A 57671-nucleotide genomic window follows, 5' to 3' on the forward strand; every position below is an offset into this window, starting at 1 on the left:
CGGCTTTTAACGTGGTTACAGCACTCGTCAAATGACGTTTATCTATCTTCTGGTAACCAGTAATTACCACTTCCTCCATTTCTGACACGTCCTCATCCATCACGATATCCAACTTCTTGCCCGGGGTATATTTCACCTCCTGCCTTTTCATTCCCACGAAAGAGAATATAAAAGTCACCGTATCCTGTGGCAACGTGATCTTAAAATTCCCGTTCACATCGGTAACCACCCCCACGGAGGTACCTTTAATTAACACGGTCACCCCCGGCAGAGGATTCTTTTGCCTATCCTTCACGGTACCGGAAATCGATTTACCTTCTTTCTTTTCTGGCTCATCTTTTTGCTTGTTCACGATATAAATAATATCGTTCTCAAAGAAATAGCGCAACGAAGTATTTTTAAACACCTCATCCAATACCTCTTGTACTTTCCTGTTATCCGCTTTCACGTCGAAAGCTTTCAAGTTCTTTACATGCTCTTCATTGTAAATGAACCGTAATCCTGTTTGTTTCCATATTTCCTGACACAGCGTGTTCACGTCACATTTATGCAAGTCAAGGGAAACAACCTGTCCCTGCGAGTAACTGTTTGCCATTACCCCGGAAATAAAAAAGAAACAAAAAATCATCAACAGTCGCATAATTTTCAAAGTCTTTGATTTTTTAACGCTAAAAACAGCGTATTTCCAATTAGATTTCATAGATTTGTTGTTAAAGATTACACATGGTGAATAGGGATCCGCTTGCCAATGGACCTATTCATTTAACTTTTGAAAGGTGAAGATGGGGAAACATCTTCATCTTTTTTTATTACAACTTACTTATAAATACTGTATTTCCTTTCACTTTAAAACGAGCGTCCGATATCTTCTCGAAAGAACGGAACAACTCCTGTACATCCTTATATCGTTTCAAATTACCGGATAAATGCACATCACGCAAACCTCCGTTTTGATAGAACACATCCAAACCGTACCATCTACTCAACTTATCCATAATCGAACCCAAAGATTCGTTCCGGAAGATAAAATCTCCGTCTTTCCATGCCACGTACGGCAGTACATCGACATCTTCGACCTTTATCCCATCTTTTGACTTATCAAATATACCTTTTTGATTTGGTTTTAACAACACCTCTTTTCCACCTTGATTCATACTCACGGAACCTGTCACAAGAACAGTCTCCACCCCATCATAGGTATTCACGTTAAATTCCGTACCATAGACTCTGACTGCCACATCATCTTCCATCTGTACGATAAAGGGCATCTCTTTATTCTTTGCCACATCGAAATATGCCTCTCCTTTCAAATAAACCACCCGCTGCATTCCATTAAACCGTACCGGGTAAAGCAATTCCGTTTCGGCATTCAACCACACCCGCGTTCCGTCTGACAATGTCAAATTAAACTCTCCCCCCCGTGGAATCAACAAACGATTCATCACTTTCTCCGCATCTTTTTCCAAAGTTTCATCCTCTCGAACAGCTTGATAAGAAATACTACCCGTTTCATTCACTCGCACTGAAGTTCCATCCCGTTCCTCCAATTGTCGGGTTTCCATTCCCATCTCGACCTTTTCACCCGAGGATAATACCAGTATTGCCTGAGGCTTTCCCGGTTGAATCGATATTTCCCGTGCCATTTGTACCGGAACTTCCGTCGTGCGCCAGAAAAGAACACCTCCCACACTCAACGCTAAAACCAATACAGCCGCCACGCTATACCAAACACGTATATTCAAATTCTTTTTCAATTTCCGACGGAAAGTATTGAAATCCGGTTGTACCTCACGAGCATATACGCTCCACTCCAAAGCCAAGTGCACTCGCTGGAACTCCCTAAAATACTCCCGGTTACGCTCACTCTCGGCTAACCATATCTCCACGTCTTCACGAACGATTTCATCCGCTTCGTCCAAGAGATACAAGAGTAATTTTTCATCTATTTCGTTTTGCTCCATCATAGTCGTGATATTTTTCAACTATAATACAGTTCAAGAACAAAAATCATTGACTCGAAAATAAACTTTTTTCAAAGAAAAATAATTCACACAAAAATACACACTCGAAATCAACACATTACAAAAATCATTTTTCTCAAATATTTTCTTCTATTTCCTCCTCGACCGACAGAAATCGCCTTCCACAAATAAAGAGATAAGCAAGTAATTATCTATTTATCCCTTTTTACATTCTTAATATTTTCCTTTCAAAGACCTTCGGGAAGGTCTTTGAAAGGAGTTTGAAAGGAGTTTAAAAGGACTTTGTTCCCTATCTTCACCGGCACAACTCCCTGTTCTCTCCGGAAATTCATCATGCCCACCAAACTTTTGCATCGTATTTCTATTCTCATCATTTTCTATTTTTAAATTAACGATACAAAAATATCCTCCCTTCCTCTTGTCATCAACCAAATGACACAGACAGCCAAATAACTTTATGAACACCCCAAAATTTGACACTAACCTCATCTTATTCGTAACGAATACTTACTACCAAACATTGCGATGTATTCTATCCTCGACCTTGATTTCCTTTTGCTTGCAGATAGAAGATTTATTTATAAACACTATCCGTTGTAATCCCATGCATATCCCGTGGAGAATAGGGATTATTCTCGCTTAAAAGCCGGTACAAAGCCGATGTAAAGCCGCTCGGGAGCATCTTTATACCGGCTAAACACCTTGTATAATAAGACATTAACACGGAAATTCAATAAGATATCCACGTATCTTCCATGCTATTACCTACTATTAAGATATGGGACTCACGTGATTTCCAATAATCTTTTTTCAAGAAAAAATAAATACACCGCAATATCACCCTCTTTTTCAGTTGTTTGCCTGAGCTTTTTTAACGCTTTTACCAGAAGAGAATTTACTGTCGAAACCGAAATACCCAATTCATCCGCCACCTCTTTATATTTCATTCCCTTCAAATACACGCTTCGAATAATCTCTTGTGTTCTGGGCGGCAACTTCCCGATTTCCGTTTCCACCCGCCGGAAAACCTCGTCCTCGAAACTATCATATTCTTCCCAAGGACTCTCGTAACGTGCCACGTCACAAGCCCGCCTTAACGGATCTATTCTATCGAGCTGGTTCAAAGCCAAGTTACGCACGGAAGTAAACAAATATGATTTCAGTGTATCAGGCTGTAACTTATCCGCAAACGACTTCTCCCACAATTTAACGAAAAAATCCTGTACCACATCCTCCGAACGCTGAGTATCGTGCAAAAAAGTAGCTGCCCAAACCACTAGCGGCTTGTAGTATTCTTTAAAGAGAAGCTCCATTCCACCTATCTTCCGCTCTTTCAGCAACTCGCAAATCTCTTGGTCACTCACTCGCATATCCCATTTTTTGCACTTGAGTTACAAATATAGAGATTTTTATTCTCTAAAAACCGATTAGTGCCTTAAAAGTTGCTGTATAAATATCTGCAACAACCCGGGTTCCAGTAATATCGGGAAAATAAAACCATACACCGCCCCGTAGAAATGGGCATTGTGATTGATATTATCCCCGCCCCGCTTCGCCATGTACTGGCAATACCATAAATAAACGAAACCGAACACGATACCGGGAATAGGAATCGCGGCGAATAAATAAATCTTATCCCAAGGATTCAAGAATATGGCGGTAAACAACACTGCCGATACCGCCCCCGAAGCCCCGATAGAAGTATAATATCGATTATCCCGGTATTTCCATAAATCATATAGAGAAGCCGCTATCATTCCACCGAAGTACAGAAGTAAAAAACTACCCCCGCTAAAGCCCAAATACCCGAAAGCACTCTCCACGTACTGACCGAAAGAAAGAAACGTGAACATATTCACGAACAAATGCACCCAATCCGCGTGTACAAACCCGTGAGAAATAATACGGTACCACTCCTTAGAGTGTATCATACGGTAAGGCGAATATGACAGCTTGTTAAATAACGAATCATTGCTAAAACAAGCTATTGATACCACCACCGTGACAATAAGTATAGCGTAAGTTATCATATCCAATATTTAAAAAATTTTCCTATCCGTATCCCCGGCAAAAGCGGTTCGCTCGGCATAAGTCTTGTCATCCCCGTGAATATATAAAAGAGTTCCACCCTTTATCGTGTCAATAATCTTTTTACACACCGTCAGCGGTAAAGCCGGACATCCCAAGCTGCGTCCCAATCGACCGCACGACCGAATAGTGGACGGATCAGCATAGGCAGCCCCATGCATCACTATAGCCCGTTCTTTCGCGTTATCATTTATTCCTTTTTCCAATCCGTCAAGAATCAAGGAATACCCGTTCTTCCCGTAATAAGTATTTTCCGTCCGATAGAAACCCAACGAACTCTTGTAAGAACCCTCTTTATTGGAAAATGAAGTAGCGTACTTTTCCCCGCTGTTTCTCCCGTGCGACACGTATGACACGTAGAGTAACTTCTTCAATCTCAAATTAACCACGTACAAACGCTTCTCGGTAGAAGGTTTCGAGAAATCAATCAAGGTGAGAATATCCTTCGCCAATGAATCGGTTTGATTATACCCGGCAATCGCTCGTTCAAAAAGAGCATAATCCACGATACCCTCCAAACCAATCTCGTGATAAAGCGTTTTGCTATTCACGGGCAAATGCCTTTCTGCCGCAACACACGGTTGCGCCATCCAACAAATAATCCCGACAAAAAAAAGCGTCAAAAATACACGCATAACTATCATTTACATTAATCAAACACGATCACCAATGTCTTCTCCACCTCCGCCCAATCATACATGAACTTGGCATGTGACGTGGCATTTCTCACGCACATGTGCGACCTTGGCGTTGTCCCGAGCGACCAACTGAACTCTATCAACTCGTTGTGAGGGTAATTCACCGGTACCCCGTGTAAATAAGCTCCCCCTGTAAACCGGATAGCGTATGGTGCAAACCCTCCTTCTTCCGCCGACCCGTCCTTCAAGAACAACATCTCCGACAATTTCTTTTGAATGAAATAAATTCCCGGGGGTGTCGGCTGTTGATAAGGCGGTCTGTTAGCTCCCGTTGTAATCGGATTCATACTCCGCACCAACCACGTGGCTCCATCCTGTTCCAAAGTTGCTATGTTCTGGTTCGTTCGGTCAACAAATATAACTTTTTTAATTGAAAGAGGACCTATCAGCTTCATGTATTTTTTAGGCACGTGCCACACGCCACCGAAAGTAGCCGGGATAATCTGGAAATAATCAGCACTATCGCTGATCACGGAAACGTAAGCCCCGTCCCGACCGTAACGGAATGGAACTTTCACGTTACCTAAGCTGTACAAAGGAATTCCTTGATAACGATTTACCCCGAACGTATCCCTAATCTGCTTGTATTTATTAGTCATATATTTTTCTGTCAAAGGGGCTTCACCATTCTGATTTTTATAATTCCTTAACACGCCATACCCGTCATTCCGCTCTTGAAACGTCACGAGTGAATCCAAAAATGCCGAAATCTTATCCCACTGGAAACGTCGCTCCTGCTTCCCGTATTTATACGTGTCCGACAAAGTATGCCGGTCATACAACAACTTCTTCTTTATCTCGACGGCATGCGTTTCCACTCCCAACCACATGAAAAGTAGAATCAAGCCGTAACGTTTTATCCGAATCATCATTATTCAACATTTATATTTCAATAATGATGATACGTTAAAAAATCACATTTTGTTATCATGAAATAATAAAACGGGGACTTACACACGAAGTCCCCGTTTTTCAGATATAATTAAAATCTATACTTTGATACTTATGCAGGAATCAACCCCGTGATCAAGATCAACACCAACAATCCCAAGATAGCATACAACTCCGGGAACACGGCCAACACCATAGTAGTACCGAATACGTTATAACCGCTACCGATAGCCACGATACCGTTGGCACATACTTGAGCCTGACGGATAGCAGAGAAGAATGCCACCAAACCAAGACCTAACCCGGCACCGAAAATAGCTGAAGCAGGTCCCCAACCCATATCCACGTTCGTCAAGAAGCTACTCAACAGGAAGTATCCCACGAATCCGTACAAACCTTGTGAAGAAGGTAAGGCGGACAAACCGATATACTGACCGGAAGCGGTCGGATTTTTCTTCAACGCCCCCACGGCTGCATTACCGCAAATAGTAACCCCGTAAGCACTACCGATACCTGATAATGCCACCATCAACGCAATACCTAAATAAGCTAATAAAATTGGTTCCATAATTCTAATCTATTTAATTTGTTATTTTTATAATCTTTGTTTTTAATCATTTACTTTTTTTCTGAACGGCTCGTATTGCTTACCACCACCTTCAAATCCGGCATTCTTGTAGAACTCCACGAAAGTCAAACGCATCGGGTGCACGAACGAACTGATCATACACAAACCGAAATTTATCGAGTGACCAATAATCAAGATCAGAAATACCGCAATAAATTTTACAACGGCAGGTAGACCGTCCGTGAGTTGGAATGCCAACGTGTTGAACACTCCTCCCAAAATACTACCCGTCAACCCGATAGCGAAAAGACGGATATAGGAAAGCGTGTCCCCCAGCAATCCGGTAGCCATGTTGTACGTTCCCCACAACCCGGAGCCGAAATTCGTGAAAACTCCCTTTCCCGGAGAGTTGTAGAAGTAGATCGTGAGCGCACAGAGTCCCAAAAGCACGTACAACACGTACTTCAAAACCTCCGGAATCACCACCTTCAACATCGGCAACCCGATCAACACTCCCAACAAGAGAATTGCACCGACCCAACCTAACGTGGAAACCGCATACTTAAACCCGAATTGTTTCGTCAACCGAGCGGCATTCAAACACATTCCGTAAAGAATCTGAATAATACCCACGGCAACAGCGATAATCATCATCGGATTATAACCTCCCAAATATTTACCATAGTTCGCTTCTGTCAGGAACAACGATTTCACACCGGCAAGCCAAGGCCATTCCACGCTATCCAGAGCGATACCGAAGAACGAACCCGTTAATAACCCGACAACAACCGTCATGAGTCCCAGATACTGCCCCAACACGAGGTATCCTTTTATCGCGGGAGAAGCCTTTCGCCCGATGATAAAGCACACCAACCAGATAATCAACCCGTATCCGCCATCCCCCATACACATTCCGAAGAACAGCATAAAGAACGGAGCAAGGAAGGGGGTCAAATCCAATTCCTTGTATTGCGGCAAAGCAAACATCTTCGTTACCGGCTCAAATAATCTTGAATAAGCGCTATTCTTCAACTGCACGGGAACATCATCCTCGGGTGTAGGTCTGGTAAACTCGAAATACACATCCTTCGTTTCGAGGAAACTTCTCATCTCTGCTTCCTTCTCGACGGGAATCCATCCTTCCAATGCAATCACCTTTTCGTCCACGAACGTCTGCACGGCATCCTCCACTTTCAATTTATCCGCCATCTCCGTGATCTGTAAACGATACTTCTTCAAACGTGCAATCGCGTCTTGGGAAATCGCATCCAACTCTTCGCCGATCTTTACCGATTCCTCCCGTAGCCCTTTGATCTGTTTTTTTAACTCATCTTGGGTTGCTTGAGGGAATATATAGGGATCCGCTTCCAATTCCACCTTCATTCCGGCGGGAGTAACCGTGACAAAATACTTTTGCCCCATCATCTCGCTAATGACAACAGCATCATACGTCGCTTCCCATTCCGGTTGAAACTTCTGTTCCGCCACGGAAAAGAAATGAAATTCCCACCCAGCGGCTTCCAACTTCTGAATCTTCTCCCGGGAGAACTGTCCCCACGGGCGATAAGCGGCATAGTCTTTCTCCAACCCGACCAATTGCTGGTCGATTTGTTCCTGTCTGCTATACAAACCTTCCAGATATTCCAGCAAATGCTCGTCGTCAGCCTTTACCTTCTCGATCTGCTCCACATCGTTCCGACTCTGCATATGCGTGATCATCTCTCCGGCACGTTTAATCAACATCAACTTAGCCTGAAGATCCGTATCTTCTGCCGATCGTTCCGTATTCTCGTGAATATGAACCATTCCCTTTTCCCGGAGTTCCCCGAGAAACGTCTGATATTCCTTGTAAAATATCAACAGGGATAATTTCATCATAGGTACTATCATAGACTATTCCTCCATCAATTTACGGGTTTTCACGATCTTCTGCGACGACTTGGACAGATTTTCCTCGTCCTCAAGGAAACGCTTAATCTTACGAATAGCTTCCTGATAACCCGGTATCTGCACCTTCTCGTACAAGTTCACCTTTTGAGTGGTCTTCTTTCTCGCCTTATCGAGCAACTCCATTTTTCTCGCGAAAAACTCTCTCTCCAAAGCGATACTCACCACTTTCTTGATGTATTCAACTCCGTCAAGGAGCCATCCCGGTTGGTTGAACAAGCTGAAATCCTTCACCTCGTAGTCCACCCCGTCCAGAACGGGCGTCTTCACCCCGGCAATCTTCTTCACCGACATCCTTACATCCTTCACGACGAGAATATCTTCCTTGTACTCGTCATAAAGCTGCAGCATATCGTTGAGCGAATTCAGCGTCTCCTCCAACTTCACACTAAACTCATCCGCCACCTGTTTCGCTTTCTTCACCTCCGACCGCAAAGCCGACTCCTTGTTTTTGATGGTAGGCAATGCCCGTACTCTCATCTTCAACTGCTTATCCAGCCCCTGAAGCGAAGTTTTATTATATTGAAACTTTATCACCTTACCAGTTTTTAAATTTTAGATTTATGATTTACGATTTATGATTCAAAGACTCTTTAGATTTACGATTAACTTCGGATTCCAGATTATAACTTTTCGTTTTAATCGAAGCGACAATCATTGCAACAAGTTCATTAGCTTCTTTTTTCAAAGGAGCTATATCACTTTCCGACAACAAATGCGCTTCTTCCATAATCTCTAACCAATATACTGTTTCATCGCACTCTTCCTCCACGATTTTCATCTTACTAATAAAATCCTTGTCGGATTTTGCACGACAAACAGCTCTATAATTAGCACCGACAGACAAAGACGAACGCAATATTTGGTCACAAACAACTTTAGCCAATTGCGTTCTGGGAAGTTTCTCAACTAACCGAATCACTGCTAGCCCCAATTGTTTTGTCCTATATTTAAACGTCACTTTATCCATAATCATAAATCAAGAAATCATAAATCGTCAATCTTTATAGCCACCGAATTGTTCGATAATCTCCGCCTTAATTCCCAACTCCGCCTTGTTAAAGTATTTCCGGAACAGCTCCCACGCTGTATCCAGCATCTGCTCGACACTGATGTTTACGTCAATGGCAAGTAGGTTGTTCGAATACTCTTTCGCGAAATCAAGGGTACGGCGGTCGTAGTCCGTCAGGTCAAAACCGTTCTCCATCTTCGTGCGGGCATTGGCTGCATCGGCATACAGACGGATGGCGGCATTCATCACTTGCGGGTGATCCTTACGGGTTTTCTTACCGATCACGAGCTGTTTCAAACGTGACAAACTTCGGAACGGGTCAACGATAACCTTACCGATCTCCGAATCCTTACGCAAGAATAACTGTCCCTCGGTAATGTACCCCGTGTTATCCGGAATAGCGTGTGTAATATCACCACCGGACAACGTGGTCACGGCAATAATCGTGATAGAACCTCCGGCAGGGAACTGCACTGCTTTCTCGTAAATCTTCGCCAAGTCCGAGTACAGAGAACCCGGCATGGAATCCTTCGACGGGATTTGATCCATACGGTTAGACACGATACTCAAAGCATCGGCGTACAACGTCATATCCGTCAACAACACCAATACCTTCTCGTTCTTCTCCACGGCGAAATACTCGGCAGCCGTCAATGCCATATCCGGAACCAACAAACGCTCCACCGGGGGAGCCTCCGTCGTATTCACGAAACTGACAATACGGTCAAGCACTCCGGCATTATCGAACAGATTCTTGAAATACAGATAGTCGTCATTCGTCAATCCCATACCTCCCAAGATAATACGATCCGTCTGGGCTCTCAATGCCACGTTCGCCATTACTTGGTTATACGGTTGATCCGGATCGGCAAAGAACGGAATTTTCTGTCCGGACACCAACGTGTTGTTCAAATCAATACCCGCGATACCCGTTGCAATCAATTCCGACGGTTGTTTACGTCGAACCGGGTTCACGGAAGGACCTCCAATCTCTCGTTCCTCCCCGTCAACTGCCGGTCCCCCGTCAATCGGGTCGCCGAAAGCATTGAAGAAACGTCCGCACAAATCATCTCCAACCCTTAAAGTCGGAGCCTTCCCCAAGAATGTCACTTCTGCATTCGTCGGGATACCCTCCGTTCCGGAGAACACCTGAAGGGTTATATCATTACCCCAAATCTTCACGACCTGTGCCAACCGCCCGTCTACAATAGCCAATTCGTCATTTCCGACGCCTTGAGCATTCAACGTACACGTTGCCTTCGTGATCTGAGTAATCTTTGTATAAACTTTTTGAAAAGCAGTCGTCATACCTATTTTAGATTTTTGATTTCAGATTTTTGATTTAATGTTCTTGCCAAAGCAACGAATCATAAATCGTAAATCATAAATCATAAATTTATTTCTTTTTTCTCTCGTCAATAATCCCCTTCACCTCAGCCTCATACTTCTTGAAGGCATCGGATTGGAATTCGGAATAGTTCATCTGCTTGAATCCATTAATGATCCGTTTAAAGTAAGGATTAACCTCCTCGAACGTATCAAAATTAAACTCGGAGCGAACCACACCCAACACCATTTCCAACATATACTTCTGGCGCTCCATTGAAGTAGAGCCGTCAATGTTGTCAAAAGCATCCTGCTGCAAGATCACGAAGTCAATCAACTCGGATTTCCAGTATACCACGTGATATTCCAATGGCACACCGTCATCTCCCAAAATGTCGATCTGTTCGGCTGTCTCCCGTCCCCGTACCAAAATATTACGGGCCTCATTCACTCCGTCGATCCACGTGTCGGAAATATTCTTCTTGGCAAACTCCACGAACTCCGGGTATTCCAGATACTTGGAATAAGACTCCAACGTATCGATAGCCGGGTAACGTTTAGCATCGGCACGAGCCTGCGACAGAGCATAGAAACAACGAGCCACCTTCTTCGTGGACTCCGTCACCGGCTCTTTCAAGTTACCACCGGCGGGCGACACCGTACCGATAAAGGTCACGGAACCCGTCTTACCGTTATTCAAGTACACCATCCCGGCACGAGCGTAGAAGTTAGAAATAATTGCTGACAAGTCCATCGGGAAAGCATCCTGTCCCGGCAACTCCTCCATACGGTTGGACATCTCACGCAAAGCCTGAGCCCAACGGGAAGTAGAGTCGGCAAGCAACAACACCTTCATACCCATGGAACGGTAATACTCCCCGATCGTCATTGCCGTGTAAACAGAAGCCTCACGGGCAGCAACGGGCATATTCGAGGTATTAGCGATAATTGTCGTTCTCTCGTACAACTTACGACCGGAACGGGGGTCTTCCAGTTCGGGGAACTCCGTGAAGATTTCCACCACCTCGTTCGCACGCTCGCCACAGGCAGCCATGATAATAATATCGGCATCGGCAAAACGCGAAAGAGCATGTTGTAACACGGTCTTTCCCGTACCGAACGGACCGGGAATAAATCCGGTACCACCCTCCAGAATCGGGTTCATCGTGTCGATAACACGTACTCCCGTCTCCATCTGACGTGACGGACGCGGCTTATCCACGTAATTACGGATAGCCACCTTCACCGGCCATTTTTGTATCATACTCACGGGCACCTCTTTGCCAGCCTCGTCTTTCAACACAGCTATCGTGTCCATGATCGTGTACTCCCCGGCACCCACGATAGATGCCACGGTAAACTCGCCCTTCAGTTTGAAAGGCACCATTATCTTGTGATCCAACCAGTTCTCTTTCACGTTACCCAACCAGTCGGCAGCCTTCACCTTATCACCGACTTTTGCCAATGGGGTAAAACTCCATTTCTTATCTGCCTCCAACGGGTTCGTGTACTCACCACGTTTCAAGAATACCCCGGTCATCTTGTCCAAATCGTTCTGAAGACCGTCAAAATTCTTGGATAGCAAGCCCGGTCCCAATGTTACCTCCAACATGTGGTCCTCAAACTCCACTAAAGAACCGGGCTTCAATCCCCGGGTACTTTCAAAAACCTGCACATAAGCAATATCCCCAACCACCTTGATGACCTCCGCCATTAACCGCTCGTCCCCGAGCCGGATAAAACAGATCTCGTTCTGGGATACCGGTCCCTCGGTGCGCACAAGTACAAGATTGGAAATAATACTATGAACTTTTCCTTGTGTTTTATTCATCTCTTAATTTTAAATTTTAAATCACTTAAATTCTTCCGCGAACTCAAAACTCCGTCTAAACTTATCGACTACCTCCATGAATACCTTTCGCCCCGACTCGGAGCTCATCTTGCTCCACCTCTCGACGATCATCAGCTCAAGCATAAAACTCAAAACCTTTTCCATGGAAAAATACTCGTACACGACAGCCCCCTCAATGTAATCCCAATGAAGCAAATCCAATCCCCGTTCCCGTTCCACGAGATTAGGGTTATTCATCAGCGACATCACCTTCTCCGCGTAAGGATATTCCATACTCAAACCGAAATCTTTCGAGTTCGAAGTCCTCAGCGCCTTGGAAACCGCATTATTACCAATAATCTCCGGGGCAACTTCCTTACCGTATTTCCGACAAGTAAAAGCGACTACCAAATTCTTAATATTCATCGAGAATTCCGCGTACTTTCTGACAAACTTGTTTCCACAATTCATCATATAATCGTAATACATCCAACTCAACACGTTCTCGGGCGAAGTCTCGTATTTAAGATGTTCCCCTTTGAAATCGGCAATAAATTGATTCAGGTAAGCAGGTAAAGAATTTTTGGGTTCGGCTATTTCGTCTTCCAACTGTTGCAACGGGTATACTGTTTCAAGGGCGGTATCGGGTTCCATCTTATTCAGCAAACGAAGGACTTGCTTGTTATCGGCAGGAAGGAAGAAAAGATTCATCAACTTCACGTCCTCCTTCTTCAAAGCCCCTTGCGCCAACTCCCGAAACCCGTTCACGGACAACGACAATTTCCGATCGTCCAGAAAGACCTCCGGTAAACCCGCGATTAAACAGTAGTAATTATTCTTTAATATCATCCTTTTCAAATTTTAGATACTAAAAATCCAATATCTATTTATTTTCTTCAAAAAGGAGCTTCTTCGTAAAGCCTTTGATATATTGGTTAAAGAAAGCCTCGAACAATTTCTCCGAGAACGCTATCTGGAACCCTCCGTCTTTCGGTTGAATCACGAATCCTTCGTCCAAGTTACCCACGTTCACCGTGAGTCCTTTATCCAGCAAATCCTTATATTTTGCCGTTACAAATGACTCGAATTTATCTTTCTCGTCAGCAGAAAGAAGTACTTCCATATCCAAATTTCCCCCGGCAACATCCCACTTCTTCACGATTGTCATAACCAACTCTTGAATAAAAGCCTTTTCCTCGAATCCGACCTTGGCAACCTCTCCCGCTACTTCTCCGGCAACAAGATTAGTAATTGCCTGTTTCAATGCAGTGATCGCTTGACGGGCACTCAACGTCATTTCAGACTCCGCCTTCTTCTTCAAGTTTGCCACATCGGTTTCAGCATCGGCATTCATCTGCTCCGCCTTTGCCTTTGCCTCGGCAACAATCTTTTCGGCCTCTTGCTTCGCTTGGTTGATGATATTCTCCGCCTCCCGGCGAGCTTTATCAACCCCCTCATCATAAAGCTTCTTGGTCAAAATATCTAATTTATTCTCCATAGTAAAAAACGTATTATATATATTAATTTATTCTTCTTTCATCCAAACAAATAGAACTCAATAAACATGCCAGTGTTCCAGAAAAACGGCGTCAAGATATTAAAAAACCTTCACAAAAACAAATATTTTCTCATATTCCCAGGGCGAACGCATCAAAAGGCTTTTCGCCCGGTTCATAAAGTTGAGCTTTCAGCTCATAAAGTTTATAAAGTTCATAAAGTAACGGGCGTCCTTCGGACAAGGTTTACCGGCAGCTATGCTGCCGTGGACAAAGCGCCCGCTAGGGTCCATAAACCTTATGAACTTTATAGACTTTATAAACTTTTAACTAAAAGGGCGAAAAGCGTTTTGACGCATTCGCCCTGCTCGTATTCCAACAGCCTGCCAAAAGTACACGAGAAAAACTTATAAAACGAAAAGCCGCACCATTTAGATGCGACTCTTCACTTGTTTAACTTTTCGCTATTTCTCTCGTCGATGCTTACTCCACCGATATTTGCACCAAGCCACCACGACTGAACTGATCACTCCTCCCACGATACTCAATATCCCCGCCACTAAATCATTCGCCAACTGTGAGAAAAAGGCATTCAAACTCAACGTGAAGAATATTCCGGTAAAAAAATAAATACTCATCACGGATCACTCGATAATCAAATATTCACTATCCGATACTTGACTACCATTCTTTGACGTGGCAAAACAATAGGCCACAACCTTCGAGTTATCCCAACCTTTCGGAAGCGCGAAACTGGAACTGCCACTCTCGCCTCTATTCCTCAACGTGACAATCTTCAGGCGTTTCAATGCAGTCTCGAACAATACGGCATATACTCTATCATCCACTAACGAGTCAGCGTACTCGTCCTCTGATTCCCAAACAATTTTTTACTTCTGCCATAAGCTCTCGTTTTAATAAATACCAACGTTTACATCTCTCTCGTTTTTCTGAATGCAAAAGTACATCCCCTGCCAAACTCCATCACTACACGCGTGCCCCGCGTGTAGTGATTTTATTTTCAATGCATTGATTATCAATAGCGATTTTTTTTGAAAAATCCACAAACTAACTCTACCCCACATCATTTAATGCCTCCGGGCATCCTTCTCATCTTTGGCCTGCTCTATCAAAAACACCAACTGTTTCGAAAACACCGCTACATCCTTCAGTCTTCCAAAAATATCCCGCTTCAGATCCCGGTAATTCGGAAGTTTCATCCCGAAAACCCGCTCCACCAGCTTGATAATCTCGTCATAACCCATCAACTTTCCCCTCGGCGACCACAACACCTTCGCTAGACAAATCCCCAATGCCAATTCCGCCATTTCCATTTTCGGATTTTCCGACTTCCAAATTGCCAGCGGTCCGTCATCCAGATGCCCGGCAAACCATTCCGGTTTTTCCAATCGCTCCCGTACCAACCGGATCTCGTGCTCCACCCGCATCAATACGGCATGAAGACACAAACTCACCGTGATCTTTTTTTCCAGTCCCGTCACAAATTTGATACACCTCGTCCCAAACCTGCAACCGGATACGGATACCTTCCAAACCGCGAGCCACCTCACTATAATCCCGCACCTCCTCACTCCATTTCACCAAATCGTTCACGAACTCCAGAACAATCACCTCTATTTGTTCACCCGACATCTCTTGAGCACCTTCTTTTAACCAAGAGAACAACCTCCCTTTCAATAAATGTTCCATAATCACATTTTTTAATTTATAAAAAAAGCCCCGGGAACTCTTCTCCCGAGGCATATCTTCAATCACCGCATCGTCTAACCGGCAATCCCTTTACCCATAAATCCTTTCATCAATCGTAAATCATGGAACGAACAAGAAATTCCTTCAATCTAAAATTTAAAATCGTAAATTAGTCAGGTTTTTCGCCTCTCCCGATCTCAAAAACTTCTCCAAAAGCTCCACTTGCTTGATCGAATGAATATCTCCCGAAACATGATCGATCAAACCTGCCGCTGCCAGAGCCTTCGCCCCGTGTTGAGCCTCTTTTCCGTAAAATCCGACAAACGATAACAGATTCACCTGCATCCGACATCCCCTGTGCTTCAAATCCTCAGCACGTTCTTCCAAATGCCCCGCGTAAAACGGGTAACGTTCCGGGTGTGCCAATACCGGCGTGTAGCCCTTGTCCTGCAATCGAAAAACCACCTCCTCGAAAGAAGGCGATGCCGCCACGAAACTATGCTCCACCAGCACTTTTCCCCCGTCAAACGAGGCAATATCTCCCTGCTTGATCAAATCTATCATGTACTCCCCGACTTTGTACTCCGCTCCCGCGTCAGCGTCTATATCAATCCCCTCCTTTGCCAAACACGTTCTCAATGCCTCCAACTTCTCTAAAATCCCACCTCGCGTGTTCAAAGGCGACGGGAAAGATATATGAGGGGTAAAAGAAAACCTCTTCACCCCCAGTGCCAACATTTTCTTCACGATCACCACCGAATCCTCCATCTTCCTCACCCCGTCATCCAATCCCGGCAAGATATGAGAATGCACGTCATGCTCGTAAAAGAAGTATTGTTTATTCTCCCTTCGAAACCAACTCATCACTTTGTCGATTTACGTTTTTTCCCCTTTTTCTCACCGGCATCCTGCCCGTAGCCATAACCATAACCGTAGCCATAACCATAGCCATAACCGTACCCGTAACCACCGGAACGACTCATCTTTATACCGTTCACCACGATTCCTAAATTCTCCATACGTTTCCCTTTCTCCAGATCGGTAATCACCCGCAATCCCTTCTTGTCAAGCACGTTTGCCCGAACCACGTAAACACAGGCATCCGCATACCCGCTCAAGGAGAATCCATCCGCCAGTATCCCCAACGGCGGTGTATCAAGAATAATAACAGAAAAATCTTTTTTCAAGCATTCCAACAATTCGCCCATCCGGGGACTCGCTATCAACTGTGTCGGGTTCGGCGGTACAGTACCCCCGAATATCACGTGAAGGTTATCATCCACCTTCTCGATAATCGAACCCGGGTCATCCACCATCCCTGCCAAGTACGCAGACAGCCCTTTCTTGTTCTCTCTCTTGAAATACTCGTTCAATTTCGGGTTTCGCAAGTCACAACCGATCACGATCACTTTCTTACCCGCCTTGGCATAAGCGTTAGCCAGATGTGCGGCAACTAGCGATTTTCCCTCTCTTGGTATAGTGGAAGAAACCATGATCACCGGCACTCCCTTTTGCTTGATCAAGTAATTCAAATTTTCCCGAATCAAATGCATCGATTCCGACATCAGGAAATCTTCTTGGGAAACAGACGTTTTATCCTCGGGTAATTGCGGCAAAGTTCCCAGCAAAGGTGAACTCACAACCTTTTCTACCTCGGAAGCATCTCTCACCTTCGTATCCCACATATCTGCCACAAACATAATCCCCACGGGCAAAACGGCACCGATAAACAACCCGAATAATAAAATAAGCATTTTTCTCGGGGCTACCGGATGCTCCCCCGGGTCCGGGTTCTCGATAATTTTGGCCATCGGCACGTACATCAGCTTGGCGATCTCCGCCTCCTCCCGTTTCTGCATCAGGAACAAGAAAAGATTCTCCTTTAATTCCTGTTCGCGGGCAATGGAACGGTATTGTTTTTCTTGCGTGGGAACGGATATCAATTTCTCTTCCACCAGTTGACTCTCACGCTCCAGACTCTTAATCTTAATATCCAACCCCTTCTCCACATTCGCAATTGCCGAGCGGATACTACTTTTCAATTCCCGGAGCTGCATTTCCAACCCCGTGATAATCGGGTTACTCTCGCGGGCAGACTGTAATAACTTTCCCCTTCGCAACACCATCTCGTTATACTTACTGATCCCGCTGTTTAATGTCTCGTCCGTAAGCCCGAGCCGTTCCGGCAAAATCCTGAACTCCTCACCTTGCCTATCCTCAAGGTAAGAGCGCACGCTCTTTACCACGTCCATTTCCGTCGCCAACTTCAACAACTCCGCATCGGTCACCTTCTTCTGCTCCATCACCAAAGCCGCATCCGAAGTCAAGTTCGTCAACTGGTTCCTTTTCTTGAACGATTCTGCATCATTCTCTATATCACCCAACTCTTGGTTGATCACCCGCAAACGCTCATTGATAAACTCCACTGTCTTTTCCGACACGAGTTGTTTATCATCAATCCCGTTTTCATTGTAACGCCGGATCATCGTGTAAAGAAAATCCATGCCTTTTATCGGGTTCGTTTCTTTCAACGAAACCCCCACCGCACTCGTGTTCTTCTCCAGTAAATTTATCTCCAGCCGCTTGTGGAAATCCGTGGCGGCTTTCCCGTAAGATAACAGATCCACGCGTATTTCATCTCCAGCCCGTAACGACGAATCACTTCTCTCCACCGTCATCCGATAATCACCCATCGGGATCGCCCGGGAAAACTCCCCCTCGAACATGATATTCCTGTCCGCATCAAGTACCTCAATCCGGTTCATCTCTCTTGCTATCACGTAAAGCGTCGTATCTTTAATATTCTCCGGCAAATCAACCAAAACCCGCACGGGAGAGTCCTTATACAACTTCTCGTCCCTCAATACTTTCTCCCGCGTATAATCCACGTTCAATTCCAGTTCCTTTACCACATCCAGAATCAAATTCTTGGATTTCAATTCCACGATCTCGTTCTCCACCATCATGTTCCCCTGAAACAAACCCAACTCTTTCAACATCGGGTTCACCCCGACTTCCCCCTTCTTCGAGTCACTAATCATCACCTTCGCCCCCACTTTATACACCGGCGTCGAACTAAAACAAACGTACAAAGCTATGCCTGCACACAACGGAATACTGATGGCAAACCACCACCAACGAGCCAAAATTTTAAAGAAAAAAGCTCTCAGGTCAAAATACTCTTCTTCTTCTGCCTGAATCAAATTACTATCTTGGTTGGTCATCTTCATAAATTAATTCTTCCGAAACTATTTAGTCAAGGTTATAAGTGCCACGATCGTCGATAAACTCGACAATATATAAGGCAAGAAAGTACTCACGCTTCCCCCGGCTATACGCCCCTTGTTTGGCTCCACGTAAACCACATCATTCTGTTGCAGGTAGAAAAAGGGGGAATCTATAAAATCACTCGATGTTAAATCTATCCGTGCGAAGATTTTCTCGCCGCCCTGTTCTCGCATCACCAGCACGTTCTTCCGTTTCCCGTTAATCTGCAAATCTCCCGCCATACCCAAGGCATCCAACAAAGACACTCGCTCGCTGACCACTTTATAACTACCGGGACTTTTCACCTCTCCCAATATCGTCACCTTGAAATTCTGGAATTGTATCGTCACGATCGGATTCTTCAAGTAAACAGATAATTTTTCTTTCAACATCTCTGCCAAGTCATTTCGCGAGATTCCCTCCACTTTCAATTTCCCGAGTACCGGGAAATCTATTTCTCCGTTCTTGTCCACGAGGTATCCCCTTGGAATCTGTTGTGTCGAAGTCGTGCTTACCTCCCGCCCCAACCCAATCATCGGCGTGTTAAAGGGTAACGCAGATTCCAGATCATCACACGACACGATGATGGATAACAGATCATCCGTGTGGATCACAGTCTTGTACTCACTCTCCGCTTTTATCCGTTTATTAACATCCACATCCTGCAAATACACCACTTTCTTGCTCGAGGCACAGGAGGCCAACAATCCCCCGGTCAACAACAACACGATCACGTTTTTTATCAAACACATAGATTTAGATTATTTCTTGATACAATTTTTTATCTCTCTCGTGATATACGCCACATCCTCATCCGTCACGCGAGGACCGGCAGGGATACACAAACCCCTCTCGAATAACTTTTCCGAAGTACCATCCACGTAACAAGGATTCCCCGCGAAAACCGGCTGCAGGTGCATAGGCTTCCACAACGGTCGGGTTTCAATTCCTTTAGCGTCCAAAGCCACACGCACCTCCTCGTGATCTACCCCTGTCACCGCTTTGTCGATCAAAATCGTACACAACCAGTAATTCGCATTAAACCGGTTATCGGGATTCGACATCAACTCTATTCCATCCACATCGGCGAATGCCCGCTCGTATAATTCATGCACGTGGCGGTGATGAGCCACATGCTCGTCCAATACTGTCATCTGTCCCAAACCGATCCCGGCACAGATATTACTCATCCGGTAATTGTAACCGATCTTCTCGTGCTGGTAATAAGGATACGGTTCCCGTGCCTGCGTGGCGTAGAACATCACCTTCTTCTTTGACTCCTCGTCCGGACAAACCAATGCTCCTCCTCCCGAGGTTGTTATCATCTTGTTCCCGTTAAAACTCAACGCCCCGTACAACCCGAAAGTCCCGCACTTTTGTCCCTTATATTCCGAACCCAATGCCTCGGCAGCATCTTCCAGTACCGGAATGTCATATTTCCCGGCCACCGCACAAATCTCGTCCATCTTCGCCGGCATCCCGTACAGGTGCACCGGAATAATTGCTTTCGGCTTCCGTCCCGTTTTAGCGATCCGGTCTTGTATAGCTCTCTCCAACAACACGGGACTCATGTTCCACGTCTCTTCCTCCGAGTCTACGAAAACAGCCGTCGCCCCTTGATATGTCACCGGGTTGGCAGAAGCGCAAAAAGTGAAACTCTGGCATATCACCTCGTCACCCGCCTGTACCCCCAACAATATCAACCCCAAGTGCAAGGCCGCCGTCCCCGCACTCAATGCCACCACCTGCTTCCCTTCATTTTCAACTCTCAACTTTCCATTTTCAATTGCTTGTTCTCCACTTCCAATCAAAAAATCCCGCAGTGATTTTTCAAAAGCGTTCACGTTTGGTCCCAAGGGCACTACCCAATTCGTGTCAAACGCTTCTTTAATAAAATCCTGTTCCTTGCCGCTCATGTGCGCCAAACAAAGATAAATTCGTTCCCTTTTCATGCAAAAATCTCTTGAACACACCCTTCCGGTCAAGACATAACAACCACGTCTTCACTCCCGCGAGTGCCCTATTGATAAATAAAACTTATGATTATACTACGAAATATTCAATTCCCCAACAAGACCTCTCCATGACCGGGATATAAATCCCGCCCCTCCGCGACTTTCAAAATCGCCTCCACGGATCGGGCTGCATCTTGTTTGTTGCTACGTGGGAAAGTAGTTATTACCTTCACTTCCGGTATAAAAGAATCGCCCGTGAATATCTCTCCCCTCGTGTAATAAGTCAAGCAACTCTTGTCATGCCCGGGCGTCTCCAACACTGTCAAAAATTCCCCGGGAAATAGCTCCACCTCATCTCCATCATGCACAACTCTCACATGATCCCCCTTAAACACGATCGGATCATCATGATACTTCGAAAAATTCAACTTATCCGAATAAATTCCTTCCATTCCCGCTTCCGACGTGTACACCACGGATCGCAGGAACAAATCGACCATCCGGTTAATCCCGTACAAATGATCATAATGCGTGTGGGTTAGAAAAATACCTCGAATCGTCACCCCTTCCCCGATAGCCTCCAACACCGGAGCGACATCTCCCGCGTCCACCAACCAACACCAATCTGCCCCTTCCTCCCGCAACACGTATGTATTGGAACTAAAAACCGTATTTACGATCTGCACAATCTCCACAACTATTTTTTGATGATCCTACAAATGACGAACAATAGCTCCTATATGAATTTTTGTCGAATTCTTACTTGTCGGCATACTGAAATATATTCTACAATATTGATTAATATTTCGTTTTTGAGCTTTAGATGCATCAGGAGAATTAAATTTCAGATGTGGTTCACAAACAAGCGTCGTGTTTTCATCAGCAAAAAAAACATTAAATTTTTCATCTTTTTCACCTTCAAACGACCCTCCCTCAATATTGTATTTACAAGCAAAAATTCTAGGAAAATCAATATTTGAACATTGAGCAACACGGAACTCATTCATAAAATAAGTGTCCATCACCAATAAACAAGCCGTAATTTTCTCACTGTGCGAAACAAGCACTTCTTTTGTTTGAGATTTATATCGCTCACCAAATACAAGATTCGGATAATATTTAGAACATTCTTGATAGAAAAAATCCACATCCCCGGGATACAAACCTAAAAAATAACTACGAAACATTCGCCAATCTTCATACGTTCCCAATACTTGTTTCGAGCGTTCCATGCATTCCGTTTTCGTTAGTACAACTTTTGCACTACATGAATCTTCCGAATGCCATTCGATTAATTCATCAATTTCTTCTCCCGTAAAATTAGTTGCATGATACACCCCGCTGGTTAATAATATGAAAAATAATTGGGAAATTTCCTTAGGATAAGCATGTTGTCCTAATATAAAATCTCCACATGTTGTTCCATCAGGCAATAGTTCAGTGGCCATGAACTCATCCGTATTAAAAAGGAAAACATTATCTTTATCTGCCACTTTTTGTGTCAAGTCTCTAAAATTTTTCAACTTCGTCAAAATTGCAACTTCGTCATCGGAATGATTGTACGCGAAAGAATCAGAATATACATATAAATCCGCTCTCATTTACTTTTTCATTAATCCTAATTGCAAAATTTCCAACAATTGTTGTTCTTGTAAGTCAAAAAAGCCTTTAGGCCAATTCGCTATTTGCCCGTTAGAATCTATATTTAGTGGATAAACTCGGAACTCCTCATCAAAAAAATAGATAGAAACATGATCTTGTGTTACGCTTTTCTCTTCTTGCAAACAATACAACCGGACTGAATTCAATATATGTTCACTATGAGTCTCTATATTGACCTGCACCCCGTTCATCGCTAATAACGACAACAATTCCATCAACCGAGCCTGTGCAGATGGATGTAAATGTGCTTCAGGATTTTCTACAAACACGACACTCCCTCTTTCTGCTATCAAAGCAACAATTATAATAGATAAAATATAGCTATACCCAAAACCCATGTTAATGGATTTTGCCCATCCCATAGAATGTCTATTCTTCATTCGGAGTTGCAACGTGTTATCGGTTTTAACTAAATCCAGTTCAGATCCTCCCATTATATAATCACACCACTTGTTTACTTCTTCAATAAGTGACGCTGATTTACCATCCTTTAATCGAATGCCATTCAAGGAAGAGTGGGCAACTAAAACAGCTAAACGTCGTTCACCCAATATTCCCAAAGGATTAAATTCTTCCTCTTCACATTTTTCTTCATATAAAGTCGGTCCTAATCTTGAAGCAGAGATAAAATAGAATGGACTGAAAACCTTATCCATTCGCGGATAAGTTGATTGCAGAAAACGTTCTGTATTTAATTGTTCTTCCTCTGTACCAATAGAGCCTGTTGAAGTAAAATAATCCTTATCCGATATTTTTAGTTCGCAAATTTTACCACACCATTCATTTTTTGCTTCATAGCCCAAACAAATATTACGATAGTCTTCTTGATCCGTATCAATTTCAAACCTAACAATTCCTTGTCCTTTATTTTTTAAATCAGAACTTATCAGATCTTGGAAATGAGACAATCTCACAAAATCACCATTGACACATAATGTTTCTATATTTCCCGTCTTTTGTAAACTTTGAGCAAGCAACAATAAAGCTTGAAAAATAGTAGATTTCCCCCGTCCGTTCATCCCAGCTAAAATATTCATATTAGATAAACGGAAAGTTTGTTTGCTAGAGAAACATTTGAAATTTTCAATAGAAAGTTGTGTTATCATAGATTATATATCATTAGAATGCTCCTGTAACCAATTGACAGAATCACTCGGCAACCAACCGGATAATTGAGATAGTGAAACCTGACTTATCAACAATAAATCTGATGACTCCAATAATGCTTTTAATTGTTCATATAAAACTTGCTTACTTGAACTTGTAATAACAAACCATGAATTCTTCATACATTGATTTGTATTCGGGCTCAATGTTTTCAACGTTTGAAAAAAAGAGGAGTAATCTTTCTCATTATTTTTCAATTCATATGTTATATTATAAAGCATTCTTCATATTTTAATTGAAGTGCGAAGTTATATATTTTTTTCATTAAAGCAAACTACGTTTTTTGCCTCTCCATCCAATCAACGAAACGTGATCCACGTACCACGTACTATTTATATCTCGAACAAATCATCGTGCTTACCGGCCTTTATATCCGTCAAAATTAATTCCACACAAACAATCAATTCCGGAAGATATTTCTTTATAATCTTAAAAATATTCATGGGATCAACATTCCCATACTCGTGAGATATTATATTTCTTAAGGCAAACACTCCTTTCCAATATACCTGAGGATAATTGGGAAAAAGCCTTGAAGAAGTCCATTTATCAATTTTCCGTGCGATCTCTCCTATTACTTGAATTAACATACATGCAGCATCGAATTTCTCCATGCTACTCGGGGAAATTAAAAAATCATGATACTTTGCAATTGGAGCATTCCGCTCGACTACTAAATTTGATTTTTCAATCATCAAACTTAAATATTCTTTCACTAAATCCTTAGACGAAGATTGCATCTTTCATGATATTAACCTTAAACGAATCTCTCAACGAATCTCGAAAATTAACGACATCAACCTTGTATCGGGTCAATTTTTCCAATTCTTCTTGTATCTGAACCAACGTAAAAAAATCCGATTCCTGTAATACGACAACGACATCCAGATCACTTGTTGCTTTTTGTTGTTTCCTTGCAAAAGAACCAAATATTCCCAACATCTTAATCCCATATTTCTCCGCAAAATTGGTCTTAAAATCCCGTAATATATCTATTATCTCTGCTGTATTCATAACTACACTAAGTATATATTGCAAAGATAAACTTATTTCACGAAAAAAACAACATACTCAATTCGTCCCGTCAAAAGGAACTGTTGTAGCTTCTCCCTCCTTCGAAACTCCATCACGACAAATTATTGTTTTAATTGCAAGAAAAAATATTTTTAAATCAAGCATGAATGACACGTGATCCACGTACCACACATCCATCTCAAATTTTTTCAACCACGTGTTATTATTTCTCCCGTTGACACCAGCCCAACCAACAATTCCAGGTCTCACTTCGTGTCGTCTTGCTTGTTCCGATGTATAAAATGCCAAATATTTAGCCGGAAGAGGACGGGGACCTATTAACGCCATATCTCCTTTCAACACATTTACCAACTGGGGTAACTCATCTATTGATAATTCTCTCACAATCCGTCCCACGGGTGTTAACCTATCTGCATCAGGAAGTAATACTCCGCTTTCATCCGTTCTATCACTCATTGTTTTGAATTTCAAAATCTTAAACAACTTCCCCCTATATCCCGAACGTGTCTGCACAAAAAATATCCCATGCAAATTCTGGTGTGCTATTAGTAATAAAATAGCAATAATACATAAAAATGGGATTAAAACGCATAAGGCTATCAAGGCTATCACAAAATCCATCCCCCTTTTAACGAAAGACACGTACACGCTCATCTTATATCACGTATTAACATGAATGCTTCAGCTCTAGGATAAGAAACCGTTGCACCTCTATATTTTGCCAACGCTTCCATCGCCTCAATTGAACGAGAGGACGGAAATTCTCGTATTTGGGATTTGAAAAACCTCATCGCAACACATTTTGCATTGAACTCTTCCTCTGTCAACTCCACAAATACATTAGGTATAAATGCCTCTGATTGATACGGAACTCCCCACTCGGTTTCCGACAAAGTTTCATAAGCGTAAACTCTTTTCACAGAACAGTTATTCACGGGACGACAAGCAACAAGTGTCGCATCAAAAACCGCCTTATGATCTTTATGTATATCACCACGATGTGGAACAAAAACAGTATCAAATTGATACTTCTGAATAAGTTCTGACAATGCAGTCGCTATTTTGTAAGAAGGAAACGTATCTAACCTTGGCGCAGGAAAATCCATAAAAAAAGTATCTTCCACACCCAAGGCTCGATGTGCTGCTAATGCTTCATTCCTCACGTTTTGTATCCCTTCCAGAAGATATCTTTCCGGATCTCCCACGTGAGCGTTAGTCACAATCAAAACATATGTTTCGCTCCCATTATTTACCATCTTTTTCATTACTCCACCACAGCCCAAGACTTCATCATCCGGATGCGGAGCTACTACTAACACTTTTTTCATACTTAATATATATCTGAATCCCCGTAAGAATAATACCAATTTTTAAATTCAGTCAACACGTCACTTAAAGACTCATCAAACACTCTCACTCCTAAGAAGGTTTGTTTACCACCCAATACAAAACCATTTTTCTCGTAATAAATATGTCGCCGATCAAAAAGAGAAAGCCACGTGTGTACACTTGATATTTTTAAATCAAAAGAAGCAATAATGTGTGAAAGAAACTCGGGTAGCAAAGAGATGTTCTCCATAGCGATTCCATTTTCAACAATAAACGCCCCATATGAGCCATCCGCCATCGGGTACAATTTAACGACTAAAAAACCTGACAAGACAGAATCTCGATGTTCAAAAATATAATATTTATTAAAAGGGTTTTCTTTATACCTCCAATTCAAATAATCCACTGATTGATTCAAGGAAACACGGAAAGCAGAAGTTATTTGTTTTAATAAATCCGAATGAGATTGATCAAAAGTTTCCATCCTCGTTATCATGGGTGATAAGCAAGGTTTTATACTAGATGTCTCCAACACCAAATGATGAATAACGGCCAAATCTCTCCAACTCAAATTCTTGATAAAACCATAGTGAGAATTCTTATTGGGAAATCCCATAACGCATTTCGTATCGTATTTTTGGGCGATAAACGAGTACAACTCTTCCGCCAAAGTCTTGAATATCCCTTTCCCGCTGTAGTCAGGATGAGTCATTGTTGTCATAGAAAGAGATGCTTGCGTTATCTCATTATCTACCACAAATTGAAAAGGACTCACGGCATAATGTCCAATCAACAACTCTTTTTCCCACATTAATTTTATATAGTACTTCCCCACTGGATTCCGTTCGAAGCGCCACCGCCAATATTGTTCCCGCATTGGTTTCCCGAAAGTCAATTCAAACAAATGCAATATAGCCTTTTCATCCCCAGTTTGGTAATCTCTTATTTCCATTGATACTTCAATTATTTTATGTCAACATAATTTCACAATCATGTTTTACTTTACTAATTTACCCTTATTAATAATTTGAGTTTTATCACTTATTTCTATACCCGTACGAACTACTCTAGCCGGATTCCCCGCTATCAAACAATGACTAGGAAAACTTTTAGTAACAACACTTCCTGCCCCCACAAACACATGATCTCCAAGAGAAACTCCAGGAAGAATTATTGCCCTTCCCCCTATTACGCAATGTTTACCAATATACGTATCACACCACATTTTTTCCTTTCCTCTAGAATAATCATGAGCTATAATCATCACTCCCAAAGCTACTCGAGTTCCGTCACCAATGTGTACACCCTTAGGATGTGCGCGATCAATAAGAGCTCTCCAAGATATTTGACAATTTTTTCCAATATCAACACCTCTTATTTTCCGCAAATACACTCCATATGAATGATTTATCACTCGACTAATTTTTTGTCTAAAAGATAACTTAGCCATATTATTTTACTTTTATCAAATCCGAAACAACCATCGGTTGTGTTTTCATCCACATCGTTCCCCAAGTCAACCCTAATCCAAAAGATGACATCAACAAACTCTTCTCTGCAGTCATCAATTGCTCCCGCAAACGTGTTACCATCAAAGAAGGAATAGAAGCTCCACCCAAGTTTCCAAATTCTTCCAAATTATATGGTACTTTTTCCAAGGGCAATTTCAATTTCTTCACGATTCTGTCTACGATCATCTTGTTCGCCTGATGAATCAAAAAATAATCCACATCATTATCCCTGTTTATCTTGTAATCCGCCATAAAAGCCTCTATCGACTTGGGAGGTTTGGAAATTGCAAACGAGAACACGTTCATACCGTTTATCAACGTGTGTATGGGAGCTCGAACAATCCCGTTCCCAAAATCCTCGTACTCGAAAGACTCCCTCGTGATCGGCTGACGGAATCCCCCGTGTGGGGTCATCAGAGCCTCGTACCCTTTCCCATACGTGTGAAAGTCGACCACGATATCATTCGCTGTCGGATCATATTCCAAAGCCATCGCCGTTCCACAATCCCCGAATAACGGAACTCTACTCTTATCCTTCATGGAGCCCATCCGCAAAGCCGTATCCCCGACAAGTAACAACGCCCGCTTCACGTTACCGGAAGACAACAAATTTCCACCTGTTGTGATTGCATACATGCAACCACAACATCCCATCGGGATATCCATCGAAAAACAATTCTCCGAAAATCCCAACCGATCTTGCAACAAGCATGAAGTTGGAGGAGTTTTATAATCACCCGTTACTGATTCGAATATCAAAACATCAACGCTCTCCCGCTCCCATTTAAGGTCTGCCAATAGTTGTTCCGCCGCGGCAAAACACAAATCAGACGCACAAACATCATCGGGGGCAATATGCCTCTGTTTGATACCGACAGTATTATTAAACACCTCAGCATCTTCCGGGGTAAAAAACTCGAAATCCGTCGTGTGAACCACGTTCCGGGGAACAGCAGCAGCCACTCCCGCCACCTTCACGTTTTTAATTTCCCACCTTGCCATAAGTTCTAACGTGTTTAAATTTCAACCCCGTATTTGCACAATATCTCTTTACCCGCCTTGTAAGACGTGAATCCCATGATATCTTCCAGCTCGAACATGACATCAAACGATTCTTCCAATAAAGCGACTATATTTAACTGATGAACCGAATCCCATTCTTTCACATTGTCTTTTGAAAAATCATCATTTAAAACACTTTCTGTCACGCCAAATACTTCCACAAACACCTTGTTATATTTTTGCTCCATTTTTTTACTTATTGGTTATTCAATTGACTATATAAAACTTTCCCCACTCTATTTCGGGGTATCTCAGATATAATTCGCACTTCAAAAGCTGATGCCACAATACCAGTTTTTTCAACCAACTCCCCTTTCACCAACCCAGCTAACTGCGCATTTGTGATATAAACTATCATCTTTGCATCCGTTCCCACGCATGCACATTCAACCGGGAATGCAGCTCTTACGATTTGCTCACATTCATCAAGCCCAACCCGCATCCCATAAAGTTTTAAGAATCGTCCCGTACGCCCCACGATATAATAAAACCCATCATCATCCCGATAAGCCAAATCTCCCGTCTTCAAACATCCCTTTCGTTCATCTCTCAACGCCAAATCCTCCTTACACAAAGCATACCCCAAAGTTACATTCCTCCCCCGATAACACAACTCCCCTTCTTTGTGACTTTCCTTAACTAATTGTCCTTCCGAATCTATCAAAAATAGCTCCCCGTTAGGTACCGCTTTCCCGATACTCCCACATTTCGACAAGGCATATTCCGGCGGCAAATAAGCCATCCTAGCCGTCCCTTCCGTCTGCCCATAGGTGGCGATCCAACGTTTTCCGGTCTTTTGGACATACTCCACGAACTGAAGATTCAATTCCTTCGACAACTTACCTCCCCCTTGCGTCAACAACTCCAAATCAGGTAAATCCATTTTGAAAAAACGCATCAAACGTAAAATCTCGTAACTATATGGTACCCCTGTGAAACTCGTCGCTTTCCGCTCTTTCAAAAAAGTCCAAAACTCTCTTTGTGTCATGCTCAAATCCGTGATCAAAATTGTAGCTCCCACGTACAAATGACTAAAAACGACTGATAACCCCATCGTATAATACAAGGGCAACACAAGCAAAGGACGATCACTTTTCTTCAACTGGAAAAAAGTAGATATATTCAATGCAGACGCTTCCACATTTTCATAACTATGTCGCACCAACTTGGGACTGCCAGTGGAACCTGATGTGGGTAGCAAATGTGACAACTGTTCGTAAACAGGACTGCCGGTTTCTCCCGTCTTTAACAAAAAATACCCCCAACGCTCAAGTTTACACTCCAAATCAAATCGACCGCAATCTTTATTCGAAACACAAATATACTCCGGTTTGTATAAAACACGCAACTGCTCCAATAGTTCTCTGTCAATCTTGGGATTTAAAAACAAGGGTACAATTTCTGCCGCTATGCATCCCATGCCCCAAGCAACTCCCCCTATCTCATTGCCAACTAGCACGAACACCAGAGAACGGGCAGGTAACACACTTCCCAACTCGTGTGTAAAAGCCACCAGATTCCCGTACGTCAACTTTTCCCCGGCAGAATCTACTACCGCCAAAGAATTCGTATCCTGCCTGTCTATATTTAAAATCATAATATTTTATATTGAGGCACAACCGTCAACACCAAGCACTTGACCGGATACATAAGAAGCTCTATCCGAAGCCAAAAAAGCACAAGCGTTAGCCACATCATCCGGTTCTCCTAAACGCCCAAGTGCAATTCTCTTGATCCGCTCGTCAATTTTCTCTCCCGAGGATTCGTACAACTCCGCGAATCGCTCTGTTTTTACAATTCCCGGGGCAACTGCATTCACCCTTATTCCCGCAGGAGCCAACTCTTTAGCTGCTGATTTTGTCAGGGCTATAATAGCCCCTTTCGTGGCAGAATAGGCAACCTGTCCCGGAGAACCCAGCACAGCCGTAACGGACGCCATATTTATGATGGAACCGTTTTTATTACGTGCCATCAGACGAGATACCAATTGTATCATCTCGATCACGGCAATCACGTTAATCCTGAACATGAGTTCCGTTTCCGGTCTGGATATCATGCCTAATTTTTTATTAAACACGACTCCGGCATTATTCACCAATACGTCAATTCTCCCCGCCTCTTTATTTATCGACATGAAACTATTCTTAACCCCAGCAGCATCCGTGACATCAAAATACACGGGAGTTACTTTCGTTCCATGTTTCGCGGCGCAATCATTTGACCATTCGTCCATACTACCTGTTTGTACATCGCAAGCATACACGATAGCCCCGTCTGCGGCAAACTGTTCAGCGATAGCCTTACCTATTCCTTGTGCAGCACCGGTAATAATACAAACTTTATTTTGTAATAATTTCTCCATAAACACTAGCTTAAAGTCATTCCCCCGTCTATCTTTAAAGCCGTTCCGGTTATCCACGAGGCAGCATCAGACAATAAATATACAATAGCATGGGCTATATCCTGCGGCGTTCCATACCTTCTTAACGGGTAATTCAACAATTCTTTTTGACGTTGTTCTTCTGTGAATTGACCATTGTTAATCAAATTAGTCTCCACCATACCGGGATTTACACTGTTACATCTTATCCCTTTAGGACCGAGCTCCAACGCCACGGTTCTCATAAAAGCGTCAATTCCACACTTGGTGGTTGCATAAATCCCATTCCCGATAGAAACACGATACACCCCACCGGCAGAAGCCGTGAATACAAAAGAAGTTCCTTTTCTTACTTTTTTCTTTTTCACGAGATATTTTGTCAATAACATCGGCGCTATCAGATTTATACGTTGAATCCTTTCGATCTCTTCGACCGTGATGAATTGAGTCAAGGTAAGTTTCATAACTCCTGCATTACAAACACACCCGTCCAAATTCGGCACGAAATCTACCAAATCTTCAATTTCCCGTTCCTCTATGAGATTAGCTTTATAGCAAGAATGTTTCTGCCCGTTATCAGTATCAAGAGAGGCTAAAGTTTCCTTTAAGCCCTCTTCATTGATATCTGTCAAGACCAAGCCGGCCCCCATTCGGGAGCACTCTATCGCAGTCGTGCGCCCGATTCCCCCGGCAGCTCCTGTTACCAAAATAATCTTCCCTTTAAGACTATATGGATTATAACTCATGAATGCTATTTTTTTGCTAATACTTTATTATATAAATCTTCTATCGTGAGCGCTTCTCGAATATCCTCACCGTTAAGCACGACATCATATTCCTCGTCAATCATAGAAATTAACGCCAAAGCGATCAAAGAAGACCATTCATCCAATTCCCGAAATTTAGTGTTAGGTCTGAATACATCAGGAGCCGTTTCTTCAAACAACTCTATAAATTTTTCAATAAAATTCTTCATCTCTCTCTTTTTATCGGGTTTGTATTAAATCGTACAATTCTCTAATCGTTGATACGGAACGTAAGTCTGCACCTGTAAGAAACTTATCAAATTCTTCATCAATCATGGATATGATCGAAAGTGCTACCAAAGACCCCCATTCGTCTAATTCTTTATAAACTGTCTCCTCAGTAAAGTTATCAGCGGGAGTTTCATCAAACTCAGAAGCAAATTTTTCAACAAATTCATTTAAAGAAATCATATTCATATATTATTTAAAGGTTTATATTGTTTATAAGTAGGTATAGACCAGATCATGTCCACTTTTTTATTAGGGTACATGCGAGCGACTATTTTTTGTAATGTATCATCCGGTCCGACCTCATAAAAATCCGTTACGCCAGCATCTACCATATTATGAACCATTTGAGTCCATTGCACCGGGTGAGTTATATGCTCTATAAGATTACTCTTTATTTCTTCCGGATCTGAATGCATTTTCCCATCAACACATTGACAAACAGGAACTATAGGCGTATTAAAAATAGTTTTATCGATTTGCTTTTTCAACTCAAAACGGGCTTCTTCCATGTATGGAGTATGAAAACTACCTCCAATCATTAAAGGTACGGCTTTTTTTGCCCCCTCTTTCACGAAAGCTTTACAAGCCAACCTAACGCCCTTTTTAGAACCTGAAATTACAACTTGACCAGGGCCATTATAGTTTGCGAAATAAATTGGTTCACCTGTTTCATTCCAAATCTCTTTAATTCTTCTAGCGACATATTCATCAGTAAGCCCTATTACCGCACCCATCGCAGTATTTGTATTTTCACATGTTTTTTGAGCTATCAATGCCCTATGTAATACCAAATTCAATCCATCTTCAAAACTAATTGTACCATTTACGACTAAAGCAGCAAATTCACCAAGAGAATGTCCGGCAACAACATCCGGCATTACATCATCTTGAACTAAAGCTAAAGCTACTTCATACAAAAAAATTGCAGGTTGTGTATTTTGAGTTTCCATCAATTGCTGCTCTGTCCCATAAAACATAGTATCGGTTATTTTTCTTCCTAAAAACTCATTACCATGTTCAAAAATCTCTTTGGCTTTAGGGAAATTATCATATAACTCTTTTCCCATCCCTTCTCTTTGGCAACCTTGACCTGGAAAAATAAAGGCATTCATAAATTACAACTATTTTAAATCTTGGTTAATTGGCCTATAGATATTAGTTTCTGAAAGATCGCATGCAATACTTCCCCATGACAACCCGACCCCATAAGCCGCTAGTACTATTTTTTTCCACGTTGTTGTGTCGATTCCAAGCCCCTTGTGAGCATAATCTGTTATAACCAAAGGTACCGTCGTAGGTCCAGTATTTCCATAGTTTTTAATATTGAAAGGTGCCTTATTTTCACTAATCTTAAGTTTCTTCTTCATGAAATCCAAAGTGAATTTTGTTGCCTGATGTAAAGCATAAAGATCGACCTCATCTTTATCCCACTTCATAAATTCCAAGATTGTTTTAATGCTCTTCGTTCCACATGATACAATAAAAGCGAAAACATCATCTCCTTTATTTGCATTTTTGCTAAAATCCTGTTTTTGAGCGTTACTAGGCCAATGACGAAATCCTCCATTCACATTAATCACCGTGTCTGCCCCGGAACCATCCGAGCATAAATGAAAGCCCATGAAAGAATCACCAACAGAAACCAAAGTTGCAGACCCACAATCACCAAAGACCATTCTAGCACCAAGATTATTGGGATTCAATATTTTAGTATTTGTATCACCAGCCATCAACAATACATGCTTGCAAGCTCCGGAATGAATCATTGAAGCAGCTTGAAATAAACCATACATGTAACCGGAACAACCATAAGAAATATCAAAACAAATAGTTTCTTTCGACAATCCCAAACGATGTTGTAAAACCACAGATGTAGCTGGATATAAATAATCAAATGTTTGAGAAACAAACACGACCCCATCTATTTCATTCCTATCAATACCTTCATTCTTAATTAAAAGTTCCGCAGCCTCGAAACACATATCAGATGTCGTCTGAGAATGATCCGCAACGTGGACTCTTTCCACACCCGTTGTCTTTTTCACATTGTCGATCTCTTTTACCCCGTGTTTCTCCTTCAAACTATCCATTTCAAAACACCCTTGAGGAAGACAAGTAGCTATTGCCCTAACCCTTACATCATTTATTAAGCACTTCATTCCTTTATAATTTAACTGATTGATTGTCCTCCGTCAATAATTAACTCAATTCCCGTGATCCACTTACCCGCATCAGATAAAAGATAGACACACCCGTAAGCAACATCGTCCGTTCTCCCAAACCCTAGAGGTATTGATGATTCAACCTTGGACATCTCTTCTTCTGAAAAATTACTAACCGGTTTTGTCCTAATTATACCCGGTAGAATCGAATTTACCCTTATACCTTTATTCCCATACTCCAAAGCCATCACTCTAGCGAAAGAATTAATCGCTCCCTTCGTCGCAGAATAAAGGGAATTTCCCTTGTAAGGTTTTATGGAAGCTAGTGAAGAGATAAAAACTATTGAGGCTCCCTTATTTATCTTACCTTCATTAAACAAATGCTTTATCAGTGTTATATTTGAAAAAACATTAATCATGAATATTTCCTCTGTTTTTGCAAAAGAATTATACTTTACCGGGAGCGTTTTCACCATCCCGGCGCATAACACAACGCCATCAAGCAAAGGAAGTTGTCTCACAAAATCTATAATTAATTCTTCCTTGGATAAATCGCATATTAATTGCATATTCTCATTACCAACTAAAGAATCGCATACTTCACTCAATCTGTCATTATCACGTCCCGTGATAATCATCCTTCCTCCAGCTTCTGCACATTTTATCGCAATCCCTTTTCCTATACCAGAAGATGCTCCCGTAACAAGTATCGTTTTTCCTTCCAATGGATAAACTAGATTCATTATCTTTATTTTCACAATAATTAAACATCTATTTTTTTCGCAGGGTTCCCATGCACAGTTGTTCCTGTTTTCACACGGCGTATAACAAAACTACAAGCCCCGACTTGAGCGTTATCTTCTACAATTACTCTATGATTTAAAACAACAGAGGTATGTATTATCGTTTCATTCCCTATTCTTATCCCTCCGATACAAACGACACGCGTATCTATCCTGTTCCAATCACCAATAACGACATCATGTCCTACTATCGTATAATTCTGTATCAAATTATAATCGCCAATAATCGAGTCTGCACCAAAAGCAACATATGGACCAATTACATTACCTATTCCTAATTTTACGTTTGTTCCGACTCGCACTGTTGAATGAATAATATTAATAAATATTCCCCTCTTACGTAGTATTTTTTCACAACACATCTTCTTTGCATTTCCTCCCATTGAGCACGTAAAAACATCGTCAATTTGAGGCATATACTCATCAACGGAACCTAACACGGGCGGATAACCTTCATAAACATCCAATGCATTTAGATTATCATCTATAAAACCTTTTATAACAAACTCGTCCCCATATCCTGTACTTTCTCTCACCCAGTCATAAAATGTCCGCCCCATTCCTCCTGCACCAATGATTATTAAATCTTTCATGTTATCACAATATAATTATCCCAGATATCAAATTCATTTATTAGGTTCTAATCTATAATTTGTCAAAACTTCATCAAAAATAGTTGTCAATTTTGTAGTTATTTGTATTGGAGAAAAATGATTACGAGTGTCTTCAGCTATCTTGCCCCGATCATATGAAGAATAATTATCATACATGTATTTTAAAGCATCAACTAAAGCATTAACGTCTTCTACAGGAACTAAAAGACCATTAGAAGCATTTATAATTTCCTCAGGACCACCACACATAGTACCGATTACCGGTAAGCCTAATGCCATTGCCTCTATAAAAACAACTCCAAATGTTTCCATCCTCGAAGACAAGACAAATACATTACTATTTCCAAGTATATCAACTATTTCATTCTTAGTTTTACTTCCTAATAGATGAATATTATTTTCTAAACCCGCATTAATAATTTGCTTTTGTAGATTCTTTCTCTCAACACCATCACCTATAATATCTAACTTCCATTTGTCTAATGGGAAATCTACTTTTGTAAATGCTGAGATAAGTAAATCAAAACCTTTGAGCGTGCAAAGTCTTCCAATAGTAACAAAATTTATTTTTTTATTATCAACAACTGTAACATCTTGAAAAAACTCCGTCCCGAACATATTAGGTACCACAATGCTAGTTACATTAAAATGATTATATATCATTCGCTTTAACGATTCAGAAACAGTAATAACAGCATCAGCTTTTGAATACACTTCTCTTCCTCTTATTTTAACATGTTTAGATATATTTGTTTTGCATACTTCACTCCAATGCTCAATTACAACTAACGGCAAACTATATTTATATTTCAAATTGAGAACCCCATAAGAATTAAACAAATAATGAGAATATATAAGATCTGGTTTTCCATGTTTTTCTACAACTCTTTTAAATACATACTCAAACTGCAAGCTTTTCAACTTCCAAAAAGCTTTAATCCCTACTAAAAAATATACAATTTTACCCGGTATGATGTAATAGTTATAATAATCAACATCATTTATAATATGATGAGAAATTCCTAACTTTTTAAAAGATAAATGGGATTGACTGTCCACACTTATAACAACAACTTTATGGCCTGCCTTTTTTAAAATTTCAGCTTGATCTTTTTCAAAACATCCTCTATGTGGATCTCGTTTTGAGGGTATCCCCCTTGATACTAATAATATGAACATATATATAAATAAATCTTTCCCATCTTAGGGAATAAGTTAGAAGATAAATGCTTTATTTCTATTGCTTTTTTATAGCGAAGAAGTTTATTTAAACCATAAAAGAAGTATTATAGCTTATCGCAATATTTTTAATGATATTTATTCAAAATATTTCTTCCCAAACGAACAAACATTTTGGGCAAATATGGAATAATTTTAGGGAATAAATAAAATGTACGCAACTTAAATTCCTTAATTATCAACAAATAATAACTCATTATCTCCCTCTTTCGAAAAATACAATAACGCTTTTCCAACAACTCATAATCAATAAAGACCTCTTGCAATAGTATATCTTGAGGTTGTTGCTTCGCCTGAACAATTTGTTTAAGGCCAACGTCAAAACGCTCTTGCGTCATCAAATATTTATTCAAACACGCACCTATATATTCACGATATATGCGATCATTAATCAATTTCCCAGCTTCTCTATAGAAATCATCTAAATTATCGTAAGCTAAACGATACTCTCCAAATTCATCACCTAAATGCCTATCATCAATATTTAAATCATTCTCTAATTTTTCTGTAGAGGTATAAGCTAATACAGCTTTTTTATTACTAATTGCATAATCCCTCATTAGTCCCCCTCCAATAGGATAGGTTTGTAAGAATAAATCAACATGCCTAAATACTTCATTTATATCTCTTCTATATTCCAATAAAATCAACCTCTCTTGAAGTTTATTAGCGATTACAAACTTTTTTAATACACTATTATTATCTCTAGCAGCAAATAAAATAACTAATGCAGGATTCGCTATTAATAGCCTTTTCATTATATAAAAAAATGTATAATCTTTATCCATAACTTTATACATTCTACAACCTGTAAACATCAAAACAGTATCTTTTTTTATATGACTAGGAAATCCTTCAAAATCATTCTCATCAATAATCGGATAATAAGGCAATTTAAAAATATTTGCTTTGTTAAAAAACCTTCTTTGAAAAGATAATGTATATCCCCAATTTCTAAATTCTATAATATAATTAGTGCAATCAATTCCAGGCCAATATTGATGATCCCCTAGATTAATCCTATATTTATCTATAATATTAATTTTATACAAAACTAAAACATCTGCTAAGGAAAACGATGAATGGAGGAAAATTTTTTCTGGTTTAAAATCTTTTATCCACTGATAAATCAACTTTGCATGTTCTGAAAATTTTCTATTCTTCGGTATTTCAGATATTTGGGAATTTGGGTAAAGTTGAAGTTCTTTATATATTTGAGTATGCCATGCTTTTTTAGAAGTATCTTGAGTCCTGATATATAAAATATTTGCTCCCATTGCCATCAACGCCCTTATATATTGCTGTGTTATACCATGATTATCCCATGACAAAGAGTCGCAAAACACATAATTATTTTTTATTGGCTCATACTCCATTTCTTTGGGGAATAGCATATTAGATATCTTTTTTAAAATAACGTCTATACTCTTATTCCCAAAATCAACGCTAAAACTTTTTAGAAAATATACAATTCTCAACTTACATAATGCCTTATCAAAATTCTTATTTTTGATATCTTTTTCTACTTGAATAATTACTTTTTCCGCGATACAATCCGACATAAATTATTTTCTTTTATTATACCTATTGGAATATAAATCAACATTACATAAATAATCTGCTCTATAAATGGTCTTTGGTAAATTACACCATATAACAACATAATATAAATAATCCAATTCTTATTAAAACCGATACATCGCAATGAATACAATGAAAAACTTAACATGTACACGATAAAAAAGAACAATCCATAATTTACAATTATATCCTTATAAGAAGCTCCCCCAGCATTAAACCTCTGATTACTTCCTCTCCCTAATCCCCAAAAATACTCATCAGTATGCATAAATCGGTCGTACCATAAATCAAAATTTTGTGTCGTTCTATTTATCCCTACAAAATTTCCATCATCACCTAATTCAAAACGTCTGAATATTAAATTATAAAATACTTCATTTTTATACAAAACAAATAACACGATTAAAACAATACTCGTAATTAATAATTTATATCGAAAAGGAACTTTATACAATAAAATAATTAAAGATATTCCATAAAAAAACATAGAAAAAGAAAGTAAGCCTGCGATAAATATAATAATATTTGAATATTTTTTAAAATCATAATCTGAAAGGACTAAAAAAACTACAGCAAAAGTGCCAACAACTCCCGGTTCATCATAAACAGCAGAAAACCGATTAAATAAATATACTTTCCCTGGTTCATCATACACTAATAGAAAAGGATACTGATAGTAATAACCATCCTTCAATTCATTTAATGGAGAAATAATATTATAAGAAAAAGATACTCCAAGGATAGCAACAAATATATAAACAAATACTGATACACAAACAACTAATAAAAAGATAAATATAAATTTTTCAAATACTTTAGTCAAAAACCTTATTTCTATAAAAAATAAGAATATCGGAGAAATTAAAGATAATACACCAAAAATATTCAGCGTCTCTTGGTTTCTGAGAAATATTATTAAATATAACAAAGATAAAACAAAAACAAAAACAATATCCTTACTTTTTGGAAAGGAATATCTATTTCCAATAGAACATAAGAATAGCAACAACAATATAGTCCTCGGTATCCCCCAAACAAAATATGGCATTGACAATAGAAAAATACAAAATGCAACAAGCCATATGTGCAGATTATAAATATTCACTTTTGTACTACTTCGCATCATATAAATCCCCAAATACTCATTTTCTCCATATGTTCAATCCCACCCTATTATGTATTTCATATAACGAATAACCAACAATCACGAGGATGAATACAAACTTTATCAATAATGAATTTATCACATAACCATCAATGATATAATAGCATAAAATACACAACAAATAAAAAAGCAAAAAGAACCAGAAACTTTTTTTCAATTGTAGTAAATATTTCTTATATGACATGTATCCCACCAAAAAAAAATATATCAGATAGTTAAATGCATATGCATACCCTATTCCGATTAATCCCCAATAATAATACCCTAATAGATAGGCAGGAAGAGTAATAAATTTTATCCCTAACTCATTAAATAAAAATGCTCTACCGTCTCCCTTTGCTAAAAATGTAAAACCGAGAGACCAAGCTCCTCCTTTTATCAACGAACCAATTAATAACCATTTCACCATTGGAATAATACTATCAAATTCTTTCGTATATAATATACTAACTATATATGAAAGAAATACAAACATAATCATAATCATCGGCCCCAAAATTAAAAGAGCAATTTCAGCTTGCTCATTTACCCGTTTACAAAATTCATCTGGCACGCATGCAACTTGACTTAAACGAGGGTAATAATCTGTAGACATTGCAGTAAATACCATACCTAAATAGGATACATTAATTGCCCAACCTGCTTGATATAAACCTACATCATGAATCCCACTAAAAGACGTAATAAATGACTTTACACAAAATTCTACTAAAGTTACAGCAATTGCAGATATCGCCATCATAATCCCTAACTTAACTGTAGGAAGTCCTCTTCGATAAGCTTCTTTCAATGGAACACCTATTTTCTTTATTTGAATTCTTTGTGTATAATACCGACTAATCACAAAAGAAATCAAAGTCGTAACAATTAAAGCTAAAACGACACCATTCTCTCGTAAATAATAATATAATGGCAAAGTAAAAATAAGAGCACAAAAAGCACCTTGTACACGAGCTTTTGCCATCGCTTTCAGATGGCGAACTCCTTGCAAAATTGCGTAATGCCAATTAAACAAACAAGTAAAAAAAACAGCTATAGATAAAAAAATGAAAGAAAATATGTGATCATTAGAATTAAAAAACAATCCGCTCAATACAGGAGAAAGAAATATAGTCAACACCCCACCTATACCAGCAGTATATATTACCCATTTCCGTAAAGAAGCTATAATCACAGATAAATTGTAATTAGAGCCTTCAGGATTATTATTCAAAGATATTTCTCTAACAGCACTATTAGATAAACCAAGATTAGAAATAGAATATATCATCTGAACAGCTGTTGAAAAAACGCTCAAAATTCCCAACCCAAGGGGGCCTAACCATACAGCAACAAACTTAGAACGTACAATACCAATTAATATTGTAATGACTTGTACACCTCCAAATAAGCTAGTTGCTTTAAAAGCACTTTTATACCCCTCTTTTGAATTATTATTCACGATAGTCAAATCTATTCAGTACTTTTACCACGCTTTCGACCTCCACTCGGGTCAATACAGGACTCATTGGTAAACTTAACTCCTCATCATGGATTTGTTCCGTTATAGGAAATGATAACATATTCCATTCTTTATAACACTCCTGTTTATGAGGGGGTATGGGATAATGAATTATCGTTTGCACCTCATTATCATTCAAATATTTTTGCAACTCGTCTCTACGTTTACTTCGAATTGTAAATATATGAAATACATGCGCATCCCAATCATTCACAACAGGAACTGTTATCAGAGGATTAGTAATATTTTCTATATAATATTTTGCGATTTTCTTACGAATAGCCACATCTTCATCCAAATATTTCAACTTCACGTCTAATACGGCAGCTTGAATTTCGTCCAAACGGCTGTTACGACCACAATATTTGAATACATATTTTTTTAAAGAACCATAATTCGCAACAGCCCGTACAATCTCTGCCAATTTTTCATCATTCGTAGTTATCGCTCCCGCATCTCCTAATGCACCCAAATTCTTTCCTGGATAAAAACTATGTCCCGCAGCATCACCTAAAGATCCAGTTCGTTCCCCACGGAATTTACATCCATGAGCTTGAGCATTATCTTCAATTAATTTTAGATTATACTTCTTACATATTTCACCTATTTTATCTGTATAAGCGCATTGTCCATAAAGATGAACAACTAAAATCCCTCGCGTACGTTTTGTTATAGCTATTTCTATTTTACTATCATCTATTTGATAAGTCTCTATATCCGGTTCGACTAAAACAGGTTTCAATCCATTTTCTGTTATTGCTAATATAGATGCAATATACGTATTAGCAGGCACGATAATCTCGTCACCGGGCTGCATTATTCCCATCTCAATATAAGCACGAAATATCCAAATGAGAGCATCTAACCCGTTAGCACAACTAATAGAATATTTAGTTCCAATATATTGTGCATAGTTACTCTCAAATTTCTCGTTTTCGATTCCTTGCAAATACCTACCAGAATCTATAACACGCTCAATTGCATGATGTATCTCTTCTGAATACTTTTGAGTAACTTTTTGCAAATCCAAAAAATTTATCATAATGCTTTACTATATACAAATGAGTTATTTACTTCCCGTTCCAGCATATATTCGCCCTTTTCATACAAACGAATAGCCCTAACATTATCTTTTTGAACCTTCAATACAATTCGTTTTAGCCTCATTTCCATTGCTTTTTTTTCAATAAATCTCAACATTTTCATACCTATTCCAATACCCCAAAATTCTTTTTCCCCTATATACCCAAAAAATTCACCTTCTTCCTCTTTGACTATATTTTTGAGACCACAGGCTCCTATAGGTGTTGCTCCAAAAGAAATCCCCCATATCAAATAATCATTTTTACTCCCTAGTGAAGCAAACCATTTCAACGACTCGGATTTAGAAATATATTTCAAATTTACTTTATTTCTAATCTCGTCATCATTGAGCCAATTCCATGATTTTAACAAATATTTTTCATCAAAAAAGACAAAATCAACTTGTTCTTTTCCATAATTACAAAAATCTCGCAAAAAATTCAATTCTGCTTTTTTAATCGCTTCTATTGTTAAGACATCTTTTGCACCAACCAACATCTCGTATCCTGTATGATCCCTTCCATTGTCATCAATAATAGCCTTGTACAACTTATTTATCACCAAACCATCTCTATTTGAATACATTATACCTATTTTAGAATCCAAATATTTAGATAAATTCACATCACTTATAGCTTTGTATCCTTTAGGAATATCATATCCGAACCACATTGTAGATTGGCAACCATTTATATGATCAACATTACCAATATTACCACCATGAAGCATTGATATATAATCTGCTAAATAATCCTTTTGACTAGCAGCAGAAACAAGATGACTAGCGATAAAACCACTAGATCTAGCTCCTATCTCAACAGGAGTGAGAGTTCCGTCAGGTTTCATTATTAACTCTAAATGACCAAACGAATTTTTCAAACCGATTGCTTTATAACACTCCTTTCCTCTTTGCGCTATCAATTCATAGACATTATCTGGATAAGTATTTGAATTCCAATGCAATTTTACAGCAACTCTATTATTTAACGCATTTTTTGAATGATATTTTACTGATATACCATACACCACAACATTATCAAAATCATCACCTAGCATATCAACTGTAAATTCCTGTCCCTCCACAAATTCCTCCACAATAAAATCAGAATCAAAAGATATTTCTTGTGCCTTTTCAATAGCGCTTAATATTTCACTTTTTAAAGAACACTTCTCCAATATTGTTATTCCTCTTGAACTTGCAGCTATATCCGGTTTAATAATTAATTTGTACTCCTTATTTAAACCAATTATATATTCAATATTAATATCTTTTGAACTTTTCGATATACGATTAAAAATACCAGCACGTTCCCAATCTTCACGCATTTGAGCCTTAGAAAGAACCATGTTAAACTTATCAGGCATGACTTTTAATCCGTACCTCAAATTAATTGCATTAACAGTAGGGACAGCCAAATCAATACAAGAAATCGCTCCATCAATATCATAATTTCCACATTCCAACACCGATAAAACAGTTTTTGTATCTTTAACATCTACCTGAAAATGCAAATCTCCCTCAATTGCAGGAAACTCGTTCCAATCAATAACAATCACGGAATATCCATAAGACTTCAACTTATCAAATACGCCACGCAACAACATATTTCCTCCAAGTAACACAAAATACTTATTCATTATTCCTATATTCCTCAAATTTTTTATAATCCCTTATATAATCACTTTCATCATACTTTTCCGAAGCTAAAACCATACAAATTGAACCTGATGAAAAGTCATCCAAATCACGCCAAATTCCGGGTAGTATATATAGTCCTTGATAAGGTCTATTCAAGATAAACGAACGTTTTACACAACCATCATCCAACGTTACTTTAAAAGAACCACTTGCAGCTATAATTAACTGACTTAATGTTTTATGTGCATGAGCCCCTCTAGATTCACCTCCTGGGACATCATACAAATAATAAACTCGTTTCACGTCAAACGGGATTGTCTCTCCATTCTCTACCACCGAGATATTTCCTTTTCTCTCACTATGATGTTTATCCAACTCAATAATCGTGCAATCATAAACATTATTAAGTTTCATCTGTATACAATTTAAACAATTCATAATCATAGATATAATCTTCCTTCACAAAAGGAGTCGAAGCCAATACTAGAGCCAATGAATTCGTTGAAAAATTAACCATTTCACGCCATAAACCTTTAGGGACATAAAGACCGTAGTAGGAACGATTTAATGAGAATGTTTTTCTATCCATTCCATCATCCAAAACGACATCAAAACTACCGGAAAGCGCAATTATAAATTCTTGATTTTCTTTATAAGCATGCCCTCCTCTAACTCCCCCTCCTGGAACATCATATATCCAATATGTCCGTTTTATTTTAAAAGGAATATGCATATATTCTTCCACAAAAGACAAATTTCCCCGAGCATCAAGGAATTTTGGTAAACTAATTATTTTAACATTATCAAGAGTCACAATCTATCGATTTACTTTTATTTCTTCTATTACTTTAAATAAATATTGACCATATTGATTCTTTATAATAGGTTTTGCTAATTCTTTCATCTTATTTTCTGAAATCCAACCTTTACGATAAGCTATTGCCTCTAAACAGGCAATCTTCATTCCCTGCCGTTTCTCTATTACCTCCACAAAAATAGAGGCGTCCGCTAACGAATCATGCGTTCCCGTGTCTAACCAAGCAAAACCCCGTCCCAATAATTGAACTTTTAGTTCACCTTTTTTCAAAAATTCCTGATTTATAGTTGTTATTTCCAACTCACCTCTTGCTGAAGGTTTTATTTTCTTAGCAATTTCAACAACTTTGTTCGGATAGAAATAAAGTCCTACAACGGCATAATTTGATCTTGGTTTTTTTGGTTTCTCTTCTATACTCAAAACATTACCTTTTTTATCAAATTCTGCTACACCATAACGTTCTGGATCTTCTACATGATAACCAAAAACAGTAGACTTCCCCTCAATTTCAGCCAAACGAACCGCATCTTCTAACTTTGGACGGAATCCTTGACCGTAAAAGATATTGTCTCCCAACACGAGACAAACACTATCACCCCCTATAAATTTCTCTCCGATAATAAAAGCCTGTGCCAACCCATCCGGATTCGGCTGCTCTTTATACTCAAAACGTACTCCATAATCAGAACCATCCCCTAATAATCGTCGAAATCCAGGTAAATCCTGCGGCGTGGAAATAATCAAAATCTCCCGAATCCCCGCCAACATTAACACTGATATAGGATAATAGATCATTGGTTTATCATACACCGGCAACAATTGCTTACTTACCCCTTTAGTAATAGGATATAATCGAGTTCCAGACCCTCCGGCCAATACAATCCCTTTCATAAAAATATTATTAATATTTATCAAAAGAAGCGTCCCCTCCGGTATAATAGCTTGATCCGGCATAGAAGTACCGTCGAGGGTGACGCTGTTACCGGGGGTTGCGTAACCCGGCATATCTCTCGTTGTAAGCGGCGAACTCCCGCTTTGCAAGTATATTAAACACTTTTATTGTAACATCAAAACCATTCTCCCGCGATTGCAGGAATCGTTTGACAATCTCCTCCTCCTCTTGCCTCACGGTGATAACCAAACGCGCACGCTCTTCCCCCAGACGCGTATGTTCTTCCAACGGCAACATCATCGCCCCGACCGCATCATCATACAGGCAAATGGCATCCCACCAAGACAACAACATTTCACGATTTCCACCCCGCGTATACCCCAACGCCTCTGTCACCAATCGTCCGGCAAGTTCTCCACACTCCTCGTCTCCGGCAAAATAGTAACAGTTGCACAACAAACGGCAAATATTCGGCGTGCGACAAGGCAACGCAATCTTGCCGTTCCCCCGTGCCGAGAGAATCCGGTATGCCGCATCCAAACCGTTTTTCAAGTAACTCAAGTCCGAGTACACCTGGTAGACATCCATCTTGTCCGCTGCATAACCCGCCCGGGTATCCACAGAAATATCATCGTTTTGCAACTGCCCGGGATACAAGTGAACGATCGATTTCGCTCGCTCGTGAATGATACCGGGAGTTCCAAAATCACGCTCCAGCCACGGGTACACCCGTACCATAGAGTACACCGTCAGGTAACCGTGTAACAAGCCCGACAATCGTGCCGGGGGATACGACCGGAGATCAAGGTTGTCCAATTGCTTGTACAAATCGTGAAATAAACCTTTTTCCATTTGTATTTTTTGATTTACGATTTTAGATTTATGATTTCAATTGTACTTGTTGACACTTTTTTCAATCGCAAATCGTGATTCATAAATCTTAAATTAATCCATTTGTTTTACTCTATTTTTTCCAAGAATGAACCCGGGATATAAGACGTGGCGATCGATGCCACTCCTTCCAAGCGGATTACCACCCGTTTGTGCCCTCTCAAACGCACCAATTCGCCTTCCAGTCCCTGTAACGGACCTTTGATCACCCGAACCCGGTCTCCTCGCTTGAGGTCTTTATTCAATATCTCGATGCCGGCAGGCGAGAAATCCAGCAGGAACATGAAATCTTCCATTTGCTTGTCAGGAACGATCAAAGAACAATGCCCTTCTATATCTTTCAAGTAAACGATATTCAGTGAACACTCGTTGATCAGGGAGAAACTCGTCACCTTGTCCGTGTGGATAAAAATCAACCCATGAATCAAAAGCACGCGGATCATCTTGCGACCCAACGGGGTTTCCCGCACTTGTTCTTCCAGCGGGAGGAAATTCTCTATTCCCAGTTCGTCCAGTTTCTTCTTGATCAATAATTCCTGGTTCACTCGCGTGTAAGCGACATACCAGTGTAGTTGTTTCTCCTTGATCATGTAATTATTTATTCACCTTCTTTACAAACGTTTTTTTGATACTTCGGCAATTCCGCGGGATGAGCCGACCGGACGCGCTTCGCGCACTAACCCTCTCACCGGTTTTGATTTATTGCCATGTGTTTCACGCACCCCACTTAAACAGTGCTATGTATTATAGACGCACGAAAGCTGTTTCGCAAAACGATATTTTATATCAGAAAACGATCATTTAATGATATTAACAATATTAATATTCACTTTTATGTACACACAAGTGTAAACACCTAATTACGAGAGTCAAAAAAAAATCTAATAAAAGTATTGCGATACTCAAAATTGATGTATATTTGCACCGCATCAAACGATCGTTTAAAAATATCACATAACAATCTTATACTCAACTCCAAAACTCCACCACATCACTGTTTTGCCCCATTGACGATTAATACTACTCTTTTTAACATCATCCCGTTTTCTCTTCCACCAATACCTATAGAAGACCCATTGTAATTATACCCAAATAATACCGTAATCATACCCCTCCTTCGTTCTTCCTCCGTTTATCCTCTGAACATCCTATAATCTTTCATATAGAAACACTGGAGCAGAACTACTCGAACATCAGCCCTATGAACTTATTACCTTGGGTTCTCGGTAGGATTGCATTGGGTCTTCTATGGGTGCAAATATGAAATATCAACTAAAATTAATACCTTCGCCGGGAATATAACTTTCGAGGGAACACCGAATTCTCTCGGAACTAAAACAAAAAAAGAATGCTGGATCACAAACTCACTATATTCTACCACACGGCAAAACATTTGAACACCACGAAAGCGGCTGAAATTTTACGGATTTCCCAACCGGCAGTGTCCAAAAGTATCAAAGAAATGGAACGGGAAATGGGACTAACCCTTTTTGAACGGGAAAAAGGAAGATTGGCACTTACCCCTGCCGGGAAATACCTGCTGGAACAAAGCGAAGACCTTATCGAACGGGAGCGTGCGATCACGTTCAACCTGCAACACATGAAAGAAGAGTTTTCCGGCACGCTCCATATCGGGGCAAGCACCACGCTCTCGCAATACATCCTACCCGAACTTCTGGCCCAGTTTCGAGAACGTTACCCCCAGATAAAAATCAACTTGATTAGCGGCAACACGGATCAGATCGAACAGGAACTCCTCAACCGGAATATTCAACTCGCGTTCATCGAGGGAACACCTTCACAACCGGATATTCATTACATACCTTTCCTGAAAGATGAAATCGTACTGGTAACCTCATCCAAAAACACAACGTGGGATTCAATTACCAAGGCACAATTGCAAGAACTGAAATTCGTGGTGCGCGAGAAAGGTTCGGGTACTTACAACATCATCCAAAAACACCTCTCCGACGCCGGAATTGCAATCAATGACCTCAACCAACAAATGGTAATCGGAAGCACGGAAGGCATCAAACAATACTTGAAATACTCGGATTGCTATGCCTTGGTTTCTATTTTCTCCATTCGAGATGAATTAGCTTGCGGGATGCTCAAGATCGTCGACATGGACGACCTCGAGATCACCCGAACCCTTTACGCTATCCACAAACAGGGACAAATAGACTCTTATGCCGAATTGCTGCTGAGATTCTGCGAACAACGCAAGAAAATCTTATGATTCAGTGATTGAAGAATCACCCCATCGGCAATCACTGGCTCCTTGAATCTTTGAATTGTTTCGGGCAGAAAAGATAGACCAGAAAACTACACACGAGTATAATGATCCCCGTGGTCACGAACAAATTCCCTATTCCGACCAGCGGGGACACAAGGCTCCCGAACAAAAATTGGAAGAAACCGAGTATTGCCGAGGCACATCCCGAGTTCGTTCTCTCCAAATCCAGAGCAAGCGAAGTTGTCGGTGGCATAATCGTCCCGAAACACAAGGCAAGCAACACGAACATCCCTTCCACCACGATAAAAGATAATTCCATAATCAACGCCGCTGCCGTGAAAACACTAAGTAACAGAAAAACTTTCGTCATCATCGACAATACCTTCTGTTCATTCCGAAAGAAAGAAACCAGTACACTCCCGATCATAATACAAAAAGCATTCGCCCCGAAACACAGGCTACAACCAATCCTATCTGTCCCGTTACTTCAAAAGGCACACGGGTAAGAATCCGGTTGATTACCGGGATAAAAAGAGTGATCCCTCTACTATATCTTTAAGTAATACCCTCTGAATATTTTTTATTTCCAAAATTCATAGATTTAGAAGAATTTTGCACCGAACAAAATTTTAAATAGATCATGAGCAAAATTCAACTGAACAAAAATCAAAAAGAAGTACTCTTCATCGTAGCGATGTTTCTTGTACCATTTCTTGATCCGGGCTTTGCCCTCTTATTAGGTCTGATTTTATCACTGACGATCGGACACCCGTTCCTGTCCATTAATAGTCGTGTCACCCATATACTTTTACAAATATCCGTTGTCGGCCTCGGTTTCGGCATGAATGTAGGTCAAGCTATTGAAGCCGGAAAAACAGGAATCCTTTTCACGATCGTTTCCATCGTGGTCACCATCGGTCTGGGACTTTTCTTCACTCGTAAACTACGGGTGGCAAAGGATACCGGCTTTTTGGTTTCCGGGGGTACCGCCATTTGCGGGGGAAGCGCCATCGCGGCTCTGGCTCCCGTTATCAACGCAAAGGACAAAGATATCACAGTCGCCATGGGAACGATCTTCATGTTAAACGCCGTGGCTCTATTCATATTCCCGCCTCTCGGACGTTGGTTGGAAATGAACGATCATCAATTCGGTTATTGGTGCGCTATTGCCATCCATGACACGAGTTCTGTAGTAGGTGCAGCCAAAACATTTAGCAACGAAGCATTGGTTATCGCTACCACAACCAAACTGATCCGGGCATTGTGGATCATACCCGTATCGCTCATTGCCGCATTCTTTTACAACAAAGGAACAAACAAAAAATCAAAAATTTCGATTCCTTATTTCATCTTCTTGTATGTCATTGCCATGATTGTTGCAACCTACACCCCACAATGGAATCATCTCTACACGGAAATCGTCAGCTTTGCCAAAGTGGGAATGTTGTTTACCCTGTTCTTGATCGGTGCCGGACTTTCTAAAGATACGATCAAACAAGTCGGCTTCAAACCCATCTTGTTGGGTATCATACTATGGATTTGTATCAGCATCTTGTCTGCTAGCGTAATTCTACTTCTCTGATTATTACGTTCATTTTTTCATTATACATAAAAAGGCTGCCTAAAAAGTAAATAGACAGCCTTTTTTATATTATCATGACCTCTCTATAAACTTTTTTCTAATCTTTTAAAATTATATAATACACATAGTAATTAAATTTGTCAGCAATGTATTGAGAATCATATCAAAATATCTAACGAAATTTTTTATGACAATGCGTGCAAATTATTTAAATCTATTACTCGTCCTGCTCGCGGGATTTCTTCCCCTCAGTATGCAGGCAGCAGAACCCGAAAAAAAGGTGATTCTGTACACTCCCTACACGAAAATAGCCGTGCCGCCGGGAGAATCTGTAAACTACAACATTGACGTCATCAACAACGGTGACGAAGTGAAAAACGCCGACATTACCATCAAAGGAATGCCCCGGGGATGGAAGTACGAGATCAAAGCCGGAACATGGACTGTGAACCAACTTTCCGTCCTCCCGAAAGAGAAGAAAAACTTCTCCCTGAAAGTGGATATTCCGTTAAAGGTAAACAAAGGCACTTACCGTTTTTCCGTCATGGCGGAAGGATTAGGCGAACTCCCTTTGAGTATCACGGTCTCGAAACAGGGTACTTACCAAACGGATTTCACCACGAACCAACCCAACATGCAAGGAAATTCGAAGTCGACATTCACGTTTAATGCCACGCTGAAAAACCAAACGGCGGACCAGCAACTTTACGCCCTTATGGCACAAGCCCCCCGGGGATGGAATGTGGTCTTCAAGGCAAATTACAAACAAGCAACTTCCGCTCAAGTGGAACCGAATGCTACCCAAAACATCACGATCGATATCAATCCGCCTGCCAATGTTGAAGCAGGGACATACAAAATTCCCGTTCGCGCGGCAACCAGCACGACTTCCGCGGACATGGAACTCGAGGTTGTGATCACGGGGACTTACCAAATGGAACTGACTACTCCCCGCGGGTTACTCAGCACGGAAATCACGGCGGGGGACACGAAACGAATCGACTTGGTAATCAAAAACACGGGATCGGCAGAATTGAAAGACATTCAACTCTCTGCCAATAAACCGGTAGATTGGGAAGTCACGTTCGAGCCGACAAAAATAGACCGCCTGAAAGCCGGGGAAACGGCTAATACTGTCGCTGTCGTGAAAGCATCCAAAAAAGCTTTACCGGGAGATTACGTCACCAAAATATCTGCCAAAACACCGGAAGTCAATTCAACGGCAGATTTCCGTATTGCAGTAAGAACACCTATGATCTGGGGCTGGATGGGTGTATTAGTCATCCTGATCGCGTTGGGATGCGTGTACTTCCTATTCCGCAAATATGGAAGGAGGTAAATCATGGACGAACCCATTATCGAACTTCATGATTTAACGAAACAATACGGGAAATTCACGGCAGTGGATCATATCAACCTCACCGTGCACAAGGGAGAGATCTTCGGGATACTGGGACCGAACGGAGCCGGAAAATCCACGACAATATTGATGATGCTCGGGTTGACCGACCCTACATCCGGAGACGTGAAAGTATGCGGCATCAACTCCACCCGCAACCCCATACAAGTACGGGAGAAGGTTGGCTATCTCCCCGAAGACGTGGGTTTCTACGATGACATGACCGGTATCGAAAACCTGCTCTACACGGCTCGCCTCAATCGTATCGACGAGAAAGAAGCCCGAACAAAAGCACAAGAATTACTTGAACGGGTAGGATTACCCCTCGACACGAAAAAAAAGGCAGGGAAATACTCCCGCGGTATGCGCCAACGTCTTGGCTTAGCCGATGTACTGATCAAGAAACCGGAAGTCATCATTCTCGATGAACCCACGTCCGGTATCGATCCTGCCGGAGTTCAAGAATTTATGGATCTCATCCGGCAACTGAGGGATGAGCACGGGCTGACCGTACTTTTCTCGTCCCACCATCTGGATCAAGTACAACAAATTTGCGACCGGGTAGGGTTGTTCGGGGCGGGAAAACTTCTGGCAGAAGTGAACATCGCCGAATTGCAAACCGAGGAACACGGGTTGGAAAACATGTATAACTGTTATTTCGGAGGAGGAAAAAGCCATGAGTAGAATACAACGTCCATTCTGGGTTATCGTCCGTAAAGAAGTGGCCGACCATGTCAGAAGTTGGCGTTTCATTATATTGATAGCCATCATCGCCCTGACTTGCATGGGTTCGCTCTACACGGCACTGACCAATATAGGGGCAGCGATAAAACCCAACGATCCCGACGGTTCGTTTCTTTTCTTGAAACTATTCACCGTGTCTGACGGGACATTACCCTCTTTCGTGATTTTTATCAGTTTTTTGGGACCACTACTCGGGATAGCTCTGGGTTTTGACGCCATCAATTCCGAGCAAAACAAGGGAACACTGAGTCGGGTTTTATCCCAACCGATACATCGGGATTACTTGATTAACGCCAAATTCACGGGAGCCTTGATCGTTATCGGGGTCATGCTGTTCGCACTGGCATTCATGGTGATGGGATTCGGGTTGATCGCCATCGGGATTCCCCCGACAGCGGAAGAATTCCTACGTATTATATGTTTCATCGGGGTAAGTATCGTGTACGTGGCATTTTGGTTGAACCTGTCGATTTTCTTCTCGATCAAATTCAAACAAGCTGCCACTTCCGCCTTGGCATGCATCGCGGTATGGTTATTTTTCAGCGTTTTCTATAACATGATCGTCAATCTGGTCGGAAAAGCCATCAGCCCCTCGGCAATGGCAAGCACGTACCAAGTCATCAGTTACCAGAGATTCATGCTCAACCTGTTGCGTTTTGCCCCAAGTATGCTTTTCAACGAGGCAACCACCACGTTATTGATGCCCTCGGTAAGAAGCTTGGGACCGCTAACCATGGAACAAGTACACGGCGCTATCCCCAGCCCGCTACCACTCGGGCAGAGCTTGATGGTCGTCTGGCCACAACTCACGGGACTGATCGCCGCTACCGTGATCTGCTTCGCGTTATCATACGCCTCATTCATGAGAAAAGAAATCAGATCGAGATAAAAATTAGGGAGAGTCGAAAAGACTCTCCCTCTAGTTCATAAAGTTTATAACCTTATAAACTCATTTTCTTGCAGGTTCACAAAAACAACATTATCTTCGCACGACAAAATAAAGAATACATGGTGTACACAACATTTATAATCCTTGCAGCCCCGGCAACGAACACGGACATGAGCCTGTGGGGGATGGTCGTAAAAGGCGGTTGGCTGATGATCCCGATTTTCATTCTATCCATCATAGCCATTTACATCGCGTGTGAACGTTATTGGTTATTCCGCAAGACGGGTATAAACGATGTCGCGTTCATGCAAAAAATCAAGGAATATATCCAAAACGATAACACGAAAGCCGTGCTTGCCGAATGTGAAGCGGAAGCAAGCCCTTTATCAAAGACAATAGCCAAAGGTATCGTCATGCAGGGAGAAGCCCCGAGTGAAATACGCCAAGCCATGGAAGAAACCGCCAACTATGAAGTAGCCCTTTTGGAAAAAGGCTTACCCACGCTGGCAACCTGTGCCGGAGTCGCACCCATGATCGGGTTCCTCGGAACCGTAGTCGGTATGGTGCAAGCCTTCTATGACATGTCAATGGCAGGAAGTAACATCGATATCACCCTCCTGTCCCGCGGTATTTACACGGCAATGATCACCACCGTGGCAGGACTTATCGTTGGTATCATCGGACAATTAGCTTATAATTTCTTGGTTGCAAGAGTCGATAAAATCGTTCTCCGTATAGAACACCACTCCTCCGAGTTTATCAATCTTTGCCTCCGAAAGAAATAATTCTAAATTATAAATTCTCAATTATAAATCGTGGCAATCAAACGCAAAAGTAAAATCAACCCGAACTTCAACATGTCGTCCATGACCGACATCGTATTTTTACTGCTGATCTTTTTCATGGTTTCGTCCACGTTGATCAATCCCAACGCCCTAAGGTTGCTATTACCTCAAAGTACAAACCAAACCTCCGACAGACCGATTGTTGTCGTTTCTATTGATAAAAATTATACTTTTTACCTGAACGAAAAGGTCATCCCGTTCTCCATGCTCGAACGCCGATTAGTGGAAGAACTAAAAGAACAGGAAGATCCCTGTATCTCTCTGCAAGCCGACAAATCAGTGCCTCTAGAACAAATCGTGAAAGTAATGAACATCGCGAAAGACCATAAATACCGCTTGATCTTAGCTACTACCCCAGAATAGGTTATCTTTAAAATCAACGTAAAAAAATAAATTGGCGAAGCTGAAACCTATCGCCCGCGTCGGCGTATACAACCTCACACAAGCGATCAAGAACTTGATACTCATCGCTTGTAATGATTATCTCGTTGTAGATAAAATATATTAGCAACAATTGTTAAACTAAAACTAACACAGTATGAAACGTTTACTTTTTTTATCATGCATCGGACTGTTCGCACAGTTTCTGGTCTCATGTTACCCGGGAGGCGCAGACACAGTGAAGGAGATGGATGTTGCCATAACCAATTATGACAAGAGCGCAGACTTCACCAAGTACACTACATTCTCACTTCCCGATACGATCGTTTATTTCGTGGCTCAAGGAGAAACACCGAATCACACTTACGATCCGCAAATCTTACAACTGGTAAAAGACAATTTCACTCAGCTAGGTTACACCTACATCGACCCGCAAAGCGAAAGCGATGAACAACCGAGTTTCATTGTCACCGTATCAGCTTTCTCTAACGTGAATTATTATTACGGGAACGACTACTGGTACAACTATTGGGGTTGGTATCCGGGTTGGGACTGGATTTGGGGTCCGACTTGGGGACCAGGTTGGGGACCTTCTTACCCGTGGTATCCTGTTGCCGTGTACTCTTACAGAAGTGGTTCTATCGTGATCGATATGATCGCCGCGGACCAAACCGCCCCGACAAGCGCGAACAAGAAAATCCCGGTACTCTGGAGTGGTGTTGCCGACGGCTTGTTACAAGGCTCTGCCCAATCTATTCTTGACAGGATGGAATCAACCATCGACCAATGCTTCGTTCAATCACCGTATTTGAAAAAGCAATAGAGTAGATCACTAATTGTCAATTTAAAATTCAAACGATTATGAGAAAGTTATTAATTATATCGCTTATACTATTCGGGTTAAGCCCATTGGTAAAAGGACAGATGCTGAACTTGAACTACCAGATGTCTGCCCCGTTTGGCAAAATGCACGATTTTGCGAGTAAAATGAGTTTCAGAGGTATGGACCTCGAGTACCATCAATTCTTGGGAGAGAGATTCTCTGTCGGAGGTATGATCGGTTGGAACACCTACTACAAAGATAAAGGAAAAATGAGTGGTAACTTCAAATTCAAAGGTAGCAGCGACATTCACACCATCACCGGTTATCAATACCGCTACGTCAATACAGTGCCCATCATGGCTATCGGGCGTTACTGGTTCACGGATCAAAACAGTACATTCAGACCTTATTTCGGTTTAGGTGTCGGAACAAGCTGGACGGAAATGAAACTGGACGTGGGACAATTCAGCTCCACGAACTCCAAATGGCAATTCGCCTTCGCTCCTGAAATAGGTACTATCATCCCCGTAAACGATCAGTTTGCATTCAACATAGGGGCTAAATACACCTACGGCACGAAAGCCGGAAAAGTAGAAGCCATGCAAAACTTCACGATTAGCGTGGGTATCGTATTCATGGGAAATTAAAACAAATAAAAACAACTGGGTAATCAATAGGGACGAGGCTGTGTTCACGATGGACACAGCCTTTTTTCGTTATTATTGGTTCAACCATTGCTTGAACTCCTGTATCCGTTCGGAACTCACGATTGCCTCTATTCCGCTCGGCGGCAAGGGTGACAAAATAATTTTTATCCTACTATTGGAATACTTCACCATCTCCTTGATAGCATCATAGCTGATAATAAACTTCCGGTTAATCTTGAAAAACCGCATGGGATTCAACTTCGACTCGATCCCGCTGATCGTCTGGTCAAGGATAAAATTCTGTCCGTCCCGGGTAAAAAGTACCAGATACTTCCCGTCCGCCATAAAATAAGCCACGTCACCTATCGCCACGGACTTCATCTTCGTTCCCACGGTGACTAAAAAGCGTTCTTGATACACCGTCAACGAAGCAGCCGGGAAAGGTGCATTCGTGGCAGAAAGCGAATCCAGTTTACTCAACGCATTCATCAACTCATCCTTGTCAAACGGCTTCAAAATATAATCTATCCCTTGGTATTTAAACGCCTTCAACGCGTACTCGTCATACGCCGTGATAAAAATCACCGGAACCGTGATCTCCACCTGTTCAAAAATATCAAAACTCTGCCCGTCCCCCAGATGAATATCCATAAAAATCACATCCACCTTATTCTTCCTCAACCATTTCACACTCTCGCTCACCGAATCCAACTTCGCCAAAATAGCAACATCCGGAGCCACCTCCCCCAACAACCTCTCCAATTCCGATGCCGCAAGATACTCGTCTTCAATGATAACTGCATTCATAAGCTATTTTTGATAAATACCCATCAGGTTATATCCCCGATTCCATATCCACAAAAATATAGAAAATAGTTCACGAAAGCAAAAAAGCAAGCACAGAGGAAAAAATCCTCTGCGCTTCCAACCACTAATAAACCTAAAACATACAAAATCTTATATCTGATTATATTCACTATAAATCCACATTTTATTCATCCCATTCATTCAAATTCGGATTATTTGTTATTGCCTCTGTTGGGAAAGGAATCGTATATTTAGAACTATTAGCGGGTAAAGTTACCATCTCCTGTTCAAAATTTTTATTCCAGTAAACTTTCACGATTTCAGGTCGAGTTGTTCTACGCAAATCATACCACCTATGTCCTTCCAATGCCAGTTCTCTTGCTCTTTCATCTGCTATTTCAGCAATTAATTCTTCTTGAGTCATTGCATCAATTACTCCAGCCCGCTCTGTATAATAACTATCAGTCAAACGATTTCTAATCAATGTTTTCAGATATGCTTTAGCATCAGAAATCTTTCCTGTTATATGAGACGCAGCTTCTGCCGCAATTAGGTATATTTCCGCACTACGGAAAGTTATTTTCATACTTGCATTATAGCACTTATTCGGACTACTCCCATTACGATAATACAGATTAACACGTAAATCCTCACTCTGATCATACTTATCCATGATATTAGATAACATTTCCATATCATCCGTTATCTCCGTATTACCTGTTTGTTCCAAGGCTAAAATAGACTCTTTAGATGTATATAAATAAGGTGCGGAAAAGCCTTCAACAGTAAAATTTTCCAAAGGACAGGAAGGTAATATCGCCTCAGCTGCAGCCAAAGCCTTATCCCATTCTCCCCGATACAAACGTACTCTCGCTTCTAACGCTTTTGCAGACTTCTTTGAAAAACGATAACGAGTCGCAGCTGGTTGCTCCTCAACAGTCATCAATTTTTCCCCTTCTTCAATATCCGATAAAATC

65 protein-coding genes (2 of these 65 cut by a window edge) are annotated in these 57671 nt (G+C 40.8%); 9 read left to right on the forward strand and 56 right to left on the reverse strand.

What is annotated here, in order from left to right; translation table 11 throughout:
* From CS948_RS05635 to CS948_RS05900, 53 genes are all read right to left on the reverse strand, one after another.
* Positions 1–700 carry the 5' portion of a SusC/RagA family TonB-linked outer membrane protein gene (locus tag CS948_RS05635; protein WP_099290734.1) on the reverse strand. It extends 2960 nt beyond the left edge of the window, so only the first 700 of its 3660 coding nucleotides appear in the window; its start codon is at positions 698–700; the stop codon falls past the left edge of the window.
* Positions 701–809: 109 nt separating this feature from the next.
* Positions 810–1964 (reverse strand): FecR family protein, encoded by a 1155-nt coding sequence (locus CS948_RS05640; protein WP_099290735.1) that lies wholly within the window; start codon positions 1962–1964, stop codon positions 810–812.
* A 245-nt stretch (positions 1965–2209) separates the two neighbouring features.
* Entirely contained in the window at positions 2210–2353 is a 144-nt protein-coding gene (locus CS948_RS21610; protein WP_176554938.1) for a hypothetical protein, read from the reverse strand.
* Positions 2354–2767: 414 nt separating this feature from the next.
* A complete protein-coding gene (locus CS948_RS05645; RefSeq protein ID WP_099290736.1) occupies positions 2768–3352 on the reverse strand; it encodes a sigma-70 family RNA polymerase sigma factor in 585 nt (194 codons plus the stop codon).
* A gap of 57 nt (positions 3353–3409) precedes the next feature.
* Positions 3410–4012 carry a rhomboid family intramembrane serine protease gene (locus CS948_RS05650; protein WP_099290737.1) on the reverse strand — a complete coding sequence of 201 codons (603 nt, stop codon included), beginning with the start codon at positions 4010–4012 and terminating at the stop codon, positions 3410–3412.
* Between the two features lie 9 nt (positions 4013–4021).
* The gene (locus CS948_RS05655) at positions 4022–4660 is read right to left on the reverse strand and encodes a murein L,D-transpeptidase catalytic domain family protein (protein WP_255301880.1); all 639 of its coding nucleotides are present in this window, start codon (positions 4658–4660) and stop codon (positions 4022–4024) included.
* Between the two features lie 59 nt (positions 4661–4719).
* Positions 4720–5640, reverse strand: coding sequence for a L,D-transpeptidase (locus CS948_RS05660; protein WP_255301869.1), 921 nt, complete (start codon positions 5638–5640; stop codon positions 4720–4722).
* A 131-nt stretch (positions 5641–5771) separates the two neighbouring features.
* Positions 5772–6227 carry an ATPase gene (locus CS948_RS05665; protein WP_065218712.1) on the reverse strand — a complete coding sequence of 152 codons (456 nt, stop codon included), beginning with the start codon at positions 6225–6227 and terminating at the stop codon, positions 5772–5774.
* Between the two features lie 42 nt (positions 6228–6269).
* A complete protein-coding gene (locus CS948_RS05670) occupies positions 6270–8105 on the reverse strand; it encodes a V-type ATP synthase subunit I (protein ID WP_176554939.1) in 1836 nt (611 codons plus the stop codon).
* A gap of 15 nt (positions 8106–8120) precedes the next feature.
* On the reverse strand, positions 8121–8711 hold the full coding sequence (locus CS948_RS05675; protein ID WP_099290740.1) for a V-type ATP synthase subunit D: 591 nt from the start codon (positions 8709–8711) through the stop codon (positions 8121–8123).
* 31 nt (positions 8712–8742) lie between these two features.
* Positions 8743–9144 (reverse strand): four helix bundle protein, encoded by a 402-nt coding sequence (locus tag CS948_RS05680; RefSeq protein WP_099290821.1) that lies wholly within the window; start codon positions 9142–9144, stop codon positions 8743–8745.
* Positions 9145–9171: 27 nt separating this feature from the next.
* Positions 9172–10494 (reverse strand): V-type ATP synthase subunit B, encoded by a 1323-nt coding sequence (locus CS948_RS05685; protein ID WP_099290741.1) that lies wholly within the window; start codon positions 10492–10494, stop codon positions 9172–9174.
* Positions 10495–10582: 88 nt separating this feature from the next.
* Positions 10583–12343: a V-type ATP synthase subunit A gene (locus tag CS948_RS05690; RefSeq protein WP_099290742.1), complete on the reverse strand. Its 1761-nt coding sequence runs from the start codon at positions 12341–12343 to the stop codon at positions 10583–10585.
* A 21-nt stretch (positions 12344–12364) separates the two neighbouring features.
* On the reverse strand, positions 12365–13192 hold the full coding sequence (locus CS948_RS05695) for a DUF2764 family protein (RefSeq protein ID WP_176554940.1): 828 nt from the start codon (positions 13190–13192) through the stop codon (positions 12365–12367).
* Positions 13193–13226: 34 nt separating this feature from the next.
* Entirely contained in the window at positions 13227–13841 is a 615-nt protein-coding gene (locus CS948_RS05700) for a V-type ATP synthase subunit E family protein (protein ID WP_099290744.1), read from the reverse strand.
* Between the two features lie 462 nt (positions 13842–14303).
* Positions 14304–14477: a hypothetical protein gene (locus CS948_RS21615; RefSeq protein WP_176554941.1), complete on the reverse strand. Its 174-nt coding sequence runs from the start codon at positions 14475–14477 to the stop codon at positions 14304–14306.
* A gap of 6 nt (positions 14478–14483) precedes the next feature.
* On the reverse strand, positions 14484–14687 hold the full coding sequence (locus CS948_RS05710; RefSeq protein ID WP_176554942.1) for a hypothetical protein: 204 nt from the start codon (positions 14685–14687) through the stop codon (positions 14484–14486).
* A gap of 240 nt (positions 14688–14927) precedes the next feature.
* Positions 14928–15341, reverse strand: a complete 414-nt coding sequence (locus CS948_RS21435) for a hypothetical protein (protein ID WP_176554943.1) — start codon at positions 15339–15341, stop codon at positions 14928–14930.
* 364 nt (positions 15342–15705) lie between these two features.
* Positions 15706–16413: a tyrosine-protein phosphatase gene (locus CS948_RS05725; protein WP_099290748.1), complete on the reverse strand. Its 708-nt coding sequence runs from the start codon at positions 16411–16413 to the stop codon at positions 15706–15708.
* Complete coding sequence (locus tag CS948_RS05730; protein WP_255301871.1) at positions 16413–18779, reverse strand: polysaccharide biosynthesis tyrosine autokinase; 2367 nt, start codon at positions 18777–18779, stop codon at positions 16413–16415. Before CS948_RS05730 ends, CS948_RS05725 begins: the two co-directional genes overlap by 1 nt.
* Before the next feature lie 18 nt (positions 18780–18797).
* Entirely contained in the window at positions 18798–19568 is a 771-nt protein-coding gene (locus tag CS948_RS05735) for a polysaccharide biosynthesis/export family protein (protein ID WP_099290749.1), read from the reverse strand.
* Between the two features lie 9 nt (positions 19569–19577).
* Entirely contained in the window at positions 19578–20768 is a 1191-nt protein-coding gene (locus CS948_RS05740; RefSeq protein WP_099290750.1) for a DegT/DnrJ/EryC1/StrS family aminotransferase, read from the reverse strand.
* A 107-nt stretch (positions 20769–20875) separates the two neighbouring features.
* Positions 20876–21457, reverse strand: a complete 582-nt coding sequence (locus tag CS948_RS05745) for an MBL fold metallo-hydrolase (RefSeq protein ID WP_255301872.1) — start codon at positions 21455–21457, stop codon at positions 20876–20878.
* A 27-nt stretch (positions 21458–21484) separates the two neighbouring features.
* Entirely contained in the window at positions 21485–22372 is an 888-nt protein-coding gene (locus tag CS948_RS05750; protein ID WP_099290752.1) for a hypothetical protein, read from the reverse strand.
* Entirely contained in the window at positions 22373–23539 is a 1167-nt protein-coding gene (locus CS948_RS05755) for a DUF3696 domain-containing protein (protein WP_099290753.1), read from the reverse strand. It lies immediately after the preceding gene.
* Positions 23540–23932: 393 nt separating this feature from the next.
* The gene (locus tag CS948_RS05765) at positions 23933–24214 is read right to left on the reverse strand and encodes a DUF86 domain-containing protein (RefSeq protein WP_255301873.1); all 282 of its coding nucleotides are present in this window, start codon (positions 24212–24214) and stop codon (positions 23933–23935) included.
* A 109-nt stretch (positions 24215–24323) separates the two neighbouring features.
* On the reverse strand, positions 24324–24614 hold the full coding sequence (locus CS948_RS05770; protein ID WP_099290756.1) for a nucleotidyltransferase family protein: 291 nt from the start codon (positions 24612–24614) through the stop codon (positions 24324–24326).
* A 57-nt stretch (positions 24615–24671) separates the two neighbouring features.
* Positions 24672–25283 carry a sugar transferase gene (locus CS948_RS05775; RefSeq protein ID WP_099290823.1) on the reverse strand — a complete coding sequence of 204 codons (612 nt, stop codon included), beginning with the start codon at positions 25281–25283 and terminating at the stop codon, positions 24672–24674.
* A gap of 2 nt (positions 25284–25285) precedes the next feature.
* Positions 25286–25963: a PIG-L deacetylase family protein gene (locus CS948_RS05780; protein ID WP_099290757.1), complete on the reverse strand. Its 678-nt coding sequence runs from the start codon at positions 25961–25963 to the stop codon at positions 25286–25288.
* A gap of 2 nt (positions 25964–25965) precedes the next feature.
* Positions 25966–26916: a GNAT family N-acetyltransferase gene (locus CS948_RS05785; protein WP_099290758.1), complete on the reverse strand. Its 951-nt coding sequence runs from the start codon at positions 26914–26916 to the stop codon at positions 25966–25968.
* A 45-nt stretch (positions 26917–26961) separates the two neighbouring features.
* The gene (locus CS948_RS05790) at positions 26962–27414 is read right to left on the reverse strand and encodes a DapH/DapD/GlmU-related protein (RefSeq protein WP_099290759.1); all 453 of its coding nucleotides are present in this window, start codon (positions 27412–27414) and stop codon (positions 26962–26964) included.
* Between the two features lies 1 nt (position 27415).
* Positions 27416–28477, reverse strand: a complete 1062-nt coding sequence (locus CS948_RS05795) for a ketoacyl-ACP synthase III (RefSeq protein WP_099290760.1) — start codon at positions 28475–28477, stop codon at positions 27416–27418.
* Between the two features lie 14 nt (positions 28478–28491).
* On the reverse strand, positions 28492–28725 hold the full coding sequence (locus CS948_RS05800; protein ID WP_099290761.1) for an acyl carrier protein: 234 nt from the start codon (positions 28723–28725) through the stop codon (positions 28492–28494).
* An 8-nt stretch (positions 28726–28733) separates the two neighbouring features.
* Positions 28734–30134, reverse strand: a complete 1401-nt coding sequence (locus CS948_RS05805) for an AMP-binding protein (RefSeq protein ID WP_099290762.1) — start codon at positions 30132–30134, stop codon at positions 28734–28736.
* Between the two features lie 6 nt (positions 30135–30140).
* Positions 30141–30899 carry an SDR family NAD(P)-dependent oxidoreductase gene (locus CS948_RS05810; protein ID WP_099290763.1) on the reverse strand — a complete coding sequence of 253 codons (759 nt, stop codon included), beginning with the start codon at positions 30897–30899 and terminating at the stop codon, positions 30141–30143.
* A 5-nt stretch (positions 30900–30904) separates the two neighbouring features.
* Positions 30905–31663 (reverse strand): SDR family NAD(P)-dependent oxidoreductase, encoded by a 759-nt coding sequence (locus CS948_RS05815; protein ID WP_099290764.1) that lies wholly within the window; start codon positions 31661–31663, stop codon positions 30905–30907.
* A 5-nt stretch (positions 31664–31668) separates the two neighbouring features.
* On the reverse strand, positions 31669–31893 hold the full coding sequence (locus tag CS948_RS05820; RefSeq protein WP_099290765.1) for an acyl carrier protein: 225 nt from the start codon (positions 31891–31893) through the stop codon (positions 31669–31671).
* A 10-nt stretch (positions 31894–31903) separates the two neighbouring features.
* Positions 31904–32140 (reverse strand): acyl carrier protein, encoded by a 237-nt coding sequence (locus CS948_RS05825; protein ID WP_255301874.1) that lies wholly within the window; start codon positions 32138–32140, stop codon positions 31904–31906.
* Entirely contained in the window at positions 32137–33066 is a 930-nt protein-coding gene (gene fabD, locus CS948_RS05830) for an ACP S-malonyltransferase (protein ID WP_099290766.1), read from the reverse strand. The genes CS948_RS05825 and fabD overlap by 4 nt, the downstream gene beginning before the upstream one ends.
* A 9-nt stretch (positions 33067–33075) precedes the next feature.
* Positions 33076–34113: a 3-oxoacyl-ACP synthase III family protein gene (locus CS948_RS05835; RefSeq protein WP_099290767.1), complete on the reverse strand. Its 1038-nt coding sequence runs from the start codon at positions 34111–34113 to the stop codon at positions 33076–33078.
* An 11-nt stretch (positions 34114–34124) separates the two neighbouring features.
* Positions 34125–34874: an SDR family NAD(P)-dependent oxidoreductase gene (locus CS948_RS05840; protein ID WP_141560891.1), complete on the reverse strand. Its 750-nt coding sequence runs from the start codon at positions 34872–34874 to the stop codon at positions 34125–34127.
* A gap of 5 nt (positions 34875–34879) precedes the next feature.
* Positions 34880–35512, reverse strand: a complete 633-nt coding sequence (locus tag CS948_RS05845; RefSeq protein ID WP_099290769.1) for a sialic acid O-acetyltransferase — start codon at positions 35510–35512, stop codon at positions 34880–34882.
* 33 nt (positions 35513–35545) lie between these two features.
* Positions 35546–36712, reverse strand: a complete 1167-nt coding sequence (locus tag CS948_RS05850) for a glycosyltransferase (RefSeq protein WP_099290770.1) — start codon at positions 36710–36712, stop codon at positions 35546–35548.
* A gap of 128 nt (positions 36713–36840) precedes the next feature.
* Positions 36841–38334, reverse strand: coding sequence for a hypothetical protein (locus CS948_RS05855; RefSeq protein ID WP_099290771.1), 1494 nt, complete (start codon positions 38332–38334; stop codon positions 36841–36843).
* Positions 38307–39176, reverse strand: a complete 870-nt coding sequence (locus CS948_RS05860; RefSeq protein WP_141560892.1) for a hypothetical protein — start codon at positions 39174–39176, stop codon at positions 38307–38309. Before CS948_RS05860 ends, CS948_RS05855 begins: the two co-directional genes overlap by 28 nt.
* A 319-nt stretch (positions 39177–39495) precedes the next feature.
* Positions 39496–40959 carry an O-antigen translocase gene (locus CS948_RS05865; RefSeq protein ID WP_176554944.1) on the reverse strand — a complete coding sequence of 488 codons (1464 nt, stop codon included), beginning with the start codon at positions 40957–40959 and terminating at the stop codon, positions 39496–39498.
* Positions 40952–42061 (reverse strand): DegT/DnrJ/EryC1/StrS aminotransferase family protein, encoded by a 1110-nt coding sequence (locus CS948_RS05870; RefSeq protein WP_099290774.1) that lies wholly within the window; start codon positions 42059–42061, stop codon positions 40952–40954. The genes CS948_RS05865 and CS948_RS05870 overlap by 8 nt, the downstream gene beginning before the upstream one ends.
* Positions 42058–43740 (reverse strand): GNAT family N-acetyltransferase, encoded by a 1683-nt coding sequence (locus tag CS948_RS05875; RefSeq protein WP_099290775.1) that lies wholly within the window; start codon positions 43738–43740, stop codon positions 42058–42060. The genes CS948_RS05870 and CS948_RS05875 overlap by 4 nt, the downstream gene beginning before the upstream one ends.
* Positions 43733–44155, reverse strand: coding sequence for an FdtA/QdtA family cupin domain-containing protein (locus CS948_RS05880; RefSeq protein ID WP_099290776.1), 423 nt, complete (start codon positions 44153–44155; stop codon positions 43733–43735). Before CS948_RS05880 ends, CS948_RS05875 begins: the two co-directional genes overlap by 8 nt.
* On the reverse strand, positions 44145–44555 hold the full coding sequence (locus CS948_RS05885) for an FdtA/QdtA family cupin domain-containing protein (protein WP_099290777.1): 411 nt from the start codon (positions 44553–44555) through the stop codon (positions 44145–44147). The genes CS948_RS05880 and CS948_RS05885 overlap by 11 nt, the downstream gene beginning before the upstream one ends.
* Positions 44556–44558: 3 nt before the next feature.
* Entirely contained in the window at positions 44559–45449 is an 891-nt protein-coding gene (gene rfbA / locus CS948_RS05890) for a glucose-1-phosphate thymidylyltransferase RfbA (RefSeq protein WP_099290825.1), read from the reverse strand.
* 88 nt (positions 45450–45537) lie between these two features.
* The gene (locus CS948_RS05895; protein ID WP_099290778.1) at positions 45538–46302 is read right to left on the reverse strand and encodes a hypothetical protein; all 765 of its coding nucleotides are present in this window, start codon (positions 46300–46302) and stop codon (positions 45538–45540) included.
* Between the two features lie 107 nt (positions 46303–46409).
* Positions 46410–46931, reverse strand: a complete 522-nt coding sequence (locus CS948_RS05900) for a UpxY family transcription antiterminator (RefSeq protein WP_099290779.1) — start codon at positions 46929–46931, stop codon at positions 46410–46412.
* Between the two features lie 758 nt (positions 46932–47689).
* Between CS948_RS05900 and CS948_RS05905 the strand changes: the two genes are divergently transcribed.
* Complete coding sequence (locus CS948_RS05905) at positions 47690–48580, forward strand: LysR family transcriptional regulator (RefSeq protein ID WP_099290780.1); 891 nt, start codon at positions 47690–47692, stop codon at positions 48578–48580.
* A gap of 31 nt (positions 48581–48611) precedes the next feature.
* On the opposite strand, the gene CS948_RS05910 is transcribed toward CS948_RS05905, so the two are convergent.
* Positions 48612–49004: a hypothetical protein gene (locus tag CS948_RS05910; protein ID WP_176554945.1), complete on the reverse strand. Its 393-nt coding sequence runs from the start codon at positions 49002–49004 to the stop codon at positions 48612–48614.
* A gap of 213 nt (positions 49005–49217) precedes the next feature.
* Between CS948_RS05910 and CS948_RS05920 the strand changes: the two genes are divergently transcribed.
* From CS948_RS05920 to CS948_RS05955, 8 genes are all read left to right on the forward strand, one after another.
* The gene (locus CS948_RS05920; RefSeq protein WP_099290781.1) at positions 49218–50159 is read left to right on the forward strand and encodes a YeiH family protein; all 942 of its coding nucleotides are present in this window, start codon (positions 49218–49220) and stop codon (positions 50157–50159) included.
* Positions 50160–50352: 193 nt separating this feature from the next.
* Positions 50353–51498 (forward strand): NEW3 domain-containing protein, encoded by a 1146-nt coding sequence (locus CS948_RS05925; RefSeq protein WP_099290782.1) that lies wholly within the window; start codon positions 50353–50355, stop codon positions 51496–51498.
* Positions 51499–51501: 3 nt separating this feature from the next.
* The gene (locus CS948_RS05930; protein ID WP_099290783.1) at positions 51502–52242 is read left to right on the forward strand and encodes an ABC transporter ATP-binding protein; all 741 of its coding nucleotides are present in this window, start codon (positions 51502–51504) and stop codon (positions 52240–52242) included.
* Entirely contained in the window at positions 52235–53191 is a 957-nt protein-coding gene (locus CS948_RS05935; protein ID WP_099290784.1) for an ABC transporter permease, read from the forward strand. Before CS948_RS05930 ends, CS948_RS05935 begins: the two co-directional genes overlap by 8 nt.
* A 119-nt stretch (positions 53192–53310) precedes the next feature.
* Positions 53311–53976 carry a MotA/TolQ/ExbB proton channel family protein gene (locus CS948_RS05940; protein WP_099290785.1) on the forward strand — a complete coding sequence of 222 codons (666 nt, stop codon included), beginning with the start codon at positions 53311–53313 and terminating at the stop codon, positions 53974–53976.
* A gap of 30 nt (positions 53977–54006) precedes the next feature.
* Positions 54007–54399, forward strand: coding sequence for a biopolymer transporter ExbD (locus tag CS948_RS05945; protein WP_099290786.1), 393 nt, complete (start codon positions 54007–54009; stop codon positions 54397–54399).
* 175 nt (positions 54400–54574) lie between these two features.
* On the forward strand, positions 54575–55240 hold the full coding sequence (locus tag CS948_RS05950) for a DUF4136 domain-containing protein (protein WP_099290787.1): 666 nt from the start codon (positions 54575–54577) through the stop codon (positions 55238–55240).
* 38 nt (positions 55241–55278) lie between these two features.
* Complete coding sequence (locus tag CS948_RS05955; RefSeq protein WP_227217709.1) at positions 55279–55887, forward strand: OmpW family outer membrane protein; 609 nt, start codon at positions 55279–55281, stop codon at positions 55885–55887.
* A gap of 72 nt (positions 55888–55959) precedes the next feature.
* On the opposite strand, the gene CS948_RS05960 is transcribed toward CS948_RS05955, so the two are convergent.
* On the reverse strand, positions 55960–56694 hold the full coding sequence (locus CS948_RS05960; protein ID WP_099290789.1) for a LytTR family DNA-binding domain-containing protein: 735 nt from the start codon (positions 56692–56694) through the stop codon (positions 55960–55962).
* Positions 56695–56878: 184 nt separating this feature from the next.
* Positions 56879–57671: the 3' portion of a RagB/SusD family nutrient uptake outer membrane protein gene (locus CS948_RS05965; protein WP_255301877.1), read on the reverse strand. 545 nt of this gene lie beyond the right edge of the window; the window shows 793 of its 1338 coding nt (coding positions 546–1338); its start codon lies off the right edge, out of view; its stop codon occupies positions 56879–56881.

The sequence above is a fragment of the Butyricimonas sp. Marseille-P3923 genome (genome assembly GCF_900184685.1).
In the GTDB taxonomy this organism is placed as follows: domain Bacteria; phylum Bacteroidota; class Bacteroidia; order Bacteroidales; family Marinifilaceae; genus Butyricimonas; species Butyricimonas muris.

Excerpts from the sequence above, each read along its gene's own strand:
- CS948_RS05920 (WP_099290781.1), top strand. The coding sequence starts at position 49,218 with ATGAGCAAAATTCAACTGAACAAAAATCAAAAAGAAGTACTCTTCATC.
- CS948_RS05650 (WP_099290737.1), bottom strand. The coding sequence starts at position 4,012 with ATGATAACTTACGCTATACTTATTGTCACGGTGGTGGTATCAATAGCT.
- rfbA (WP_099290825.1), bottom strand. The coding sequence starts at position 45,449 with ATGAAAGGGATTGTATTGGCCGGAGGGTCTGGAACTCGATTATATCCT.
- CS948_RS05820 (WP_099290765.1), bottom strand. The coding sequence starts at position 31,893 with ATGAAGAATTTTATTGAAAAATTTATAGAGTTGTTTGAAGAAACGGCT.
- CS948_RS05770 (WP_099290756.1), bottom strand. The coding sequence starts at position 24,614 with ATGAATACAGCAGAGATAATAGATATATTACGGGATTTTAAGACCAAT.
- CS948_RS05680 (WP_099290821.1), bottom strand. The coding sequence starts at position 9,144 with ATGGATAAAGTGACGTTTAAATATAGGACAAAACAATTGGGGCTAGCA.
- CS948_RS05730 (WP_255301871.1), bottom strand. The coding sequence starts at position 18,779 with ATGAAGATGACCAACCAAGATAGTAATTTGATTCAGGCAGAAGAAGAA.
- CS948_RS05850 (WP_099290770.1), bottom strand. The coding sequence starts at position 36,712 with ATGTTCATATTATTAGTATCAAGGGGGATACCCTCAAAACGAGATCCA.
- CS948_RS05870 (WP_099290774.1), bottom strand. The coding sequence starts at position 42,061 with ATGATAAATTTTTTGGATTTGCAAAAAGTTACTCAAAAGTATTCAGAA.
- CS948_RS05875 (WP_099290775.1), bottom strand. The coding sequence starts at position 43,740 with ATGAATAAGTATTTTGTGTTACTTGGAGGAAATATGTTGTTGCGTGGC.
- CS948_RS05765 (WP_255301873.1), bottom strand. The coding sequence starts at position 24,214 with ATGGAGAAATTCGATGCTGCATGTATGTTAATTCAAGTAATAGGAGAG.
- CS948_RS05670 (WP_176554939.1), bottom strand. The coding sequence starts at position 8,105 with ATGATGAAATTATCCCTGTTGATATTTTACAAGGAATATCAGACGTTT.
- CS948_RS05895 (WP_099290778.1), bottom strand. The coding sequence starts at position 46,302 with ATGGAAAAAGGTTTATTTCACGATTTGTACAAGCAATTGGACAACCTT.
- CS948_RS05930 (WP_099290783.1), top strand. The coding sequence starts at position 51,502 with ATGGACGAACCCATTATCGAACTTCATGATTTAACGAAACAATACGGG.
- CS948_RS05950 (WP_099290787.1), top strand. The coding sequence starts at position 54,575 with ATGAAACGTTTACTTTTTTTATCATGCATCGGACTGTTCGCACAGTTT.
- CS948_RS05805 (WP_099290762.1), bottom strand. The coding sequence starts at position 30,134 with ATGATTTTAAATATAGACAGGCAGGATACGAATTCTTTGGCGGTAGTA.
- CS948_RS05660 (WP_255301869.1), bottom strand. The coding sequence starts at position 5,640 with ATGATGATTCGGATAAAACGTTACGGCTTGATTCTACTTTTCATGTGG.
- CS948_RS05880 (WP_099290776.1), bottom strand. The coding sequence starts at position 44,155 with ATGAAACTTAATAATGTTTATGATTGCACGATTATTGAGTTGGATAAA.
- CS948_RS05750 (WP_099290752.1), bottom strand. The coding sequence starts at position 22,372 with ATGAGAGCGGATTTATATGTATATTCTGATTCTTTCGCGTACAATCAT.
- CS948_RS05815 (WP_099290764.1), bottom strand. The coding sequence starts at position 31,663 with ATGAGTTATAATCCATATAGTCTTAAAGGGAAGATTATTTTGGTAACA.
- CS948_RS21615 (WP_176554941.1), bottom strand. The coding sequence starts at position 14,477 with ATGAGTATTTATTTTTTTACCGGAATATTCTTCACGTTGAGTTTGAAT.
- CS948_RS05665 (WP_065218712.1), bottom strand. The coding sequence starts at position 6,227 with ATGGAACCAATTTTATTAGCTTATTTAGGTATTGCGTTGATGGTGGCA.
- CS948_RS05655 (WP_255301880.1), bottom strand. The coding sequence starts at position 4,660 with ATGGCGCAACCGTGTGTTGCGGCAGAAAGGCATTTGCCCGTGAATAGC.
- CS948_RS05755 (WP_099290753.1), bottom strand. The coding sequence starts at position 23,539 with ATGATAACACAACTTTCTATTGAAAATTTCAAATGTTTCTCTAGCAAA.
- CS948_RS05940 (WP_099290785.1), top strand. The coding sequence starts at position 53,311 with ATGGTGTACACAACATTTATAATCCTTGCAGCCCCGGCAACGAACACG.
- CS948_RS05900 (WP_099290779.1), bottom strand. The coding sequence starts at position 46,931 with ATGATCAAGGAGAAACAACTACACTGGTATGTCGCTTACACGCGAGTG.
- CS948_RS05955 (WP_227217709.1), top strand. The coding sequence starts at position 55,279 with ATGAGAAAGTTATTAATTATATCGCTTATACTATTCGGGTTAAGCCCA.
- CS948_RS05695 (WP_176554940.1), bottom strand. The coding sequence starts at position 13,192 with ATGATATTAAAGAATAATTACTACTGTTTAATCGCGGGTTTACCGGAG.
- CS948_RS05785 (WP_099290758.1), bottom strand. The coding sequence starts at position 26,916 with ATGGAAATAAGAGATTACCAAACTGGGGATGAAAAGGCTATATTGCAT.
- CS948_RS05835 (WP_099290767.1), bottom strand. The coding sequence starts at position 34,113 with ATGAAGTGCTTAATAAATGATGTAAGGGTTAGGGCAATAGCTACTTGT.
- CS948_RS05800 (WP_099290761.1), bottom strand. The coding sequence starts at position 28,725 with ATGGAGCAAAAATATAACAAGGTGTTTGTGGAAGTATTTGGCGTGACA.
- CS948_RS05740 (WP_099290750.1), bottom strand. The coding sequence starts at position 20,768 with ATGAAAAGGGAACGAATTTATCTTTGTTTGGCGCACATGAGCGGCAAG.
- CS948_RS05845 (WP_099290769.1), bottom strand. The coding sequence starts at position 35,512 with ATGAAAGATTTAATAATCATTGGTGCAGGAGGAATGGGGCGGACATTT.
- CS948_RS05645 (WP_099290736.1), bottom strand. The coding sequence starts at position 3,352 with ATGCGAGTGAGTGACCAAGAGATTTGCGAGTTGCTGAAAGAGCGGAAG.
- CS948_RS05810 (WP_099290763.1), bottom strand. The coding sequence starts at position 30,899 with ATGGAGAAATTATTACAAAATAAAGTTTGTATTATTACCGGTGCTGCA.
- CS948_RS05725 (WP_099290748.1), bottom strand. The coding sequence starts at position 16,413 with ATGAGTTGGTTTCGAAGGGAGAATAAACAATACTTCTTTTACGAGCAT.
- CS948_RS05640 (WP_099290735.1), bottom strand. The coding sequence starts at position 1,964 with ATGATGGAGCAAAACGAAATAGATGAAAAATTACTCTTGTATCTCTTG.
- CS948_RS05925 (WP_099290782.1), top strand. The coding sequence starts at position 50,353 with ATGCGTGCAAATTATTTAAATCTATTACTCGTCCTGCTCGCGGGATTT.
- CS948_RS05700 (WP_099290744.1), bottom strand. The coding sequence starts at position 13,841 with ATGGAGAATAAATTAGATATTTTGACCAAGAAGCTTTATGATGAGGGG.
- CS948_RS05795 (WP_099290760.1), bottom strand. The coding sequence starts at position 28,477 with ATGGCAAGGTGGGAAATTAAAAACGTGAAGGTGGCGGGAGTGGCTGCT.
- CS948_RS05825 (WP_255301874.1), bottom strand. The coding sequence starts at position 32,140 with ATGAATATGATTTCTTTAAATGAATTTGTTGAAAAATTTGCTTCTGAG.
- CS948_RS05855 (WP_099290771.1), bottom strand. The coding sequence starts at position 38,334 with ATGTCGGATTGTATCGCGGAAAAAGTAATTATTCAAGTAGAAAAAGAT.
- fabD (WP_099290766.1), bottom strand. The coding sequence starts at position 33,066 with ATGAATGCCTTTATTTTTCCAGGTCAAGGTTGCCAAAGAGAAGGGATG.
- CS948_RS05935 (WP_099290784.1), top strand. The coding sequence starts at position 52,235 with ATGAGTAGAATACAACGTCCATTCTGGGTTATCGTCCGTAAAGAAGTG.
- CS948_RS21610 (WP_176554938.1), bottom strand. The coding sequence starts at position 2,353 with ATGAGAATAGAAATACGATGCAAAAGTTTGGTGGGCATGATGAATTTC.
- CS948_RS05910 (WP_176554945.1), bottom strand. The coding sequence starts at position 49,004 with ATGATCGGGAGTGTACTGGTTTCTTTCTTTCGGAATGAACAGAAGGTA.
- CS948_RS05685 (WP_099290741.1), bottom strand. The coding sequence starts at position 10,494 with ATGACGACTGCTTTTCAAAAAGTTTATACAAAGATTACTCAGATCACG.
- CS948_RS05780 (WP_099290757.1), bottom strand. The coding sequence starts at position 25,963 with ATGAAAAAAGTGTTAGTAGTAGCTCCGCATCCGGATGATGAAGTCTTG.
- CS948_RS05690 (WP_099290742.1), bottom strand. The coding sequence starts at position 12,343 with ATGAATAAAACACAAGGAAAAGTTCATAGTATTATTTCCAATCTTGTA.
- CS948_RS05735 (WP_099290749.1), bottom strand. The coding sequence starts at position 19,568 with ATGTGTTTGATAAAAAACGTGATCGTGTTGTTGTTGACCGGGGGATTG.
- CS948_RS05790 (WP_099290759.1), bottom strand. The coding sequence starts at position 27,414 with ATGGCTAAGTTATCTTTTAGACAAAAAATTAGTCGAGTGATAAATCAT.
- CS948_RS05905 (WP_099290780.1), top strand. The coding sequence starts at position 47,690 with ATGCTGGATCACAAACTCACTATATTCTACCACACGGCAAAACATTTG.
- CS948_RS05960 (WP_099290789.1), bottom strand. The coding sequence starts at position 56,694 with ATGAATGCAGTTATCATTGAAGACGAGTATCTTGCGGCATCGGAATTG.